The organism is Arthrobacter sp. UNC362MFTsu5.1 (assembly GCF_000685965.1).
In the GTDB taxonomy this organism is placed as follows: Bacteria; Actinomycetota; Actinomycetes; order Actinomycetales; family Micrococcaceae; genus Arthrobacter.
Genome location: NZ_JMLE01000033.1, coordinates 1 through 46,489, shown reverse-complemented (window position 1 = coordinate 46,489; position 46,489 = coordinate 1). Strand labels below are relative to the sequence as shown.

38 protein-coding genes, 1 tRNA gene and 1 riboswitch are annotated in these 46,489 nt (G+C 67.1%); of the genes, 13 read left to right on the top strand and 26 right to left on the bottom strand.

The genetic code is table 11. The features are described from left to right. Position 1: 1 nt before the first annotated feature. From BS38_RS0121305 to BS38_RS0121295, 3 genes are all read right to left on the bottom strand, one after another. Positions 2-75 (bottom strand) — tRNA-Met (locus BS38_RS0121305). A 226-nt stretch (positions 76-301) separates the two neighbouring features. Further along, entirely contained in the window at positions 302-3,307 is a 3,006-nt protein-coding gene (locus BS38_RS0121300) for a UPF0182 family membrane protein (RefSeq protein WP_028272606.1), read from the bottom strand. A gap of 148 nt (positions 3,308-3,455) precedes the next feature. Next, positions 3,456-4,619 (bottom strand): YlbL family protein, encoded by a 1,164-nt coding sequence (locus BS38_RS0121295; protein ID WP_028272605.1) that lies wholly within the window; start codon positions 4,617-4,619, stop codon positions 3,456-3,458. A 219-nt stretch (positions 4,620-4,838) separates the two neighbouring features. Here BS38_RS0121295 and BS38_RS0121285 point away from each other — a divergent pair, with 219 nt between their 5' ends. Beyond that, positions 4,839-6,308, top strand: a complete 1,470-nt coding sequence (locus BS38_RS0121285; protein WP_028272604.1) for a zinc-dependent metalloprotease — start codon at positions 4,839-4,841, stop codon at positions 6,306-6,308. Between the two features lie 20 nt (positions 6,309-6,328). Here the strand turns inward: BS38_RS0121285 and BS38_RS25900 are convergent, their stop codons facing one another. From BS38_RS25900 to nudC, 3 genes are all read right to left on the bottom strand, one after another. Further along, entirely contained in the window at positions 6,329-6,964 is a 636-nt protein-coding gene (locus BS38_RS25900) for a M48 metallopeptidase family protein (RefSeq protein ID WP_043439533.1), read from the bottom strand. Next, on the bottom strand, positions 6,964-9,144 hold the full coding sequence (locus tag BS38_RS0121275) for an ATP-dependent DNA helicase UvrD2 (protein ID WP_442853357.1): 2,181 nt from the start codon (positions 9,142-9,144) through the stop codon (positions 6,964-6,966). Before BS38_RS0121275 ends, BS38_RS25900 begins: the two co-directional genes overlap by 1 nt. Positions 9,145-9,212: 68 nt before the next feature. Next, positions 9,213-10,190 (bottom strand): NAD(+) diphosphatase, encoded by a 978-nt coding sequence (gene nudC / locus BS38_RS25895; protein ID WP_051629070.1) that lies wholly within the window; start codon positions 10,188-10,190, stop codon positions 9,213-9,215. A gap of 279 nt (positions 10,191-10,469) precedes the next feature. Here nudC and BS38_RS0121265 point away from each other — a divergent pair, with 279 nt between their 5' ends. Next, entirely contained in the window at positions 10,470-11,702 is a 1,233-nt protein-coding gene (locus BS38_RS0121265) for a macrolide 2'-phosphotransferase (protein WP_028272602.1), read from the top strand. Here the strand turns inward: BS38_RS0121265 and BS38_RS0121260 are convergent. The 3 genes from BS38_RS0121260 to BS38_RS0121250 all read right to left on the bottom strand — a co-directional run bounded on the left by BS38_RS0121260 (position 11,674) and on the right by BS38_RS0121250 (position 19,108). Beyond that, positions 11,674-15,225, bottom strand: a complete 3,552-nt coding sequence (locus BS38_RS0121260) for an ATP-dependent helicase (protein WP_028272601.1) — start codon at positions 15,223-15,225, stop codon at positions 11,674-11,676. The two genes, BS38_RS0121265 and BS38_RS0121260, sit on opposite strands and share 29 nt — an antisense overlap. Continuing rightward, positions 15,222-18,596 (bottom strand): ATP-dependent helicase, encoded by a 3,375-nt coding sequence (locus BS38_RS0121255; protein WP_028272600.1) that lies wholly within the window; start codon positions 18,594-18,596, stop codon positions 15,222-15,224. Before BS38_RS0121255 ends, BS38_RS0121260 begins: the two co-directional genes overlap by 4 nt. Positions 18,597-18,691: 95 nt before the next feature. Continuing rightward, positions 18,692-19,108 (bottom strand): MGMT family protein, encoded by a 417-nt coding sequence (locus tag BS38_RS0121250; protein WP_028272599.1) that lies wholly within the window; start codon positions 19,106-19,108, stop codon positions 18,692-18,694. Positions 19,109-19,260: 152 nt separating this feature from the next. Here BS38_RS0121250 and BS38_RS0121245 point away from each other — a divergent pair, with 152 nt between their 5' ends. The 4 genes from BS38_RS0121245 to BS38_RS0121230 all read left to right on the top strand — a co-directional run bounded on the left by BS38_RS0121245 (position 19,261) and on the right by BS38_RS0121230 (position 23,087). Beyond that, positions 19,261-20,022, top strand: a complete 762-nt coding sequence (locus BS38_RS0121245) for a 3'-5' exonuclease (RefSeq protein WP_051629069.1) — start codon at positions 19,261-19,263, stop codon at positions 20,020-20,022. 285 nt (positions 20,023-20,307) lie between these two features. Then, positions 20,308-21,417: a methionine ABC transporter ATP-binding protein gene (locus BS38_RS25890; RefSeq protein WP_051629068.1), complete on the top strand. Its 1,110-nt coding sequence runs from the start codon at positions 20,308-20,310 to the stop codon at positions 21,415-21,417. Further along, positions 21,414-22,085 (top strand): methionine ABC transporter permease, encoded by a 672-nt coding sequence (locus tag BS38_RS0121235; protein ID WP_028272597.1) that lies wholly within the window; start codon positions 21,414-21,416, stop codon positions 22,083-22,085. Before BS38_RS25890 ends, BS38_RS0121235 begins: the two co-directional genes overlap by 4 nt. A gap of 159 nt (positions 22,086-22,244) precedes the next feature. Then, positions 22,245-23,087 (top strand): MetQ/NlpA family ABC transporter substrate-binding protein, encoded by an 843-nt coding sequence (locus BS38_RS0121230; protein ID WP_028272596.1) that lies wholly within the window; start codon positions 22,245-22,247, stop codon positions 23,085-23,087. Positions 23,088-23,191: 104 nt separating this feature from the next. Here the strand turns inward: BS38_RS0121230 and hemL are convergent, their stop codons facing one another. From hemL to hemE, 10 genes are all read right to left on the bottom strand, one after another. After that, positions 23,192-24,535 carry a glutamate-1-semialdehyde 2,1-aminomutase gene (gene hemL / locus BS38_RS0121225; RefSeq protein WP_028272595.1) on the bottom strand — a complete coding sequence of 448 codons (1,344 nt, stop codon included), beginning with the start codon at positions 24,533-24,535 and terminating at the stop codon, positions 23,192-23,194. A 13-nt stretch (positions 24,536-24,548) separates the two neighbouring features. Continuing rightward, positions 24,549-25,628: an LLM class flavin-dependent oxidoreductase gene (locus tag BS38_RS0121220; RefSeq protein ID WP_043439526.1), complete on the bottom strand. Its 1,080-nt coding sequence runs from the start codon at positions 25,626-25,628 to the stop codon at positions 24,549-24,551. Then, the gene (gene hemB / locus BS38_RS0121215) at positions 25,625-26,608 is read right to left on the bottom strand and encodes a porphobilinogen synthase (protein ID WP_028272593.1); all 984 of its coding nucleotides are present in this window, start codon (positions 26,606-26,608) and stop codon (positions 25,625-25,627) included. Before hemB ends, BS38_RS0121220 begins: the two co-directional genes overlap by 4 nt. After that, a complete protein-coding gene (locus BS38_RS0121210; protein ID WP_028272592.1) occupies positions 26,605-27,534 on the bottom strand; it encodes a uroporphyrinogen-III synthase in 930 nt (309 codons plus the stop codon). The genes hemB and BS38_RS0121210 overlap by 4 nt, the downstream gene beginning before the upstream one ends. Before the next feature lie 32 nt (positions 27,535-27,566). Beyond that, positions 27,567-28,565 (bottom strand): hydroxymethylbilane synthase, encoded by a 999-nt coding sequence (hemC, locus tag BS38_RS0121205; RefSeq protein ID WP_028272591.1) that lies wholly within the window; start codon positions 28,563-28,565, stop codon positions 27,567-27,569. Next, entirely contained in the window at positions 28,562-29,833 is a 1,272-nt protein-coding gene (locus BS38_RS0121200) for a ferrochelatase (RefSeq protein ID WP_028272590.1), read from the bottom strand. The genes hemC and BS38_RS0121200 overlap by 4 nt, the downstream gene beginning before the upstream one ends. Next, the gene (gene hemQ / locus BS38_RS0121195) at positions 29,830-30,555 is read right to left on the bottom strand and encodes a hydrogen peroxide-dependent heme synthase (RefSeq protein ID WP_028272589.1); all 726 of its coding nucleotides are present in this window, start codon (positions 30,553-30,555) and stop codon (positions 29,830-29,832) included. The genes BS38_RS0121200 and hemQ overlap by 4 nt, the downstream gene beginning before the upstream one ends. A gap of 100 nt (positions 30,556-30,655) precedes the next feature. Further along, the gene (locus BS38_RS0121190; protein ID WP_028272588.1) at positions 30,656-31,453 is read right to left on the bottom strand and encodes a hypothetical protein; all 798 of its coding nucleotides are present in this window, start codon (positions 31,451-31,453) and stop codon (positions 30,656-30,658) included. 201 nt (positions 31,454-31,654) lie between these two features. Next, positions 31,655-33,106: a protoporphyrinogen oxidase gene (gene hemG, locus BS38_RS0121185; RefSeq protein WP_043439536.1), complete on the bottom strand. Its 1,452-nt coding sequence runs from the start codon at positions 33,104-33,106 to the stop codon at positions 31,655-31,657. 3 nt (positions 33,107-33,109) lie between these two features. Continuing rightward, positions 33,110-34,231, bottom strand: coding sequence for a uroporphyrinogen decarboxylase (gene hemE, locus BS38_RS0121180; RefSeq protein WP_028272586.1), 1,122 nt, complete (start codon positions 34,229-34,231; stop codon positions 33,110-33,112). A 158-nt stretch (positions 34,232-34,389) separates the two neighbouring features. Here hemE and BS38_RS0121175 point away from each other — a divergent pair, with 158 nt between their 5' ends. After that, positions 34,390-35,730 carry a glutamyl-tRNA reductase gene (locus BS38_RS0121175; RefSeq protein ID WP_028272585.1) on the top strand — a complete coding sequence of 447 codons (1,341 nt, stop codon included), beginning with the start codon at positions 34,390-34,392 and terminating at the stop codon, positions 35,728-35,730. Between the two features lie 25 nt (positions 35,731-35,755). Here the strand turns inward: BS38_RS0121175 and BS38_RS0121170 are convergent, their stop codons facing one another. After that, on the bottom strand, positions 35,756-36,784 hold the full coding sequence (locus BS38_RS0121170) for an SDR family NAD(P)-dependent oxidoreductase (protein ID WP_028272584.1): 1,029 nt from the start codon (positions 36,782-36,784) through the stop codon (positions 35,756-35,758). Between the two features lie 81 nt (positions 36,785-36,865). Then, entirely contained in the window at positions 36,866-38,065 is a 1,200-nt protein-coding gene (gene moeB, locus BS38_RS0121165; protein WP_028272583.1) for a molybdopterin-synthase adenylyltransferase MoeB, read from the bottom strand. Positions 38,066-38,149: 84 nt separating this feature from the next. Between moeB and BS38_RS0121160 the strand changes: the two genes are divergently transcribed. The 3 genes from BS38_RS0121160 to BS38_RS0121150 are packed head-to-tail and all read left to right on the top strand — an operon-like array spanning position 38,150 to position 39,443. Further along, on the top strand, positions 38,150-38,818 hold the full coding sequence (locus tag BS38_RS0121160; RefSeq protein ID WP_028272582.1) for a TetR/AcrR family transcriptional regulator: 669 nt from the start codon (positions 38,150-38,152) through the stop codon (positions 38,816-38,818). 51 nt (positions 38,819-38,869) lie between these two features. Continuing rightward, positions 38,870-39,094: a DUF3107 domain-containing protein gene (locus tag BS38_RS0121155; RefSeq protein ID WP_028272581.1), complete on the top strand. Its 225-nt coding sequence runs from the start codon at positions 38,870-38,872 to the stop codon at positions 39,092-39,094. A gap of 46 nt (positions 39,095-39,140) precedes the next feature. Continuing rightward, positions 39,141-39,443 carry a hypothetical protein gene (locus BS38_RS0121150; RefSeq protein WP_028272580.1) on the top strand — a complete coding sequence of 101 codons (303 nt, stop codon included), beginning with the start codon at positions 39,141-39,143 and terminating at the stop codon, positions 39,441-39,443. Positions 39,444-39,449: 6 nt separating this feature from the next. Here the strand turns inward: BS38_RS0121150 and BS38_RS25885 are convergent, their stop codons facing one another. From BS38_RS25885 to thiO, 4 genes are all read right to left on the bottom strand, one after another. Further along, on the bottom strand, positions 39,450-40,115 hold the full coding sequence (locus tag BS38_RS25885) for a 4a-hydroxytetrahydrobiopterin dehydratase (protein WP_043439523.1): 666 nt from the start codon (positions 40,113-40,115) through the stop codon (positions 39,450-39,452). 27 nt (positions 40,116-40,142) lie between these two features. Continuing rightward, on the bottom strand, positions 40,143-40,961 hold the full coding sequence (locus tag BS38_RS0121140; RefSeq protein ID WP_028272579.1) for a thiazole synthase: 819 nt from the start codon (positions 40,959-40,961) through the stop codon (positions 40,143-40,145). A gap of 5 nt (positions 40,962-40,966) precedes the next feature. Further along, positions 40,967-41,203, bottom strand: a complete 237-nt coding sequence (thiS, locus tag BS38_RS0121135) for a sulfur carrier protein ThiS (RefSeq protein WP_028272578.1) — start codon at positions 41,201-41,203, stop codon at positions 40,967-40,969. Further along, the gene (gene thiO / locus BS38_RS0121130) at positions 41,200-42,537 is read right to left on the bottom strand and encodes a glycine oxidase ThiO (RefSeq protein WP_028272577.1); all 1,338 of its coding nucleotides are present in this window, start codon (positions 42,535-42,537) and stop codon (positions 41,200-41,202) included. The genes thiS and thiO overlap by 4 nt, the downstream gene beginning before the upstream one ends. After that, positions 42,524-42,643: riboswitch (TPP riboswitch) on the bottom strand. (Overlaps the previous gene by 14 nt.) A gap of 26 nt (positions 42,644-42,669) precedes the next feature. On the opposite strand from thiO, the gene thiE reads away from it, so the two are divergent. After that, a complete protein-coding gene (gene thiE, locus BS38_RS0121125; protein ID WP_028272576.1) occupies positions 42,670-43,350 on the top strand; it encodes a thiamine phosphate synthase in 681 nt (226 codons plus the stop codon). Here thiE and BS38_RS0121120 read toward each other — a convergent pair whose 3' ends face one another. Beyond that, on the bottom strand, positions 43,351-44,025 hold the full coding sequence (locus BS38_RS0121120; RefSeq protein ID WP_028272575.1) for a ferritin-like fold-containing protein: 675 nt from the start codon (positions 44,023-44,025) through the stop codon (positions 43,351-43,353). It abuts the gene before it with no gap. Between the two features lie 41 nt (positions 44,026-44,066). Between BS38_RS0121120 and BS38_RS0121115 the strand changes: the two genes are divergently transcribed. Continuing rightward, positions 44,067-45,542 carry an RNB domain-containing ribonuclease gene (locus tag BS38_RS0121115; protein ID WP_028272574.1) on the top strand — a complete coding sequence of 492 codons (1,476 nt, stop codon included), beginning with the start codon at positions 44,067-44,069 and terminating at the stop codon, positions 45,540-45,542. Positions 45,543-45,841: 299 nt separating this feature from the next. Beyond that, positions 45,842-46,489: DEAD/DEAH box helicase (locus BS38_RS0121110; RefSeq protein ID WP_028272573.1), on the top strand; the 648-nt coding region annotated here is incomplete at its 3' end.

The following is a 46,489-nucleotide window of genomic DNA, read 5'->3' as shown; positions in this document are numbered from 1 at the left end:
GTTGCGGGGACAGGATTTGAACCTGTGACCTCTGGGTTATGAGCCCAGCGAGCTACCGAACTGCTCCACCCCGCGTCGCAAGAACAACATTACCCGCCGGTGAACTTCAGACCAAATTGAGGCGACGTGATCTGCGTCTCGGGAATGGTCGGCCGCTGCAAACCTGCCAAACCCGGCCTCTACGGCACAGGGTGGATACGCCCAGGGCCTGACACGGCAGAGGCCGGCTTCCCCGTCCTCGCGGAGGGGAAGCCGGCCTCTGCCGTGCCTGCAGGCTATCGGGAGCCTGCGCGGCGCCTGATCAGTTACTTGCCGAGGGCGACGGCGTCGCCGCGGCCGAGGGGGTTGCCGTGGGTGCCGGGGTGGGTGAAGCACTTTCGGCACCGAGCTTCGCTTCGGCGTCGATCGCCTTCTGCAGTGCCGCGGACAGCTTCTTCTGCTGCTCTCCGTAGGCGGCGAAGTCACCCTTCGCGAGGGCCTCCTGGCCCGCCTTGATGGCTGCGTTGGCCTCGTCCAGTGCAGCCTTCAGTTCCGCCTTGGCGTCGGTTCCGCCGGTGGCGGGCGGGGTGCCGCCTCCGGTGGCGGGAGGGGTCTGGCCGTTGTTGGCTGAATCACCGGCCGAGGCGCCGGAGTCTCCGCCGAACAACTGGTTCAATGCCTGGTCAAGGGTGGGGGCAAAGCCGATCTTGTCGCCGAACGCCACCAGCACGCGCTGCAGCGTTGGATAGGACGTTTCGCCCGTGGACCGCAGGTAGACAGGCTGCACGTACAGCAAGCCGCCGCCCACCGGGAGGGTGAGGAGGTTGCCGTTGAGGACGTCAGACGCGCCCTGACGGAGCAGGTTCAAGGCCTGGGACACCGTGGGATCCGAGTTGAACTTGTTCTGCGCCTGGCCGGGGCCGGGAACCTGGGCTTCCGGCGGGATCTGCAGGAGCCTGAGCTGGCCGTAGCTTTCCGCTTTCACACCCTTCTGGTTGCCGGCATCGGAGTCCGCGGCCAGGAAGCCATAGAGCACGTTTCGCGCTGTGCCGTTGACCACCTGGGGAATGAACGACGACGTGAGCTGGAAAGCGGGCTTGTCCTGGTCCGGCATCTGGAGCGACATGTAGAACGGCGGCTGCTTGACCGCATCACTGACGGTGGGATCGTTAGGGACGGACCACGCGTCGTTGTTCGTGTAGAAGTTGTCCGCCTGGGTGACGTGGTAGCGGCCCAGCAGTTCGCGCTGCACCTTGAACAGGTCCTCCGGGTAGCGGACGTGGCTCATGAGTGCCCCGGACATCTCGGAGAAGGGCTTCAGGGACGTCGGGAAGACGTTCTGCCAGGCCTTCAGCACCGGGTCCTGGTCGTCCCAGGCGTACAGCGTCACGGAGCCGTCATAGGCATCAACAGTTGCCTTGACGGAGTTGCGGATGTAGTTCACCGAGCTGTTGGGCAGGGCGACGGTGCGTCCCGCCGTCGTCTGGGAATCGGCGGTGGCCGACGACAGCTGTTCCTGCTGGGAATAGGGGAAGTACTGGCTGGTGGTGTAGCCGTCCACGATCCACTTCACCCGGCCGTCCACAACAGCCGGGTAGGCGTTGCCGTCGACCGTGAGGTACGGGGCGACCTTTTCAACGCGGTCCCGCGGGTTGCGGTCGTAGAGGATCTGCGACTCGGCGTTCACGCCGTCGGACAGCAGGAGATCTGAGGACTGGAACTTGATGGCGTACAGGACCTTGTTGAAGAAGCTGCCGACGTTCGGGCCGCCGTTGCCGGTGAAGGTGTACTGCGTTTCGCCGTCGCCTTCCTTGCCCGCCGGACGGTCCTGCTCGCGGTTCGGCGAGCCCTTCGGGGCTCCGACGATCGAGTATTCCGGCGAGTTCTCGCCGAAGTAGATCCTGGGCTGGTAGGTCGTGTCGTTGCCGAGGACACCGGTGGACGGAATGCCGGCCTGAAGGAACTCGGGTTTGCCGTCCGCGGTGAACTTGTTGCCCTTGGCCGCGACCACGCCATAGCCGTGCGTGTAGACCACGTGCCGGTTCAGCCAGGACTGCTGGTTGGCGCTGAGGCCGTCCGGATTGAGTTCACGGACTGCGATCACCGTGTCCTGGACCTTGCCGTCGACTTCGTACCGGTCCACGTTCAGTGCGCTCGGGAACTGGTAGTAGGGCCGGTACTGTTCCAGCTGGGAGAACGCGTCCGAAATCAGGTTGGGGTCCAGGAGCCGGATATTCGCAGTGGTTTGTGCATCCGGCGCCAGGGCACCCGTCGTGGCGGTGGTGGTGGCGTTGTACCGGTTCTCCTGGATTTTATCCAGGCCGTAGGCTGCGCGGGTCATGCTGATGTTCCGTTCGATGAACGGCTTCTCAAGGGTCTGCTCGGACGGGCGCACCTGGAACTGCTGGATGACCCACGGGTAGACACCGCCGGCAAGGATGGACGTGATGACCAGCATGGCCGTGCCGATGACGGGCAGGCGCCATTTGCCGATGATGGCTGCGACGATGAACAGGATGGCCACCAGCGCGGCGGCGACAGCCAGGATGGACTTGGTGGGGATGACGGCGTTGACATCCGTGTAAAGAGCGCCGGACCAGCGACCGTTGCTGTTCTGCACCGCGGAGTAGCGGTCAAGCCAGAAGTTCACGCCGAGGAGCAGCAGGAAGGCCGCACCCGTCACGGCAAGGTGGATCTGGGCCGCGCGGCTGGTGAAGATGCCGCGTTCCATGATCCGGATGCTGCCGTAAAGATAATGCGTCAGGATTCCCGCGATGCCGGCGACCACCACCACGCTGATCAGGAAGCCCGTGACGAAGCCGAGGAACGGCAGGGTCATCAGGTAGAAGCTGATGTCGAGGTTGAACTGCGGGTCGTTCTGCCCGAACGGTTCCTGGTTCAGGAAGAGCAGCACTTTCTGCCACTGGCTGGCGGCGGCGCTTCCGGCGAACAGGCCGAAGAGTATCGGCAGGCCGACCATGACCACCCGGCGGACCGGTTCGAGCTGCGCCTGGTAGCGGTTCAGGTTGTCCCTGATCTCCGAATCCGGGGCGTAGACGGGACGGGCGTGGTAGGCGATCCGGATGGCATAGAACATCGCAGCGAACATGAGCGCGAAAGCGACCAGGAAGATGATGATGCGTGCCAGGTTCTCCGTGAGGAAGACTTCAAAGAACCCAAGCTGCTGGTACCAGAGAACATCGGTCCAAACATTGGCGAAGAAGATGAATCCGACCACAACCAGTGCTACGACGATCAACGTCGGCGTCAAGGCACCTCGCTTTGGCTGGGGTCTTCCGGGCGGAGTGGAGCTGGCGGGACGGGACAAACTCGGTACCTCATAGCTGGTCGTCAGTTACTGGTTTTGTCAAAACTCAGGGTGCGTGATGCTCGGACCGCCGTCACACCCCGGACTTGGGGTGAACGGCAGTCATTAGTGCCACGAGTGGCGGTGGTGCTTAGTTCCTGCAATTAGTCTAGTTGCTGGTGCACGCGGGAAGCCCGGATGTGTCGCCGCCTGAACCGATCACGGCGACGGCTTCCCTGGCCTCGGCCAGGTTCTCGACTTTGACCACCTGCAACCCGTCCGGAATGTGTCCCACCACTTCCCCGCAGTTGGCAGCCGGAGCAAGGAACACCTCAGCACCGTGCGCCCTGGCCCCGTACATCTTCTGCCCGATCCCGCCGATGGATCCCACGACGCCGTCGGGCGTGATGGTGCCCGTCCCGGCGATGTGTTTACCGCCGGTCAGGTCCCCCGGGGTGACGGTGTCGATGATGCCCAGGGCGAACATCATGCCCGCGCTGGGGCCGCCCACTTTTTCGAGGGAAATCTTGACGTCAAAAGGGAACTTGAATTCGTACTGCAGCAGCACGCCGAGGATGAATTTTCCGGCGGCGTTTTCCTTCGGGGTGATGGACTCCGTGACCTGCGACCCGTCACGGGTGACGACGACGGTGGCAGGCTTTCCCTTTCCGGCGGCGAGTTCCTCCTGCACGACGCTGAGGGACGTCACGGGTTTGCCGTTCACGGTGGAGAAGACATCGCCGGCCTGCAGCTTGCCGGCGGACGCCGACTGATCCGCAAGGTCTGCCACCCGCAGTTTCTGTTCGAACGGAATATCGAGTTCCTTCAGGGCGGAAGCCGTGGCGTTCTCCTGGGACGTGGTCATGGCCACTGCGCTCTCCTGCTGGGACTCCTCCTTCGTCACCCCGGTGGGAAAGATGAGCTCCTCCGGATAGACCGCCTTGGATTTGTCCAGCCACGCCGAAAACGCTTCGAAGACGCTCACCGGGCCGTTAGGGCCGCCGTCGACATAGACAGTGGTGAGGTCCAGGTTCCCCTTGGCCGGAAACGTTTCGCGGCCGGTCACGCTGATGACCGGCTTGCCGTTGTCATTGGCCAGGGTGTTGAAGGTGGGCCCCGGTGATTCAACGACGTACGGCACGGGAAGGCTGGCTGCCGTGATGCCCAGCGCGAGAGCCAGCAAACCGGAAGCCACCATTGCGGGGTAGCGGTTGTCGCCTGCTTTGGCACGGCGGGACGTCGGCCGGCGGGAAAGCCTGCCGCGGGTCGTCCCGCTGCCGCTTCCCGGTTCCGCAGGATCCCCTGGAACCTGGTCGCCCTGAGTGATTGTCAATGAAGGACCTCTCCGTACCTGCGCCCGCTGACGCGGCCCCGTGGCTGAACCGGCTCGCACTGACGGCAGCCTGCAAATATTCCGATGACTAACACTACGCGTTGAGCGGGCGGCGCCGCTCTTTGCCGACAGCGAACGGGGCCGGATTCGGCAGACAGCCGCCAAGGCCGCGGGGTACCGTGAAGGTGATCAACAGTCACACCGACGATCGGCGGGATCATGACCTCCAACCCACTCAATCCGTCCAATGGGGACGACGACACCCCTAAGGATCCGCTTGCGGAAATGCTACAAAACCTCATGGGTGGCAAGGGCATGGGTGACATAGACCCCGCTGAACTGGCCAAGGCTGCCGGGCTTCCGGACGATCCGAACCTCCTGGCCCAGATGTTCTCGCAGGTGCAGGCCATGATGAGCGCGCCCTCCGAAGGGCCCGTGAACTGGCAGCTCGCACACGACAACGCGCGGCGGGTTGCCGCGAGCGGGTCCGACCCTTCGGTGACGGCGCAGCAGTCCCGCGAGATCGATGAGGCACTGCGCCTGGCCGAGCTGTGGCTTGACCAGGTCACTGAGCTCCCCGCGACCGGCCTGATCGGCCGGGCCTGGTCCCGCGCCGAGTGGGTCGAGGAGACGCTCGCCACCTGGAAGCGGCTCACTGAGCCGGTGGCGAACAGCATTGCGAATGCGCTGTCCACAGCCATGACCGAGCAGATGCCCGAGGAAATGAAGTCCATGATGGGCGGAGCTTCCTCCATGCTGCAGAACATGGGCGGGGCCATCTTCGGCATGCAGCTCGGCCAGGCCATCGGTGCCCTGTCCGCGGAAGTGGTCAGTTCAACGGACATCGGGGTTCCGCTGGCCGACCTCGAAATGGCACTGCTCCCGGCCAACGTGGCAAAGTTCGGCGAAGGCCTGAGCCTGCCCGAGAACGACATCCGGCTTTTCCTTGCGGTGCGGGAAGCGGCGCATGCCCGGCTCTTCGTCCAGGTGCCCTGGCTACGCGGCCACCTCCTCGGAGCCATCGAGGCCTACGCCCGGGGCATCCACATTGACACGTCCAAGATTGAGGAACTGGCCCGGGAGATCGACCCCAGCAACCCCGAAGGCATCCAGGAGGCGCTGTCGCAGGGCGTGTTTATGCCCCAGCGGACCCCCGCCCAGGAACAGGCACTGGAGAAACTCGAAACGGCGCTGGCCCTGGTCGAAGGCTGGGTGGACGAGCTGACCGCAGCAGCCACCGAGAAGTTCCTGCCCTCGGCATCGGCGCTGCGCGAGACGGTGCGCCGCCGCCGTGCCACGGGCGGCCCGGCCGAGCACGCCTTCTCGTCCCTGGTGGGACTGGAGCTGCGTCCCCGCCGTTTGCGCGAGGCTGCCGCACTCTGGGCCTCCCTCAAGGAAGAACGCGGCACCGAGGGCAGGGACGCCATCTGGCACCACCCCGACCTCCTGCCCACGGGCGAGGACCTGGATGATCCCCAGGGGTTCAGTGCACGGCGCAAGCTCGCCGAAGCGAGCGACACCGAGGTGGACGACGCGCTGCAGAAGCTGTTGAACGGCGGATTCGACGAACCGGCCGAGGACGAAAAGGCGTCCGGCGACGGCGGCGAAGGCCCCGGCTCCGGCTCCGGCTCCGACGGCGGCAGCCCCGGCCCAGGCAAGGACGACGACGGCGGGACGCCGAAGGCCTGACCCCGCCGGCTTTGGGGCAGCTAGCCGAGCACTGACGGACCGTGGGATTCGTCGGTGCTCGAGCTTTGTCCGTCGACGTCCGGCGACATTCCCCGCGACGTGGCGAACGCTACGCCTTCAAGGAACGCCTTGGCCCGCTGGGTTTCGGGGTACGCCTCCAGGAGTCTCCAGAACGCGGCATTGTGTCCGGCGACGAGCAGATGCGCCAGTTCGTGCAGCAGCACATAGTCGATGACCCACTGCGGCATGGTCCGCAGTTTGTCCGAGAGCCTGATGGTCCCGTCGGCGGGAGTGGCGGAACCCCAGCGGGAGTTCTGGTTGCTCACCCACCGCACGGACGACGGCACGGAGCGTCCGCCAAGGTACTTCGCCGACAGTTCGGCTGCATGCGCGGCCAGGGCGGCATCCGTGGCCGGCCTGCGCCGCCCCTCACCGCGCGACCGCCGGACACCCTGCAACCGGAGCTTCTCCAGCATCCGGTGGACCCATTCGCTTTCCTGGCCTTTGGTGAAGTGCGCCGGGATGGCCACCACGGCCGTTCCGTTTTCCCAGAACGCAGCCACGGTCCGGCGACGGCGGGCGGAGCGGCGGACGACCACCGGCGCACCATCCGGGGTGGTCAGCGGAATCGCCCGGGGCGGGGCGCCGCCGGCCATCAGGCGCTGCTGCTTTCCGTGAGGACTTCGAGCACGGCTTCGCCGTACTTTTCCAGTTTCGAGGGCCCGATTCCGGCCAGCTGGGCCAATTCTTCGAGGGAGGCCGGCCGCGCCTCGGCGATGGCGGTCAGCGTCGCATCGGTGAACACCACGAAGGCTGGAACCTCGGCGGCCAGGGCCACGTCCTTCCGCCACTGGCGCAGCGCGTCGAAGGTCTGTTCCTCGTAGCTCGGCGGGCATTGGCTGCAACGGCCCACCTTGCGTTCAGCGCCGGTGGACAGCATGCTTCCGCAGACCCGGCACATCGCAGGGGCTGCCGCCTTCCGCCGCGGCGCGGGCCCCTTGCCGCGCGCCGTCGAAGTGGCCACCGAGTCCGGCCGAAGGCCGTCCAGGAAGCGGGACGGCTTCCGGTTGGCCCTTCCGCCGGGGGTCCGTGCCAGCGACCAGGAAAGGGACAGGTGCTCGCGTGCCCTGGTGATGCCCACGTAGAGCAGCCGGCGTTCCTCATCCACGTCTTCCGGGGAGTCGGCGAACGAAATCGGCATGAGGCCTTCGCAGAGACCCACAAGGAAGACCGCGTCCCACTCGAGGCCTTTGGCGGCGTGCAGCGACGCCAGGGTCACTCCTTGCACGGTCGGGGCATGCTGGGCGAGCGATCGTTCCTGCAGTTCGTTGACAAAATCCGAGAGCGTGAACTGCGGACCCCGGCTGAGCACCAGCTCATCGGCCAGCGCAACCAGCGCGGCCAGCGATTCCCAGCGTTCCCGCAGCGCTCCGCCGTTGTGCGGGGCGGACTCCGTGTATCCAAGGGATGCAACGATGTCCCGGACCAGCTGGCCCAGTGGCCCGGGCTCCGCGGTTTCGGCAGCAGCACGGGTGGCGGCCCTGAGCTGGAGGATCGCGTCCCGGACTTCCTTGCGGGCGAAGAACCGCTCTCCGCCGCGCAGCTGATACCCGATTCCGGCCGATGCCAGAGCCTGTTCGTATGCCTCGGATTGCCCGTTCGTGCGGAACAGGACGGCGATCTCGCTGGCCGGTGTACCGGCGTCGAGCAATTCACGGATCTTGATCGCAACGGTGGCGGCCTCGGCTTCGTCGTCCGCGCATTCGGTGAACTGCGGCGCCGGCCCGGGCTGCCGTTGAGCCACCAGTTTGAGCGGTGCCGCCCATGCGGCGTCCGCCACGGGGCCTCCGCTGCGCCGGCCCGCGAGGAGGTCGTTCGCCAGTTTGACCACCTGCGGCGTGGAGCGGTAATCCCTGATCAGCTTGACGACGTTGGCGCCCGGATACATGGCCTTGAAACCGAGCAGGTGCTTGGGAGAGGCGCCGGTGAACGAATAGATGGTCTGACTGGCGTCGCCCACAACGCACAGTTCGTCGCGTCCGCCCAGCCAGAGTTCCAGGAGCCGCTGCTGCAACGGCGAAACGTCCTGGTATTCGTCAACCACGAAGTGCCGGTACTGTTCGCGGACCGTGGCTGCCACCTTCGGGTCCTCCTGCAGTATCCCGACAGTGATCAGCAGGACGTCCTCGAAATCGATGACGTTGCGGTCCGTCTTGACGTCCTCGTAGGACTGGAACACCCGGGCCACGGCCGTGAGGTCGAATCCGCCCGGGTTGCCGCGGCCCTGCGCGTTCTCAAGGTAGTTCGCCGGCGTCAGCATGGACACCTTGGCCCACTCGATCTCCGAAGCCAAATCCCGGATGGACGCCCGGTCCGTGCTGAGCCTCAGGCGGCGGGCGGCTTCGGCGATCATCTGCGCCTTGTGGTCCAGGAGGTTTGGCAGCGCACCGCCCACAGCCTGTGGCCAGAAGAACTGCAGCTGCCTCAGCGCGGCGGCGTGGAAAGTCCGCGCCTGGACGTTGCCGACCCCGAGGTCCCGCAGCCGGCTCCGCATCTCCGCTGCAGCGCGCGCGGTGAAGGTCACGGCCAGCAGCCTCTGCGGGCTGTAAACGCCTGAGTGCACGCCATAGGCAATCCGGTGCGTGATGGCACGCGTCTTGCCGGTGCCGGCACCCGCGAGCACGCACAGGGGACCGTTCAGCGTGCTCGCGACTTCCCGCTGCTCGTCGTCCAGTCCGCCGAGGATACGGTCCTCCAGGGAACGGTTGTCCTGCGCTGCGGGCTCGGGGAAAGCGGTGTCGCCCTGGGCGGTGCGTTCAAAATTCTCAGTTGTCACTTGCTGCTCATGTCATTTGGTGCTGGGTCGATCGGTGATGTCTTGTGAAGGTCCGCTGTGGCCGGAGGTCATTCGTCGGCGGGGCGGTCCTGGATGACGCCGCCGTACCAGTGCTCAATCAAGGACCGGGCAATGGACAGCCTGCTGGAAATGACGATTTCCCCGCTCAGCACGGCCGCCTGAAGTTCCGCACGGCTGAACCAGCGCGCCCGGGTGACCTCCACGCCGTCGGGCATTGCCTCGGTGTCCTCCGTCCGGGCGGTGAACCCCAGCATCAGCGATGCGGGGAAGGGCCAGGACTGGGACCCCAGATACTGGGTGGCGGTGATCCGCACCCCCACTTCTTCCTGGATTTCCCGGACAACCGCCTGCTCCAGGGACTCGCCCGGCTCCACGAACCCGGCCAGGGTGGAATAGTTCTTCGCGTCGAGGGGGCCGCCGCCACCGAGCAGCAGCCGGTCATCCGGGCCGACCACCGTCACGATAATGGCCGGATCCGTCCGGGGGTAGTGCTCGGAGTTGTCGGCAGGACACCTGCGGACCCATCCCCCGGCCTCAACGAGCGTCGCGGCGCCGCACCGCGGACAGTGAACGTGCGTGGCATGCCAGTTGGCGATCGCGCTGGCTTCGATGAAGAGGGCGGTGTCTGTGGCATTCAGGCGGGCAGCCACGTCCCGGAATCCCGTCCACACGGCATCCGAGGGTATTCCGGCGATGCCGCGTTCAAACTGCTCCGCCCGGACCTCAAAAGGCTCCTCCAGGACAAAAAGGACGATTTCCGTCCCTTCGTCCAGGTGCGAACCGGCGAGGGCGGAGCCGAGGTAGATGGTCATGGCGGGGGGCGATCCGGCCTCGCCCAGGCTCGCCGCGAGTCCGGCGGCGTCCGTCAGCAGGAGGCTGTCGCCGCAGACCAGAGCCTGGCGGTGTGAGAGGACCATGGCCAGCGCCCGGCCGGAATTGACCACCGAGTCCACCATGCCCGGCTTCATCCTGGCGCCGGATCCCCTGTCAATGAGGGCAGGACGGACCGGCAGGACAGTGTCCATAAGGTGGTTCGCCGGCAGCCGCTTCAGCGGAGGCGTACCGCCGGGGGCCGCACCCTGCGCTCCCCTTGTTGGTTCTGCCTTATTTTGGGATGCCGGTGACTCCGCAAGACTCATGTACCCACCGTACTGACTCCGGCTGACAATTGACATTTTGCTCCGGCCGCAGAGGGCCCCCGCTGCAGTGTTCCGGACACTGCTTTGGCAAGTGGATTAGTCACGATCTGAAGACTCGCCGTAGTACATCGCCATCTTGGGCGCCAGTCAATCTACCGTGGATGGGTGAGAAGAAAACCGATCGAACTGGCAGCTGTAGCAACTGCGGCAGTCCCCGGACTGACGCCCACCGCCGTGAGTTCCGCGCCCGACGATCCGGCGGACTTCGATTCGGCCCTTCTGCTGGACTCCGAGGGAAAGCAGTGGCGGGTGCGTTCACCCCGGCACGCCGAGGCCAGCACCCGCCTGGAAACCGAGTTCATGGTGCTCCGCGCCTTTGCTCCCGGAATCAGGGCCGAACTGCCCTTTCTGATGCCCACGGTGGCGGGCACCGTCCGTCAGGGCGCACTCAGCACCTTTGTGTACTCGCACCTGGCGGGCACCACCCGCAGCGTCGAAGAACTGACGGCCGGACCGGAAGCCCTGGCGAAGGAAATAGGCGCGGCACTGGCCGCCATTCACGACCTTCCGCGGACTTTGGTCAGTAATGCCGACCTGCCCAGCTACACACCCAATGAGTTCCGGCAGCGCAGGCTCAACGAACTCGACCAGGCGGCCACCACAGGGAAGATCCCTCCCGTGCTCCTGCGACGGTGGGAACATGCACTGGAAGACGTCTCGCTCTGGCGTTTCAATCCCTGCGTTGTCCACGGCGACCTGCATGAGGACAACATCCTGGTTGACGGGAACCGGGTGACGGCTGTCACGGGCTGGACCGATTTGCGCATCGGCGACCCCGCCGACGACATGGCCTGGCTGGTGGCCTCCAACGAACAGGGCTTCGTGGACGCCGTGCTGAGCCACTATACGTCCGGCCGCCGGGATGCGCCGGACGCCCACCTGCTGCGCCGCGCCGCGCTTTCCGCCGAGTTCGCGCTGGCCCAGTACCTGGTCAAGGGCCTGGCCGCCGGAAACGAGTCCATGATCGGCGAAGCTGAAGAAATGCTGGCCTCGCTTGCCGAGGACATCGCCGAGCACGGCGGCCAGCCCATCAGCGTGGAGCCCTTGCCGCAGGCCGTCCCGGCCGTGCACGTGGAACCCGTTCCGCAGGCCGCCCCTGCAGTTCACGTCGAAGCCGTTCCGCAGGCCGCCCCTGCCGGTGCCGGGGCTGTGCCTTCGGTCCATGTGACACCGATCCCGGCCGAACAGCCCGCCACCGCCGACGCCTCCGGTCCAGCCAAGAACGGCGAAGCCGGACAGGCTGCCAACGCCGGAGGGGAAACCACGCCCCATGACCCGCCGGCCGCGGACGACACGTCCACCGCCGCTATTACGATTGTGGACGCAAAGTCCCACTAGCCGATCCGGATGCTTTCGCCAGGGCGGTGGTTCCGCCCAGGGCAGCCGTCACGATATCCTCCAACTGCTCCGCCGTGCCGAGGTCGTGGGGGCGGACCACGTGGTTTTCCCCCACGTAGTAGAACGCGGCCCGGACATTGTCGAGCGGCACTCCCTTGAGCCGGGCCCAGGCAAGCCGGTAGACGGCCAGCTGGACGGCTTTAACCTTCAGCTGCCCGGCAGCGGGACGGCGGCCCGTCTTCCAGTCCACCAGGTCCCAGCGCCCGTCGGCGTCCCGGAACACGGCATCGATCCGGCCGCGCACCACAACGTCTCCGATGCGCGTTTCCACCGGAACCTCCACATGGGCCGGGGCGCGGTGTGCCCACTCCGAATTCCGGAACGTCTCCACCATGGAGTCCAGCCCGTACGCCTCGTCAATATGGTTGTCCGAGCCCGGCGCCTCCTCCAGTTCCAGCATGCCTGCTTTGCCGAAGTACTCTTCCACCCAGGCGTGGAAAGCCGTGCCCTTGCGGGCGGACATGCCTGGCTCCCTGGGAACGGGACGCCGCAGCCGTGCAAGGACCGATCCGGGATCATCGCCCAGGTCCACGAACGTTGACGCAGAGATGTGGCCGGGCAAGTGGACATCCTGCACTGCAGCCCTGCGGTAGCGGCGTTCCAGCAACAGTTCCGCCTCCTGCGCCCAGTTGGCCGCAACGCTCCGGAGCTGACGTGGCCCCTCCCCTGCTGCGGGTCCTTCAGCGTCCCACGCCGGGCCCGCGGCCATGGCCTCGCGGACCCTTCCGGCGGCCGTTTCCATCGCTGCCCGCCGTCCCGGCACCAGCCTCAGCCTGGCCCCCGTGCGCGGATCAGCGGGCCCTTCCAGCGGGTCGTACGGCCACAGCGCCAGTTCCAGGTCCTGGGTCAGCGGGCTTTCCACCGGCAGTGATGATTCCTCCACCGACGCGGAATGCACGACGGCGGCATGTTCCGCCGCATCGTCCGCCGGACCTGCAGCGGGCTCCCGGGCCGCCCCGGCCGGGCCGCCGCTGCCTGTCACGACACCCGCCAGGGGCCCCAGCTCGGAAAGGAACGGCGACATCTCCGCCATACCGGCCCGGGAGCCCACCCAGGCCGCGCTGGATACCCAGAGCACGTATTTCGCCCGGGTGTAAGCCACGTAGGCCAGCCTGCGTTCCTCGGCTTCACCGTGCGCCTGGACGTCCGCTTTGAAGTCTTTTTCTGCATCCAGCCAGCCTTTTTGATCCGGTTGGTCCAGGTCCCATTGCGGCAGGTCGGCACGGTCACCCCGCAGGGGCCAGGGCAGGGCGGCACTCCCGCTGCTCCAGCGCGAATCGCGGCTGCTGGGAAACGCTCCCGCGTTCAGTCCGGGAACGAACACGACGTCCCACTCCAGGCCCTTGGACGCATGCACAGTCAACAGCTGGACGGCTTCATGGTTGACGTCCGGAGCGGCGACGTCCAGCCCGCCCTCCTCCGTGGCCGCGGCCTCCAGCCAGGCCAGGAACGCCAGGACGTCCACTCGGTGGGAGGTGTGGAGGAATCCTGCCGCGGCATCATGGAATGCATCCAGGTTTCTCCGGGCCTGATGGATGCTGATGCCGGGACGGGCCGCTACTTCGATATCCAGGAGCATGGCCCGTTCCACCTCGCCCAGCAGGGTGGTGAGGTCGTCACCCATGAATCCCCGGAGCTGCCGGAGCTCGGCCGAGAGGGCGTGCAGCCGGTTGAGGGCCTCCGGGCTCAGCGCCCGGCCGTGGGCCGACGTCCAGCCTTCCCGCGGAAGCCAGTCCAAGGCTTCCACCAGGCTTGCCGAATCGGTGATGTCGCTTTCGATGACGGCGGCATCGGCATCATCACCTTCATCGGCACCCTGCCCCGGGTGTACCCGGCGGCGGGCAAGGAATGAAGACCAGTCCCGGAAGGCCATGAGGTCGGCCGGTCCTATCCGCCAGCGCGCCCCGGCCAGGAGACGCATGAGCGAGTCCGAACGGCCGGGATCGGCGAGCACGCGCAGCGTGGCGACCAGGTCAACAATTTCCGGGGTGTCCAGGAGTCCGCCGAGGCCCACGATTTCGTAGGGTATGCCGCGCACTTCGAATTCACGCCGGATGCATTCCATCTGGGCACGACGGCGGCAGAGAACGGCCATCGCCGGAGGTATCCGGTCTGTTCCATCGTTGTCTTCGAAATCCGTGACGCGATACCGCAGGACGTCCGCCGCGATGGCCTTGGCCTCGTCCTCGTCCGTTGCAAAGCGACCGATGACCACCTTTCCCTGGGCCGCCGCGGGACTGGGCTGCAGCGGCGGAACCTCCACGGAGTCCGCCGCGTCCCGCTCCCCCGCAGGCCCGGCTTGAATGGCCGCAGCGCTAAGTGGTGCCGAAATGACATTGGCGGCGGACAGGATGTTGCGTCCGTTGCGCCACGCGGTTGTCAGGTAGGAGGTGGGTGCCACCGCGAAAGATTCCCCGACCCGGACGGGGAATTCACGAACAAAATGGAACAGCTGGCCGGCAGACGCTCCCCGGAAGCCGTAGATGGACTGGTTCGGGTCACCTACCGCTGTCACGGCATGGCCGCCGCCGAAGAGCCTGGAGAACAGCACGAGCTGGGCGTGCGAGGTGTCCTGGAATTCGTCTAGCAGCACCACTTTGAACCGCTGGCGTTCCACTTCGGCGGCCAGCGGGATCTCGCTGGCCACCCGCGCGGCAAGCGCCACGAGGTCGCCGAAGTCCAGCGCGCCCCGGACCCGCTTCGCGTCCGCGTACCGTCCCACCATTTCGGCGACGCTGGCCCTGGTGCGCAGCATGGCGCCGAGTTCCCCGGCGGCCTGGGTGGGGTTCTTCTTGGCTCCGGCCACATAGGGCAGGGCTTCAAATTCGGCGACGCGCCCCATCAGCCATTCCTGCACCTCGGCGGGATCCCGCAGGTGTTCAGCGCACTCGCCAGCCAGCTGGATGACGGCTTTCACCAGAGTGGACTTGGCAGCACGGAAGTGCTCGTATTCGCCGTCGAAAGCCTCGACGACTTCGCTGGCCAACTGCCAGGCCTGTGCTCCGCCCAGCAGGACAACATCACGTTCGACACCGAGCCGGAGACCGTAGTCGGACACGATCCCGCTGGCGTACGAGTGATACGTGGAAACCTTGGGTTCCAGGGCATCCTCGCTCAGCAGGCCTGCCGGGAATATCCGGTGTTCGGTGTCCTCCGCGGCAATCCGCTGCAGGGCCGCCAGCTTGGCCCGGATCCGGCTTGCCAGCTCACCGGCCGCCTTGCGCGTGAACGTCACCCCCAGGACTTCTTCGGGCCTGACCCATCCATTGGCAACGAGCCACACAACGCGGTCTGCCATGGTGGCGGTCTTGCCGGATCCGGCCCCTGCAATGACCAGTCGCGGCGTGAGCGGCGACGATATGATGGCGGACTGCTCCGCCGTGGGACTGTTGCGTTCGCCCAGCATGGCAGTCAGCTCTTCAGGGGAGAACCGCGGCGCCGGTACGTCAGGGGGCGTCGTCATTCAGTAACCTGCTTTCCGCGAAGGCAAAGGGGACAGACCTCAGGCAACCGGCAGCCGTGGCCGCCGTGGCCTGACTTGGCCGGATCGTGGCGGGCTTCAAAAACGCTGCCGGACATAAGCCGTGCGGCCTCGTTCACCATGTCCAGAGCCCAGTTGTTCTCGGAGCTGTCCAGCGGCTCCTGGACCTGGATGCCGGGGCCCTTGTTGCCCGTGCCAAGCTGGGCAAGCACGGCCCCGCCCGGCTGTACGCCGCCCGGCTGAAGGGCCACCGTGCCCGCTTCCACGAACCCTCCGGCCAGTACCGCAGCCTGGTAGGAACCCAGCTGCGGGTGGCGCGCGAGATCAGCTTTCGACGGCTGGCGCTTGCCGGTCTTGAGGTCCACGATCACCAGCCGCCCTTCGGCATCGATTTCCAGCCGGTCGACTTGTCCGCGGAGAACAGCGGACCTGGTCTCAGGGTCAGCGGCCGTTTCCGCCGGCTGCCCCGGCTGTCCCGGCTGCGGAACGTCCACGATATCCGCCAGTTTCACTTCGAAGTCCAGCTCGACACCGACAAGGCTCCTGCCTTCACTGCGCATGACCAGGATGTACTGGGCCAGCTTCCGGACCATGCCCTCGGCGCGCTGGAAATCCAGCTTGCCCTCCCAGTTGTCCTTCATGCCCAGTGCGGGCCATCGCCGGACCAGCTCAGCAACGTATTCCGATCCCGACGCATCCGGCAGGTCCTGCGCGATGGCGTGGACCAGCGTGCCCAGGCTCCTGGCAAAGTCGGTGGCCGCTTCTCCGCCGGCAGCCTGAATGAACCAGTCGAGCGGAGACTTTTGGACCGTCTCCACTTTGGACGGCGAGACGAACACAGTTCCCCCCGCCGGGACAATCCGCTCCCCCGAAGACAGCGGGGCGAGCCCCCACCAGGAGTCGGGATTGGCGCCGGGCACGGATGGTTCGGCCACGGCCAGCCGCCCAAGGACCCTGGCGGCCTCGACGGATTCGGCGACCGACTTCCCGTCCAGTTGCGCGTGCTGCCGAAGTTCGGCAACTAGGGCACGGAGGGTCATGGGCCGCTCCACCGGGGTGAAGGTGCGCCTATCCTGCCCGGGACGCAGCGGGGCCACGTAGTCCAGGAAGGAGGAGGGCTGTTCGTCCTCCGACGACACAGCCGTGCAGATCAGCACTTCCCGTGCCCGGGAGACTGCCGTGGAGAAGCTGCGGAGTTCGTCGTACCGGATTTCGCGCAGCCTGCTGATGGGCCCCAGCTGCAGGGCGTGTTCCACCCCGTGCTCAACGGCGTCAGCGAACAGCGTGCTGCCCAGAAGCTCCCCGCGGAGCCTGGTGTTGGGCCACACCCCCTCCTGCAGGCCGGAAATAATGACGACGGGCCATTCACGTCCGGCAGCACTCGCCGGCGTCATGAGTTCCACCGCGTCCTCCAGCTGCGCCCGGGCCGCCAGGGTGTCCATGGGCAGCTCCTGGCTGAGCAGATACTCCAGGAACTGATCCGGGCCCGACCCTGGCAACTGGTCCACGTAGCGTTCGGCAGTATGGAACAGCGCCATCATGGCGTCCAGGTCGCGGTCAGCCCTGGCCCCTGCTGCGCCGCCGGTCAATGCCGCGTCGGTCCAGCGTGCGGCAAGTCCGGTGGAGTTCCAGAGCGCCCAGAGCACTGTTTCCGCGTTTCCGCCCGGCGCTGCCGCCGCCACCCGACCGGCCTCGATCATGCGCGCGACACGGCGGGCAGAGCGGCCTTCGATACCCGTAGTCGCCAGCGCGCCCGGTTCCAGCAGCGACTCGACAAGCAGTGCATCACTGGTGCGGCCGCCGCCGCCGAGGATCTCCTCGCGGCGCAGGGACTGGCGCAGGCGGCGCAATTCGATGGAGGTCGCTCCGCCGATCCGGGACGTCAGCAGCGCCACAGCCGACTCCGGGGTCAGCGCGGCAGGATCCAGCGCCACGGCGTAGGCATCAAGCAGCGGCCGCACTGCCACTTCATCCCGGACCGCGGATTCGGCCACGGGAACCCGCACTGGAATGCCGTGGCCGGCCAGGTGGCGCTGCAATTGGTTCAGCTGCCCGCCGTTCCGCACAATCACCGCGATGTCGCCAAGCTCCCGGCCCTGGCTAAGGTGCGCATCGAGGATGCGCTGCGCCACATAGCGCAGCTCCTGGACCGGAGAAGGGAGGACGTGGCCCTCCACATCACCACGGACAGGGACACCATTCTGCTGGCCCTGCTGCCGCTGGCCGCCGGCGGGTTCGGCGCTTTCCAGCCTGCGGGCCGAGCGGCCACCCGCACGTTGTGAGATGCGTGCCGCCACCTCAAGCCAGGCCTGGGCGACGGCGGGAGCGTGGCGGTGAGTCACCCGGAGCGGGCGTTCCAGGACTGTGTCCGCCGCCGAAGGATCCCGGAGGCCCTCGCCGGGGGCGCCGGCGGAAGCCAGCAGGTGCGGCAATTCAGCCGTGAGGTCGGGCCTGGCGCCGCGGAATCCCTGGACAACGGTGTCCGGGGACGACGTCACATAGACATCCTTGCCTGCCGCGATATCGGCCAGCAGCTCGAACACTGCCGGGTTGGCTTCCTGGATGTCGTCCACCAGAATCAGCTGCAGGCGTTCCCGCTCGGCGGCCAGGAATTCGGGCGAGTCCTGGAAGATCTGGCGTGCCGCCGTGATGATTCCCGCGGGGTCGAAGGCCTCCGGCATGCGCAGGTCCAGGACGTCGCGGTACTCCGCATACAGCGCCGCCGCAGCGATCCAGTCCGGACGGTTGCACTGTCCGGCCAGCTCCACCAGGTCGTCGGGCGTCCGGCCGGACTCAATGATCCGGTCAAAGAGCTGGCGTACCTCATGGCGGAAGCCACGGGTTTCCAGTGCGGCGCCCAGGTCTTCCGGCCAGGGCAGTTCAAGGCCAGGAAGGGCGTGGCCTTCAAGCAATTCCTTGATGATGAGGTCCTGCTCGGGCCCTGAAAGCAGCCGCGGCGGTCGCGGCAGCGGAAGGATGCCTTCCGCTTTGGCACGCCGGATCAGATCGAAGGCATACGATGCCCAGGTGCGTGCCGGCGTCGTGCTGAGGCTCCGGTTGAGCCGGGCCGTAAAGCGGTCCCTGAGGGAGTCGGCTGCGAGGCGGCTCGGCGCCAGCACCAGCATTCTTTCGGGATCCACGCCGTCGCGCTCGGCCCGGCGCACGGCCACTTCTATGAGGACGGTGGATTTTCCGGTGCCCGGGGCACCCGGTACCAGAACCGGACCGGACCCGTGCGGGACATCCACGGCCGCCTGCTGGTCCGGTGACAATGCCGGAACGACGTTGAGGACCTGCCTGGGTGGAAGGAGCCTCAGTCCGGCTGCCGTTCCAGCGGGCCTGCCGACCGTTATCCGGCCTGTTGATCCGTCTGCCCGCCCGGACTCGATCCTCTGTCCTGTCTGGATCCGCTGTCCCGACTGAATCTCAGGGGAGTCGTTGGTAAGTGTCACACAGTCATTTCATCATTGGGGGCTGACATTTTATGGAGCCGCCGCTCCAGCCGCTCTGCAATCAGGTCAATGAGGTCGAAGTCACTGTCCAGCGGCGCCCAGCGCGCTTCCGCAAGGTCAACGCGCCACCGGCCTTCGCCGGTCCGGACGAAGTCCAGGTAGCGGCCCAGGAGCGGGGTGCCTTCCCGGAGATAGTAGGTCAGGGCTTCGGCTTCAAGTCCCTGCGGTGCTTCGCCGCTCGCCCTCAGGACCCGCCACCAGGGGACGGCGCTGCCGTGGTGGCTCATCACCGCGCCCACCTGCCGCGCACCGCCGGAACCAAGGAGCTCGGCAACGTCGCCATATGCCACAGCTGATCCCGTGGGAACCAGTTGAACCACGGACAGTACCGCCTCGACATACTCCGTGCGCATGAATCCAGCGTAGCGGTTCCCCGGCATCCGCGAGGCGGCACGTGTGGGCGGCCGCCCGGGAAGCGGCCACCCGCGGGGCAACCGGACCGCCGGCGGGCGGCACGCCCACGGCCTGGCGCAAAAGTGTCAGAGGCAGCGGGTAGTTTTGAACTATGAGCACCAGGAACACCAGCATCAGCATCACCACTGGCAGCGGCACCACCAGCGGCACATGGGACACACGGCCCCGGGCCGCCTTCGATCTGGAGACCACCGGCCGCAACTCGCGTGCCGCCAGGATCGTTACGGCGTCGGTCACCGTGGTGGATGCCGATGGAAGCGTCATCAAGGAGCATGAATGGCTCGCGGATCCCGGAATCGAGATCCCCGCCGAAGCCAGCGAGGTGCACGGTGTAACCACCGAACGGGCCCGCCAGGAGGGCCGCCCGGCCGCGGAAGTGACCCGTGAGCTCGCCTCGGTGCTGCAGGGATTGTTCGACGACGGTGTTCCGGTTATTGCGTTCAACGCAAGCTATGACTTCACGGTGCTGGCGGCCGAGTCGGCCCGCTACGGCATTCCGCAACTGGACCGCTTCCCGGTCCTGGATCCGTACATCATGAACAAGCAGGTGGACCGGTACCGCAAGGGCAAGAGGACACTGACCGCACTCTGCGAAGAGTACGACGTCAATCTCGACAACGCCCACACGTCGGCAGCGGACGCCCTCGCGACGCTTCGAATGCTGGACGCGATGGCCGGCAAGTTCCCGAAGCTCCGCATGGCCGCCGGTCAGCTCCACCAGCTGCAGGTGGGATGGGCGGCCAGCCAGGCCGCGGACTTCCAGACGTATCTCCGCAAGACCAAGCCCGCCGCCGTGATCGAGGGCGAATGGCCGGTCCTGCCGCCCGAAGACGCCAGCGGGGGCGACTTCTAGGCGCAGTACCAACCCGGTCACCCCGGGAAAAGGACACGGTCTGGGACGAGGATCACAGTGCCCGGCAAGGTTACCGGCCGGCTCAGGTAGCCGGTGCAATTTTGCCTGTCACAGTACGGCCGCACGGGCAGCGCGGCAATCGCTTCGAATCGGAACTTAATGCGGCGGCCAGATCATTACACCGAACATACTGCGGAAGTGACTCGCCAAGGGCTCCGCTGACATAATTAAGTTCAAAAGCGTGCTTGTGCTATGCCCTGCCCGAGGCCAACCTCCTGAGGATAAATGATCACAGTTACTGACCTGCGAAAGGTCTACCGCCAGGGGAAAAAGGAAGTGGTTGCCCTCGACGGCGTCACCCTTTCCGTTCCCAAAGGTTCCATTCACGGAATCATTGGCCATTCAGGCGCCGGGAAATCAACCCTGGTGCGTTGCCTGACGCTGCTGGATCGTCCGACGTCGGGGTCCGTCAGTATTGACGGCACGGAACTCAGCTCCGTCAGGGACTCCGAAATCCGTGCGGCCCGGCGCCGCATCGGCATGGTGTTCCAGCACGCGAACCTCATGGACTCCCGCACTGCGGCCGGCAACGTGGCGCACCCCCTGGAGCTGGTCAAGACGCCGAAGGACAAGATCCGCGCCAAGGTTGCGGACCTGCTGTCCCTCGTGGGCCTGGAAGGGTTCGAGAACGCCTACCCCTCCCAGCTGTCCGGCGGGCAGCGCCAGCGGGTGGGCATCGCCCGGGCACTTGCCGCCGAGCCCGACGTCCTGTTGTGCGATGAGCCCACCTCTGCCCTGGACCCTGCGACCACGGACGAGATCCTCGACCTGATCCAGGACCTCACGAAGCGTTTGCAGCTCACGGTCCTGATCATCACGCACGAAATGAACGTCGTGAAGCGTGTCTGCGACTCGGTATCCCTCCTGTCCAAGGGCCGCATCATCGAGCACGGGGCGCTCAAGGACGTGGCCGGGGATCTCGAGAGCAAGCTGGCCAAGGCACTCCTGCCGCTCCCGGCCTCGGAGCCCCTGAAGGGTGCACTGCAGGGCGGCCCGGTCCTGGAAATCCTGTTCGCCGGCGACAACGCCAAAGAACCTGTCCTCACCGGCGTTGCACGGCACTTCGACATTGACCTCAATGTCCTGGCCGGCAGCGTCGAGACGCTGGGCGGCCAGCAGTTCGGGCACCTCCGTGTCCAGCTGGCCGAGAATGCGGATTACGACGCCGTCCTCGCCTACCTCCACCAGCGCGGAATAGGCGCCAAGCTGGCAGGGACCAAAACAACAGCCAGCGACACCGTGGACCTGGACGCCGTGGACCTGGACGAGGCTGATTTGGACCGGGCTGGTTTGGACAAGACTGGACTTGGCGACGCGGCGGGAAGGAACTCATGAACGACATCTTCAGCAACCCCGTCCTGGCGAAGGCACTGCCCGAAGCCATCGTTGAAACACTGCAGATGGTCGGAATTTCGGCCTTCTTTACTGTGCTGGTGGGCCTGCCCCTGGGCGTCTTCCTGCACGTCACGGCGCCGGGCGGATTGCGTCCGATGCCCGTCACCAACCGGATCATGAGCGACGTCATCGTCAACATCACCCGGTCCATCCCGTTCGCCATCCTGATGGTGGCGCTCATTCCGCTGGCCCGCCTGCTGACCGGCACGAGCCTTGGGCCCATCGCGGCGTCAGTCTCGCTGTCCATTGGGACCATCCCCTTCTTCGCCCGCCTGGTGGAGACGTGCCTCCGGGACGTCCACCATGGCAAGATCGATGCCGCCCAGGTCATGGGGTCCACCAAAATGCAGGTCATCAACAAGGTGATGCTGCGCGAATCGCTCCCGGCCCTCGTAGCCGCCACAACCACCACCGTGGTCACGCTGGTTGGATACTCGGCCATGGCCGGCCTGGTGGGCGGCGGCGGACTCGGGAAGCTGGCATATAACTACGGCTTCCAGCGATTCGATGTCACGGTCATGATCGTCACCATCGTCCTGATCATCGTCCTCGTTCAGGTCATCCAGCTGGTCGGCGAGCAGATCGCCCGCAGCCTCGACCACCGCTAGGCCAACGCCACCGCCAGGCCAACGCCACGAACCAGCCGTCGTCCAACGGGCACGGCAATCTTCACCGCAGCAGGTAGCCGCCCGCTGCATCTGTGCCGGAGACAGCGCCGGGCGCACGCCCGCCGTCGGCCTCCCAGCAATTCGAAAGGAACGCACCCGATGCGTAAATCACTCTCCCTCCTGGCCACCGGTATTGTCACCGCCCTGGCCCTGACGGCCTGCGGCGGTTCCTCCAGCCCCAGCGCCCAAACCACCACCCTTGACCCGGCCAAGCCCGCCACCCTGACCGTCGGTGCAAGCCCGGTCCCGCAGGCCAAGATCCTGGAATTCCTCAACGAGGACCTTGCGCCCAAGGCCGGCCTGAAGCTGGACATCAAGGAGATCGAGGACTACCAGACTCCGAACACCGCCCTGAGCGACGGTTCGCTGGACGCCAACTACTACCAGCACCTCCCCTGGTACGAAGACCAGGTCAAGACCAAGGGCTACAAGTTCGGCCACGGCGAAGGCGTCCACATCGAGCCTTACGCTGCCTTCTCCGAAAAGGTCAAGGACATCAAGGACATCAAGGAAGGCGCCAAGGTCGCCATCACGAACGACCCCTCGAACCAGGTCCGGGCGCTCAAGGTCCTCCAGGTTGCCGGGCTCGTCAAGGACATCAAGGACGATTCCTCGGTGCTGACCCTCACCGACGAGCAGAACCCCAAGAAGCTGAAGTTCTCGGAGAACCAGCCCGAACTGCTGATCAACGACCTCAAGGACCCGTCCGTGGACCTGGCCCTGATCAACGGCAACTTCATCCTGAAGGCCGGCCTGAGCACCAAGGACGCCCTCGCAGTGGAGTCCGTGGAGAACAACCCCTACGCCAACTTCCTGGCCTGGCGTGAAGACTCCAAGGATGACGTCCGGATCAAGAAGCTGGACGAGCTCCTCCACTCCCCCGAGGTCAAGGCCTTCATCGAGAAGGAATGGCCCAACGGTGACGTGACGGTGGCCTTCTAAGGCTTCCGCGCCACAGCATTAGCAAGAAATCCCCGCCTCCCGGACGTTTCCCCTCGCTTTTAGCGGGGATTCGTCCGGGAGGCGGGGATTTCTGTTGTGGGCCGTTACAGCCCGGCAGGCACCTCTGCAGCCGCCGCAGCCCGCGCTGCGGCGGGGAGCGCCTCGAAGATCCGGTTCATGGCGGCGTCGTCGTGGGCCGCGGAAAGGAACCACGCTTCGAAGACCGACGGCGGCAGGTAAATGCCGGAGTCCAGCATCGAGTGGAAGAAGGGCGCGTAGCGGAACACTTCCTGGCCCTGGGCGTCGTCATAGTTGTGCACGCCCCGCGCCGAGGTGCCGAAGGCCACCGAGAAGAGGTTTCCGGCCCGCTGGATGGAGTGGTCCACCCCGGCGGCATCCAGTGCCGAGGACAGTGCCCCGGAAAGCTCCAGCGAGCGTGCATCGATAAACGAGTAGACCTCGGGGGTGGCGTGCGTCAGGGTGGCGACACCGGCGGCCATGGCCACCGGGTTTCCGGACAGCGTTCCCGCCTGGTACACGGGCCCGAGCGGCGCCAGGTAGTCCATGATGTCCGCCCGGCCGCCGAGGGCCGCCGTGGGCATGCCGCCGCCGATGACCTTGCCGAAGGTGAGCAGGTCCGGGCTCCACGGCTCTGCTGCATCTGCCGCGCCGCCGGTGAGGCCCCAGTAGCCCGAGTACCCAGTGCGGAAGCCTGTCAGGACTTCGTCCACGATGAGCAGGGCGCCGTGTTCACGGGTGATCCGCGAAAGTCCGGCGTTGAACCCGTCGCCGGGCGTGACCACTCCCATGTTGGCCGGAGCCGCCTCCGTGATGACGGCGGCGATGTTGCTGCCGTGCGCGGCAAACGCGGCCTCGACGGCGGCGAGGTCGTTGTACGGCAGCACCAGGGTTTCGGCGGCGGTGGCGGCCGTGACCCCGGCGGATCCGGGCAGAGCCAGGGTGGCCACGCCGGATCCGGCCGCGGCGAGGAGTCCGTCGAGGTGGCCGTGGTAGCAGCCGGCAAACTTGATGATCAGGTCGCGGCCGGTGAAGCCGCGGGCCAGGCGGACGGCCGTCATGGTGGCTTCGGTGCCGGTGGAAACCATCCGGACGCGTTCGGCGGCAGGGACGCGTTCTTTTACGATCGCGGCAAGGTTGGCTTCGTCCGGGGTGGAGGCACCGAACGAGAGTCCGCGGTCCACGGCGGCGTGGACTGCTTCGAGCACGGCGGGGTGGGCGTGGCCCAGCAGCGCGGGACCCCAGGAGCACACCAGGTCCACGTACTCGGCGCCGTCGGCATCCGTCAGGTACGGGCCCTTGGCCGACACCATGAACCGCGGAGTACCGCCCACGGAACCGAAGGCCCGGACGGGAGAGTTGACGCCGCCCGGCATGAGCTGGCGTGCACGGTCGAAGAGTTCCTCATTGCGAGGAGAGCTGGAAGTCATGGTTCCTATTCTTTCAGTTGGCGGGTGCATGCCCGGACAGGAGCGTGGCCACACGGGGCGCCACCTCGGTGCCCAGCAGCTCGATGGACCGCATCATGGCCTTGTGCGGCAGGGAGCCGCTGCTGTACTTGAGGTCGAAACGGTCCACCCCCAGGTTCTGCTTGAGCAGGGCGATCTTCCGCGCCACCGTTTCCGGCGATCCCACGTAGAGCGCGCCTTCGGGGGTGCACATGGCGTCGAATTCCCGCCGGCTTCCCGGTCCCCAGCCGCGTTCGGCTCCGATCCTGTTCCGCAGCTCGAGCCAGTGCGGGAAGAACTCCTCGCGGGCTTCCTCGTCCGTTTCGGCTACATGCCCGGGCGAGTGCGTGGCCACCTGCTGCATCGGATGCCCGTACTTGGCCATGGCCTCGCGGTACAGGTTGACCAGCGGGGCGAAAGAACGCGGTTCGCCGCCGATGATCGCGAAAATGATGGGGTAGCCGTATTCCGCGCAGCGCAGCACGGACTCCGGGGTTCCGCCCACGCCGATCCAGGCGGGCAGCAGGTGGTGTTCCAGCGGCGGATAGACGCTCAGCCCGTTGATGGCCGGACGGGTGCGCCCTTCCCAGTGAACGGGCTTCTGCGCACGGACCTTGTCAAAGAGTTCCAGCTTTTCTTCGAACAGCACGTCGTAGTCGGCGAGGTCCAGGCCGAACAGCGGAAACGATTCGATGAAGGACCCGCGGCCCAGCATGACTTCGGCGCGGCCGTTGGAGATGGCATCCACCGTGGAGAAACGCTGGAAGACGCGGATGGGGTCATCCGAACTCAGCACGGTCACCGCGGATCCCAGCCGGATGTGCTTGGTGCGCGCCGCGGCGGCGGCGAGGAAGACCTCGGGGGCGGAGACGGCGTAGTCCCGGCGGTGGTGCTCCCCCACGCCAAAGGCGTGGAGTCCGACGTCGTCCGCCAGCTCCGCCTGTTCCAGCAGCTGGCGCAGCACTTGCGCGTGCGGCACCGGGTGCCCGTCGGGGTAGGACCCGACGTCGCCGAACGTGTTCAGCCCGAGCAGGACCTTCCCCGGGCCGACGGGGGCCGTGGGGCTGTCGCTCATTTCGACTCCTTCAGCCAGCCGGCCAGCTCGGACGCCCAGTAGGTCAGGACCATGTTGGCGCCGGCCCGCTTGATGCCGAGGACCGATTCGGTGATGGCAGCGCGGCGGTCGATCCAGCCGTTGGCGGCGGCAGCCTCGATCATGGAGTACTCCCCCGAGATCTGGTACGCGGCCACGGGCACGGTGCTCATGGCGGCCACGTCGGCGAGGATGTCGAGGTAGCTCATGGCGGGCTTGACCATCACCAGGTCGGCGCCTTCGGCGAGGTCCAGCTCCACTTCAAGGATGGCTTCGCGGCGGTTGGCGGCATCCATCTGGTACGTGCGCCGGTCCCCCTTGAGCTGCGAATCCACAGCTTCCCGGAAGGGGCCGTAGAACGCAGAGGCGTATTTTGCGGCGTATGCCACCACAGCCGTGTTCGTGTGTCCGGCGTCCTCCAGTGCCTGCCGGATGACGCCGATCTGCCCGTCCATCATTCCCGACGGGCCCAGCATGTGCGCTCCGGCGTCGGCCTGCGCCACGGCCATCGCCGCGTAGATTTCCAGCGTTGCGTCGTTGTCCACGTACCCGTCGGCGTCGAGGACGCCGCAGTGGCCGTGGTCGGTGAATTCGTCCAGGCAGACGTCGCTCATGACCACCAGGTCATCGCCCACCTCCGCGCGGACGTCCCGGATCGCCTTGTTGAGCACGCCGTCGGGGTCCAGGGATGCGGTGCCGCGCGCATCGCGTTCGGCCGGAATGCCGAAGAGCATGATGCCGCCGACGCCCAGCTCCACGGCCTCGGCGGCAGCCCTCTTCAGGGAATCGGTGGTGTGCTGCACCACGCCGGGCATGGACGCTATCGGGTTGGGTTCCGTGAGCCCCTCCCGGATGAACGCGGGAAGGATCAGCTCGGGCGCCGCCAGCCGGTGTTCGGCCGTCATCCGGCGCATGGCCGGGGTGGTGCGGAGCCGGCGGGGGCGATGGGTCGGGAAGCTCATGTTCTGTCCTTCACGTGGGTCTCAGGGGCGGGCGGTGGTGGTGTGGAATGTCCTGGTGCCAGTGCCTGGACGACGGCGGACACCAGGCCGGACGCTGTTGGTTCCTCGGCGACGGCGGCCACCGGCAGCCCCAGCGATGCGGCCTCAGCCGCCGTCGAACGCCCGATCGCCACGAACCGGCAGTCCCCCAGCGGCGACAGTCCGGCATGGATGCGGCGGGCAGCGCTGGGCGAAGCGGCGACGACGGCGTGCAGCCGCCCGGCGGCAAGCTCGGCTTTCGCTTCGGCGGGAGTCAGCACTTCAGCTCCGGGCTGCGTCACGGCGGCGGGCTCCTCCGGCGTGAAGCTGCGGGCCGGATCCGCCGGATAATCCACCGTGTGGTAGGCAGTCACGGCCTGGACGCTGGCACCAAGTGCTTCCAACCCGTCGGCGAGCCTGCCGTCCGCAATGTCCGCCTGCGGAAGGAAGACGCTGCCCGGGCCCTGCGGCCAGATGTCGAGGAGCCCGACGCCGGACTGAAGCCGGGCGGGGGCAAGGTCCACGGCGACCCCGCGGGACTCGAGTTCGCGCCGTGTGGCAGGCCCGATGGTGGCCACCTGGACGGAGCCGGGCAGCCACTGGCTCAGCGTACTGCCCCGTTCCCGGGCGAGTTCCTCGAGCGCCTGCACGGTGGTGACACTGCTGATCACCAGCCAGCTGTAGGCACCCGCGCCCAAGGCATCGAAGGCGACTTCCAGGGAATGCAGGTCCCTGGCCCGTTCGAAATCGATCAGCGGCAACAGCAACGGTTCGGCACCGGTTTCCCGCAGGGCCGCGAGGAGCGCCGCTGCCCGGTCGGGGCTGCGGGTGACCAGGACCCGGGCACCCTCCAGCACCCGCGGCCCCGGCTCGCCCTCAGCGCGGCGGGCGCTGCGCCGTCCCATCATGGCCGTCCCATCATGTGGCGGGCTCCGCCGGTTCAGGAAGCGGCAAGGTCCGCGATATCGGCTGCGCCGGCCGCCAATAGCACCTCGGCAAGTTCAATGCCCAGAAGCGTGGCGCCCACCTCGGTGAGCCCGTCTGTTGCCCGCTTGTCGCGGACGGAGGCTTTCCCGTCGACCGCGCAGACCGCGGCCTCCAGGTACAGCATGCTTCCCTTGCGGAACGCGTAGGCGCCCACCGGGGCCGCGCAACCCGCCTCCAGCCGGGCCAGGAGTGCCCGCTCAGCCGTAACCGCCAGCCTGGTGTCCGTGTCATCGAGCGCTGCCAGCGCCTGCGCCAGCGGCCCCTGGGAGCCCTCGGTGGACCCGGGTTTCCGCGGCGCATCCGCGGTGCGGCACTCGATGGCCAGTGAGCCCTGGCCGGCGGCCGGAAGCATCACGTCCGTTTCGAGGTATTCGCTGATGGTGTCCAGCCGGCCGATGCGCTCAAGGCCGGCAGCCGCCAGCACGACGGCGTCGAGGTCGCAGGATTTTCCGTCCACCACGGCGTCGGTAAGGTTGCCCGGCAGGCCGGGGACACGGCCCAGGCGGGTGTCCACGTTGCCGCGGATGTCCACGACGTCCAGGTCGGGACGGGCTGCGCGGAGCTGCGCCGCCCGGCGCGGGGATCCGGTACCCACCCGGGCGCCCTGCGGCAGGTCGGCCAGCTTGAAACCGTCGCGGGCACAGAGCACGTCGCGGACGTCCACGCGCTTTGGCGTCGCAGCGAGGGTCAGCCCCGGAGCGGCTCCGGTGGGCAGGTCCTTGAGCGAGTGCACGGCAACGTCGCACTGGTCCCGCAGCAGCGCATCGCGCAAGGCCGCAACGAACACACCCGTGCCGCCCATCTGCGAGAGCGAGCCGGTCAGGACGTCTCCGTCGGTCCTGATGTGCACGAGTTCCACCGGGAAACCGCCGATGGCGGCAAGCTGGTCCGCGGTCTGTTGGGTCTGGGTGAGCGCCAGCTTGCTGGCGCGCGTCCCGATACGCACTGTCACGGCGATTCCTGTCCCGCCGCCCGGGCAGCCGGCGCGGCAGCAGGGTCCGGGGGGTAGGGGTCGTGGCCCGTACCGACGGTGGTGTCCGCTCCCGCGATGGTGGGCTTCTCGCCCCGGAAATTGGCGCAGCAGCCGGGGCGGCAGACGTCGTACCAGGGGCCGAGGTCGGTCAGGTGGGGCCGGTCGGCAATGTTGTTCGCGGCAGTGCGCTCACAGATCAGGTCCACGATGCCGCCCACGAACTTGCGGTGGGTGCCGGGAGTGGGCACCCGGGTTGCGGCGAGGCCGTGGTTCCGGCAGGTCTCCAGCGCTTCGGTGTCCAGGTCCCAGACAACCTCCATGTGGTCGCTGACGAAGCCCAGGGGAACGATCACGATTCCCTTAACGCCCTGGCCGGCGAGTTCCTCGATGGCGTCGTTGATGTCCGGCTCGAGCCACGGAACGTGCGGGGCTCCGGAGCGGGACTGGTAAACGAGCGACCACGGGGCCGTGTCACCGGTTTCCTCCTCGACCCGGCGGATGACCTCGGCGCCGGATGCCAGGTGCTGGGCCACATAGGCCGAGCCTTCGGCGAACTGGCGCGGCTCGTCCTTCGAACGTCCGGCGGCTTCGGCGTCCCGCGTGGGAATGGAGTGGGTGGCGAAGAGGATGTGGACGGGTGCGTCCGGGGTGCCGGCGGCGGCCAGCTGGGCGCGGACGTCGGCCAGGCCGGCGGCTGTGCCTTCGATGAACGGTTCCACGAAGCCCGGGTGGTCGAAGTACTGGCGGACCTTGTCCACTTCCAGCTTTCCGTCCAGGCCGGTCGAGGTCAGTGCGAGGCCGATGTCTTCGCGGTACTGGCGGCAGCTGGAGTAGCACGAGTAGGCACTCGTGGTGACCATCAGGACCTTGCGGTGGCCGGCGTCGTACACGTCCTGCAGGGTCTGCGGGATGTAAGGATCCCAGTTCCGGTTTCCCCAGAAGACGGGGAGGTCGATGCCGCGGGCGGAAAGTTCGGCTTCGATACCGGCCTTGAGCGCCCGGTTCTGCTGGTTGATCGGGCTGATGCCGCCGTTGGCGCGGTAGTGGTGCGAGACCTCTTCGAGCCGTTCGTCCGGGATCCCGCGGCCGCGGGTGACGTTGCGCAGGAACGGGATGACGTCGTCCTGGCCTTCGGGGCCGCCGAAGGAGGCGAGGAGGACGGCGTCGTACTCTTTTGGCGCCATCCGGCCGGCTTCGGTGACCGGGTTAACGGCGGCGGGCGGGCCCTGCGCTTCGAGCGGGCTCATGCGAGGACCTCGGCGATTTCCCCGGCGGTGACCCGGCGGCCGGTGTAGAACGGGATTTCTTCACGGACGTGGTGCCGGGCCTCGGTGGCACGCAGGTGGCGCATCAGGTCCACGAGGTCCACCAGTTCGGGGGCCTCGAGGCCGAGGATCCATTCCCAGTCGCCCAGGGCGAACGACGAAACGGTGTTGGAGATGACCTGCGGGAAGTCGCGGCCCAGCAGTCCGTGGTCGCGCAGCATGGCGCCGCGCTCGGCCTCCGGCAGGAGGTACCACTCGTAGGAGCGGACGAACGGGTACACGCAGAGCCACTCGGCGGGTTCCACGCCGCGGGAGAACGCGGGGGTGTGGTTCTTGGCGAATTCGGCCTCGCGGTGCACGCCCATGGCCGACCAGACGATCTCAGTGCCTGCGAAAAGGCTGCTGCGGCGGATGTCGCGGACGGCCTGCTGCAGCGCCTCGGGCTTGGGGCCGTGGAGCCACACCATGATGTCCGCATCTGCACGCATGCCCGAAACGTCGTAGCTGCCGCGGTGGACAACCCCCGCGTCCGCAAGGCGGCCCAGCAGGGCTTCGAATTCGACGGCAGCGTCGGCGCTGCGCTGGACGTCCGAGGAGCGCTTGAAAACCGTCCAGAGGGTGAAGAACTGCTCTGTTTCTTCGGCTGCTGATTTTCCGGCTACTGATTCGGTTTTACTGACAGATTCGGCAGAAGTGTGGCTCATAGTTACCAGTCTGCCCTCCGGTGCCGCCTAAGTCGAAACCGAACTCTTCTACAACGCGTAGAAGTGCTTAATTTCACAGCCTCTTCAGCCCGCAGCGGGCTCAGATCCGGCGCATCCGCACGTAGGCCACCCCGGCGGCGCAGGCCAGCGCTACCAGCCCGGCACCCCACCAGACCTGGGGAGACATTTCGCCCATCGGCGAGACGCTCACGGCGGACCTCATGACCGGTGCGCTCGAGACGCCGTAGCCGGGTCCGGACAGCGGCAGGACGCCTGCCGAGGTCAACGTGGCCATGTTGGCAGGACCGTACCTGTTCGTGGTGGTCCACGCCGACGCGGTAGCAGTGGCCGCCGGCCCTGCAGCCCGGCTGCCGGTCGCCGGCGACGCCGCGCCGGTGGCCGGTATCTTGGCGGAGGTGCCGGGAGCGGTTCCTGCCGTTCCCGGAGCGGCCGGTGCGGCAGTTCCGGGCAGCGACGGGCTTGGCGCCCCGGGAGTGCCGGCCGGGGCCGCGCCGGTGGCGGGAGCAGGCGCGGCCGGCGCCTGGGCGGGACCGGTGGACGGGCCTGCGGCTCCGCCTGCGGGAGCCGGTGCCGGTGCCGGCGTGCCCGACGGCGCGCTGCTTTCGGAGGGAGACGGCGACGGCGACGGCGTCTCCGGGTCAGGCGACGGTGAAGGCGTCACCGGGTCGGTCGTCGGAGACGGTGACGGTGTGGGCTGCGTCCGTTGTCCGGGCGGCGTCTGCTTGCCGGAGCCCGGTGCGGACGGGCGGGTGGGATCACCCTTGGGTCCCAGGACCACGGAGGCCCAGATATCCAGCGAGGGAACACCGGCTTCCACTGACGTCGTCGTGGCGGCGTCAGCGCCATCTGTGGTGTCCGGAGCCGGAACGAGGGACACAGCGTTGGATGCAGGAACACCTGCGGAAAGGACTAGTACCGCTCCGAGCGCCGCTGCTGCCGTGCCGCGCCGAAGACCCCCATGGAAACCAGTCAGCGTTCGAGTTTCTTCGGACTTCTGAATGACCATAGTCATCGACCCTAGCCAGAAAAACGTGCCATTAGAAACTTGCAAAGAAGCCCTGCAGGCGGTACTCGCGGGCTAGTGGAGGCTGTCCGCGATCTGTTTTTTGGTGTCGGCGACGACGGCCGCCAGGCCGTTGCCCGCCAGCCACCCGCCCACCATGACGAGCCTTCCGTCAGCAGCGCACACCCGGCGGACTTCCGCCACCCGCTGTCGATGGCCCACGGCTGCGAACGGCAGCACTCCGCCCCAGCTGACCACGTCCCAGTCGAGCACGTCATCGGCTGTGACAGGCACTGTCAGCAGGGCCGACGCATCCCGTAAGGCCGCATCAAGCAGGGCATGGCCACCCTCGCGGGAGCCGGCGCCGACCGGAGCGGCGGGACCGTCTTCAGGGAGCTGCTCACCCCGGCCGTATGACAGCCGGACGACGTGGGTGCCCGGCCCCGCAGCGGCCGCCAGCCAGTCCCACTTGGCGGTGGCGTGGGTCAATGCCTTGGCCTCGATGCCGGGCGTCTGCGGGGCCACCAGGATGCCCGTTCCCCGTGGCCGGCGGTCGAGTTCCGGGAGGTCAACAACAAGTGTCACAAGCTTTACGTCCGGACCGGCAGCCGGGCGGTGGCCGCCAAGGTCCGGCACGGCGTCCTGCAGCAGTCCCACGGCGGACGGGCCGTCAAGGGCCACCACCAGCAGGCCGGCGTCGTACGTTTGGTCCCCGGCCGAAACCCGCCAACCGTCCGCAGTCCTGGCCACCGCCCCTGCCGGGGTTCCGGTCAGGAGCGTGACGCCGCGCCGGCGCAGCTCCGCCACGAGGGCGCTGATCATTGTGTGCATGCCGCCATGGAGGCCGGCGACGGCGGATCCCGCTTTGCTGCCCTGCGCCGGGGTGCCCCGGCGCTGGGCGGCGACGGCGGCAGCCAGGGAACCGTGGGCCCTGATTCCGTCGCGGAGTCCGGGCGCCACCATGTCCACGTCGAGGAGCGCGGGATCAGCGGAATGTACGCCGCCCACCACGGGCTCGACGAGCCGCTCCAGGACGCGGCGGCCCATCCGCTGCCGGACCAGGGCCCAGACGCTCGTGATGCCCGCGCGGGTGCCCGCGGAAGCCGGCAGGAACCTGTCCAGTGAAGCCCGGAGGGAGCCGGCCAGTCCCAGCGTCCGTCGCACTTCGGGATCCCATGGGTTGGCCGGAATGCCCAGGACGCCGGTTTTGGGAAGTTCACGTGCGCCTTCGGGGAGCTGGACCCAGGCGCCGCCAGGATGGGGTGCCACGATACGGCCGGCGATGCCCAGTTCCGCCGCGAGGTCCGCTACGGCGCTTGAACGGGTGGCGAAGGACTCCGCTCCGCTGTCCAGCGTCAGGCCGCCCACCACATGGCTGCCCACGCAGCCGCCCCAGGCTTCAGTGGCTTCCAGGACGGTGACGTGCCTGCCGGTTTTGGCTAGCTCAAGGGCGGCGAGCAGGCCTGAAACGCCGCCTCCCACCACCACCGCCGTAGGAACGGACGCTTCCGGCGTGGCTGCGCTCACCATTTACTCCGGGGAAATCGAGTGAATAAGTTCGACGACTCGCGTCAGGACGTCAGGGTCGGTCTCCGGCGGCACGCCGTGGCCCAGGTTCAGGACGTGGCCGGGGGCGGCAGACCCGGCCCGGATGACCTCCCGGACGTGCGCTTCGAGGACTGACCACGGAGCTGACAGCAGGGCGGGGTCGATGTTGCCCTGCAGCGGGACGGTCCCGCCCAGCCGGCGGTTGGCTTCGTCCAGCGGCAGCCGGTAGTCAACGCCCACCACGTCGACGCCGACGTCGCGCATGGCCACCAGGAGCTCGGAGGTTCCGGTGCCGAAGTGGATCAGCGGCGCACCGAGGTGGCGGACGTGGTCCAGCGCACGGGCAGAGGCCGGGGCCACGAAGCGTTCGTAGTCGACCAGCCCCAGCGAGCCCGCCCAGGAGTCGAACAACTGGCCTGCGGAAGCACCGGCTTCCAGCTGGGCGCGCAGGAACATGCCCGAGGCGTCGGCAGCCCAGTTGGCCAGGGCGGTCCAGGTTTCGGGGTCGGCGTGCATCATGGTGCGCGGGCCGAGGTGGTCGCGGGAGGGCTTGCCTTCAACCATGTACGCGGCGAGGGTGAAGGGCGCACCGGCGAAACCGATCAGCGGCGTTTTGCCGAGCTGGGCAACGGTAAGGCGGACGGCCTCCCGGATCGGCTCCAGCGCTTCCCAGGTCAGCTTCGGGAGTGCCGCGACGTCCGCGGCAGTGCGGACCGGCTTGTCCAGGACCGGACCAACGCCCGGAACGATGTCCACGCCCACGCCGGCCAGTTTCAACGGAATCACGATGTCCGAGAAGAAGATGGCGGCGTCGACGTCGTGCCGGCGCACGGGCTGCAGCGTGATCTCTGAGGCCAGCTCGGGGCGCAGGCAAGAATCCAGCATGGCCACGCCTTCGCGCACCTTCAGGTATTCCGGCAGGGAACGGCCGGCCTGCCGCATGAACCAGACGGGCCGACGGCTCGGCTTACCGCCGCGGTAGGCGGTGATGAGCGGCGAATCAGCCGTGCGGCCGTCCATCAGCGGGTGTCCTGCATCCAGGGTGGCATCGGTGAACGGGGCGTCGGAGACCGTTCCGTTGGACGTTGCAGCGCTTGAAGTCATGACTCCGATTGTCCCTAAAGTCGCGCGGAAAAGATAACGACAGGCTGTCATCCGGTCCCGGCCGGCGCCTTCCGTGGCAGGAATCACAGGCCGCCGTGGGGTTCGCCACTGCGCTTTGTTGTTCTACGCCGTGACGTAAAAGCTATGATTGTGATGCTGTGGTTCTTTTTTCATTGGTGGCTACACACGCCGACATCGACCTCGAGACCGTTGCTCAACTGAGCACCGGTGCTTCCGAGCTTGCTACATCCGCACTCTCCGGGTCGCCGGCAGTGACGGGTGCGGTGGTGCTTGCCACCTGCAACCGCTTCGAAATTTATGGTGAAGCGCCTCATCCGGATGACGTGGAAGCGGCACGCGCCGCCCTAGTTGCCCAGATCAGTGAACGCACCGGACTCAACGAGCAACTGGTCTCCCGCTCATTCAACACGCGCACCGGCGGCGAAGTCAGCCAGCACCTTTTCGCCGTGAGCTCCGGCCTGGACTCGGCTGTGGTCGGCGAACGCGAAATCGCCGGGCAGGTTCGCCGGGCACTCATCACCGCCCAGCATGACGGCACTGCCAGTTCAGGCCTCGTCCGGCTCTTCCAGGCAGCATCCAAGACCGCCAAGGACGTCGGGGCGCAGACGGCCCTGGGATCCCGCGGACTGTCCATCGTCTCGGTGGCCCTGGATCTCGCCACCGACCTTTCCGAGGACCCCGACTGGTCCGCCAAGAAAGCCGTGGTCTTCGGGACCGGCGCCTACGCGGGCGCCACCATGTCGTTGCTCCGTGAACGCGGGTGCACGGACATTTCCGTCTTTTCCTCCTCCGGACGCGCCGAAGCCTTCGTCGCCACGCGCGGCGGCAAGGCCCTCGACTCCGATTCGCTTCCCACCGCGGTGGCCGCGGCGGACGTCATGATCGGGTGCAGCGGCTCCGATACCCGCGTGGAAGCGGACGAACTCGCCCGTGTCCGCGCCGGCTCACCCCAGACTCTGATCGCCATCGACCTGGCGCTCACCCATGATTTCGACCCCGCCGTGGGAGAGCTCGACGGCGTGGAGCTGCTGACGCTCGAATCCGTGCGGCTCGCTGCTCCCCAGGAGCAGGCCGAATCCCTGGCGCAGGCCAGCGGCATCGTCACCGGCGCGGCCGCAGCGTTCGAGCAGGAGCGCGAGGCCAGGTCCGTGGACTCGGCGATCGTCGCGCTGCGCCGCCACACCATGAACGTCCTCGACGCCGAAATGGAAAAGGTCCGGGCACGCCACGGCTGCACGGCCGCCGCCGAGGAAGTCGAGTTCGCCCTGCGCCGGATGGTCAAGCAGCTGCTGCACGTCCCCACGGTCCGGGCGCGGGAGCTTGCCTCCAACGGCCAGCAGGAACAGTACATCGCGGCCCTTGATGCGCTGTACGGCATCACCGTTGAGCAGCCCGCCGCTGCCCCGGCAGCGGAATGCCCCGTGGACCACGGCCAGGCCGGCCCCGCGTCCGCCGACATCCGGCGCGAAACCGCCTAGCCCAAGGCTTCCGGCCGCCCCGGCGTCAGCCGAAGGCGTTTATCCCTGTCATCTCCGCCGAGAGCGTCCACAGGCGTGCAGCATCCGACGGATCCACCGCGTGCGCATCCACTCCCCTGATCCGGGCTTCAGGGCTTCCCGTCCGGGTGGGTTCGGCGATGTCGCAGTCCTCGCAGTAGACCCCGCCCATGCCCTCCAGCGCCGGGGACGTGGCGGCCCACACTGACGTTGCGGCGCCCTGTGCCGGGGTCTTGAACCGGGCATCGACGTTGCCGTCCTGGTCCATCCAGCCGGCGGCCACCATTTCCTCGCGTGGCAGGTGGCGCTGCAGTTCCGTCATGATGCCGCCGGGATGCACGGCGAAGGCCCGAACCCCGGCATCCCGTCCGAGGAAGTCCAGGTGTACGGCGAAGAGGGAGTTGGCCGTCTTGGCCTGGCCGTAGGCCTTCCATTTGTCGTAGCCGGTGTCGAAGTTGATGTCGTCGAAACGGATGGGCGAGAGCTTATGCCCGGTGGACGAGAGTGAGATGACGCGCGCGCCCCGTCCGGCGGCCAGCGCGGGCCACAGCAGGTTGGTCAGGGCAAAGTGGCCCAGATGGTTGGTGGCGAACTGCGACTCCCAGCCCGGGCCCACCCGGTGCTCGGGGCTGGCCATGATGGCGGCGTTGTTGATGAGGATGTCCAGGCCGGCGCCTGATTCCCCGGACGCGGACAGGAAGTTGTCCGCAAAGCTTGTCACGCTCGCCAGGTCCGCCAGGTCCAGCGCGCCGACACTTACGGTTCCTCCTTCCGCCCCGGCTGGCAGTGCGAAGGGTATTCCGGCTTCTTCCAGGATTTCCCGCGCATGGCCGGGCCTCCGGGCGCCCACCAGCACCTGGGCGCCGGCGGACACCAGTGCCCGGACCGTCTCCAGCCCCAGTCCGGAGTACCCGCCCGTGACGATGGCAGTCCTGCCGGTGAGGTCGATGCCGGCAATGACTTCAGCGGCGGTCGACTCCTTGCCGAATCCGGAGCCGGTCTTGTGTTGCGGGGTCCTGCTTGTGTCCTGGTTCATTGCTGGGCCTTCCTCGGTGTGCGGTGGCGCGGCTGGTCAGAAGCGGGTTCAAGCTTGGTCAGAAGCGTGTTCAGGTTCCGGTCAGTACACCGGCTTGGAAGGCTCCACTTCCCGCACCCAGGCAAGGATGCCGCCGTCGAGGTGGCTGACCCGCTGGTAGCCTGCCTTGCGCGCGGCTGCCAGGACAGCTGCTGAGCGCGTCCCGGCTTTGCAGTGGAACACGATGTCCTTGTCCTGGGGCAGCTGGGCCCATGCCTCCCCCGCCAGGATCCTGCCCTGCGGGATAAGGACGGAGCCGTCGATGCTGACGATGTCGTGCTCGCCGGGCTCGCGGACGTCCACGAGTTCGAAGTCCTTCAGGCCGGCTTTGCGCGAGGCCAGCATGGTGGCCAGCTGCGGGGCCGTCACAGTGTCTTCCTTGGCAGTCTCAGCCTCCGGAACTATTCCGCAGAAAGCCTCGTAGTCGGTGAGTTCCGTGATGCGCTCGGCGGCCGGGTCGCGTGCCACCCTGATCTCCCGCCAGCTTCCGCCGAGGGCGTCGAACAGCGCAACGCGCCCCAGCATGGAGCGCCCGACGCCGGTGATCAGCTTGACTGCCTCGGTGACCATGAGCGAGCCGACGGCGGCGCACAGCATCCCGAACACGCCGCCCTCGCCGCAGGAAGGCACCGAGCCGGCCGGCGGCGCCTCCGGGTAGAGGTCGCGGTAGGTGGGGCCGTACTTCTCCCAGAACACGCTGACCTGGCCGTCGAAGCGGAAAATCGAGCCCCAGACGTAGGGTTTGCCGAGGATGGCGGCGGCGTCATTGACCAGGTAGCGGGTGGCGAAATTGTCGGCGCCGTCCAGGATGAGGTCGTAGCCGGCGAACAGCTCCAGCGCGTTCGAGGCGTCCAGCCTGACATTGTGGAGCTGAACCTCCACCAGGGGGTTCAGAGCGGCAATGGAGTCGCGGGCTGACTCGATCTTGGGCTTTCCCACATCCGCAACCCCGTGGATGACCTGGCGCTGCAGGTTGCTCAGGTCCACGGCGTCGTCGTCGATGATTCCCAGGGTTCCCACGCCCGCAGCGGCAAGATAAAGCAAGGCCGGCGAGCCCAGGCCGCCGGCACCGATAACCAGGACCTTGGCGTTCTTGAGCCTGCGTTGGCCCAGCGTGCCGATTTCGGGAATGATGAGGTGGCGGGAGTAGCGCTCCACCTCTTCGGCGGTCAGGGCATCCGCCGGTTCCACGAGGGGATCCAGGGTTGCAGGGACAGCAGTTGCGGTGAACGTGGAAGCCATACTTCAATGTATGCCCGAAGATGCCGCCAGGTCATATTACCCGCGCGTAAAGTGTAGGTAACTGCAATCGAAAGAAGGCCAACAGTGGTTCATCATGCACCGGTTGATCGGACACAGGCCGGGAAGGCAGCCGCGGGACAGGCGCGCACCGGCGGTGCGCGTTCAGCGCGGCTTCCGCGTGACGAACGGCGCGCCCAGCTGCTGGCCGCCGCGCAGGAAGTCTTCGTGGCCAACGGCTACCACGGTGCGGCCATGGACGAGATCGCGGAAACGGCCCACGTCAGCAAGCCGGTGCTGTACCAGCACTTCCCTTCCAAGCGCGAGCTCTACCTCGCCCTGCTGGACAGCCACCTCAGTGCCCTGACCGAGTTGATGATGGGGGCGCTGAATTCCACCGACGACAACGACGAACGTGTCCAGGCGGTCATGCGGGCCTATTACCGCTTTATTGCCAGTGACGACCAGGCACACCGCCTGGTCTTCGAATCAGACCTGATTAATGACAGCGACGTCAGCTCCAGGCTCGAAACATTCAACAAGGCTTTTGCCGATGCCATCGCGCGGGTCATCGCCGAGGACACCAAGCTCCCCATGCTGGAGGCCCAGCTGCTGGGGCGCGGACTCGCCGGAATGGCGCAGGTCAGCGCGCGTTACTGGCTCGAAACCGACGGAAACCTGGACCTCGATGTGGCCAGCGACCTGATCTATCGTTTAGCTTGGCGCGGAATCTCCCGCTTTCCCAAGGAAACCTAGACTACAAATAGAGAACACCTTTAGAACTTTGATTGGCTGGGAGGCCTCGCTGTGGAAGTAAAGATCGGCATTCAGAACATCGGCCGTGAAATTGTGCTGGAATCGGCTCAGGATGCTGACGCTGTTGCAAAGCTCGTCGAGGAAGCCATCGCCAAGGGCTCCGAGCTTCGCCTGGCTGACGAAAAAGGCCGTGTGGTCATCGTTCCCGCCAACGTCCTGGGCTACGTCGAAATCGGGGCAGAAGAAGCCCGCCGCGTCGGTTTCGGCCAGCTCTAGGCCCCCGCTTAGCCCAACCCGCCCCGCAGCAAGGAGTTCGCCGAAAATGCTTTCCCTGGTCATCGTGGCCCTGGTCACCGCTGCCGCAGGCTTTGTTGTCTGGGCCAACGACCGGCGCCACGCGAAGTACGGCATCGCCATGCCGCCGGGCGTCTCCGTCGCCGTGGGGATGCTGAGCTGGATCATCTTCATGGCAGCGGGGCTTGGCTACCAGCCCGGCCTGACGTGGATTCCGTGGGTGCTGCCCATGGTCCTGGGCACCGGGGCGGCACTCGCCGCCGCGGTGTACCTGGGCCGCAAGCGCACCCTGCATGACACGAGGCAGCTGACGGCCGCCCTCAGGCTCTAGCCGGAGCTACAGATCCGGTTCGTGCCCTTCCTCGGTGCAGAGGCACAGCCGGTTTCCCTGAGCATCCGTGACCACCACCCAGTTGGGTGCGTGGTCACGGTTCATTAAGGCCCCTGTGGCGGCTGTTTTCTCCAGTGCCGGGCCGGATTCCGCCTTGCTGCGGTGGATGTCCAGGTGGAAGCGGTTCTCGTTCGGGGCGGGCGTTTGCTGGAACCAGACTCCGGGGCCGCGCCCGTAGGGGTCAACCAGGTCGCCGTACCGGCCTTTCCGGTACCCAAGGGCAGTCCGCCACACCTCGGAAATCTCGTCGGGGTTTGCCGTGTCGATGGCGATCTCCACCGTCCGGTACAGGCCGGGTTCCGCGGCTGCCGAGGCCGCAGCGGCCGCCAGGCTCACGGCCGCAGCTGCGGCGACGTCACGCTCCGTCACCTCCGTGCCGGCGTCGTGCGAGGTGAAGCGGATGAACACCCTGTTGTAGCGCCAGTCCAGGTCCGGGTGGTGGTTTTGTTCCTCAGCAAGGCGCCCGACGTCGGCAATCAGCTCAAGCGCTCCGGCCGCCGTCGGCGTCTTGAAAACGGTCACCAGGCCGCCCAGCCGGTACCTCCAGTCGGGCAGGTCCGCCAGGGCGGCGTCGATCCGGGCTCGGGTCAGAACATCTTCCTTGCCGGTCACCGCTGGCTCCTTGCATGGTTCGGACTGCTACAGGAACTCCGCCCGGCCTTCCATGGCGGACGAGGCAAGGGCGTGTTCGCGGCGCGGAATCCGGCCGGCCGCCTTCGCCAGCCTACCGGCGATGACAGCGTGTTTGAAGGCCTCTCCCATCATCGCCGGGTTCTGCGCCCGGGTCACTGCCGTCGCCAGCAGCACGGCGTCGCAGCCCAGCTCCATGGCCAGGGCCGCGTCGGACGCCGTACCGATGCCGGCGTCCAGCACCACGGGAACGGATGCCCTGGAAACGATGAGCTCGATGTTGTGCGGGTTCAGGATGCCCAGGCCGGTGCCGATGGGCGATCCGAGCGGCATGACGGCTGTGGCTCCGAGGTTCTCCAGCCGCAGGGCCAGCACGGGATCGTCATTCGTGTAGGCGAACACCTTGAACCCGCGGTTGACCAGTTGTTCGGTGGCGTCCACCAGCTCAACGGCGTCCGGCAGGAGGGTGTGTTCGTCGGCAATCACTTCTAGCTTCACCCAGTCCGTTTCCAGGGCTTCCCGCGCCAGTTCCGCCGTCATGACGGCGTCGCGTGCCGTGAAGCAGCCCGCCGTATTGGGCAGCACCCTGATGTTGTGGTCCACCAGGAGCTGGAACAGCGAACCCGTTTCCGCCGGGGAGTAGCGGCGCATGGCCACGGTGGTCAGCTCCGTGCCCGACGCGATTAGAGCCGCCCCCAGGCCGTCCAGGCTGGGCGCGCCGCCGGTGCCCATAATCAGCCGTGATCCCAGGTGGACACCGTCCACGATGAAGGGGTCCGCCGTGTGCTGTGCGGTCCCTGCCGCGCCGGCAACCGTAGTTCCTGCCATGATGCTCAACCTCCCTGTACTGCGGTAACGAGTTCGACGTCGTCGCCCTCGGCGAGCGCCGTGACGAACCACTGGCTGCGCGGCACCACCTCGGAGTTCCGGGCCACTGCGACGCCCAGTTTCCGACCGTCGGCGGCCTGCCCGCTGGGGGCGAGGTTCCTGCCCGTGACCTGGCTGATGAGGGTGGTGACGGACGCGCCGTCCTCCACCGCATGGACGGTGCCGTTCAGAGTGATGTTCATGCTGTTTCCTTGTTCGGGTCAATTGTGACGATGTTCAGTGGCGCTGCCGGCGTTCCCGGCGTCGGCGCGGGGACGGAAAACCGGTCGGGCCGGAAGGGCGCCCAGCGGGGATCGGCGTTGCCGTCCATGAGCTGCCTGCAGATGGACCCCGCCGCAGGAGTGAGCAGGACACCGTGCCGGAAGAACCCGGTGGCAATGATCAACCCCTCGACGTCGCCGCCGGTTCCCGCGGCGGCTACGCGCCCCAGCAGGGGCGCGTTGTCCGGTGTTCCCGGACGGGCCCGCGCCGTGGCTTCCAGGAGTTCCAGTTCGGCGACGGCCGGAACCAGCACCTGCGCGTCACGGAGCAGCTGGTAGACGCCGCCGGCGGAAACAGCTGAACGGGCCGGCGTTGCGTGTTCGGTTCCAAGGCCGGCAGCCTCTGCCCCCGGGAGGGCGTCTTCACGCTGGGTGGCCCCGATCACCACGGTTCCGTCCTGCCGGGGCACGATGTAGACGGGAACCCCATGGACCATGCCGCGGACGGTGGATGTCAGCAGCGGCCGCAGGTAGGCGGGGACCCGCAGGCGCAGGATATCGCCGTACACCGGGCGGAGGGGCAGCTTCAGTCCCGCGGGCAACCCGTTGAGGGCCGCAGACTCCAGCCCGTTGGCAATGATCGTCTCCCCGGCATGCACCGCACCTCCCCCGGCCAGGCTGACACCGCTGACCCGCCCGTCCTCCCACAGCAGGCCGTCCGCCCGCCGGCGCACGGCGGAACCTGCCAGCGACTCGGCGATCAGGGCAAGGAGCTTGCGGGGATCCACCTGATGGTCCGCCGGGATGTCGAAGGCACAGGAGATTCCGGGGCTCAGCAACGGTTCCCGTGCCCGCGCCTCCCTGACTGTCAGCGGTTCCACCGTGAGGCCGCTCGACAGCTGGACGCCGCGCAGGTCGGCGAGCGCCCGGCGGTCGGCGGCGTCGGCACCCACGGCAAGGGTCGACGTCGTGAGGTAGCCGGTGTCCGGGCCGCCGCTGCCGGATTCCCCGGGTTTCCCCCCGGGTTGAAGGCTCGCGGCAAAGCCGGGCCACAGCGCGGAGGAGTGAAGCATGAGCTCCAGGAGGTCCTCCTCCTGGTAGTGGAGTTCGCTGACCGGTGCCAGCATGCCGGCGGCGGCCCAGCTTGCTCCGGTGCCGGGCGCGTCATCGATGAGCACCACGGACCGGCCCGACTGCCGGGCCTCCCAGGCGATGCCGTGGCCGATGATTCCACCGCCAACCACGGCGACGTCGGCGCTGATGTCGCGGCTGCGCGCGGCGGGGCTGCCCGTTGGGGATTGCGGGGACATTGTCATCCTTCCCTACGCCGGTACTAACCGGATCAGGTCAAGCGGTCGGCTCTGACGCCCTCTCAGCCCTGCAGCTTTGTGACAGCTGCCGCGGGCTCCCGCGGTACTCCCCCAGTTTAGGGGAACTAGGCTGGTGCCATGACCGAGCAAGCTCTCCTCACTGACGCCCGCCTGTACCTCTGCACCGACGCCCGCACGGATCGCGGCGACTTCGAAGACTTCGTCGATGCCGCCTACGCCGGCGGCGTCGACATCATCCAGCTCCGCGACAAGAACCTGGAGGCAGCCGAAGAACTCGAGCTTCTTGATGTGCTGCAGTCCGTTGCGCGCCGCCACGGACGCCTCTGGTCGGTCAACGACCGCGCGGATGTCGCCTCGCTCTCCGGCGCACCGGTGCTGCACATCGGGCAGAAGGATCTTCCGCTGGCGGCTGCCCGGAAGTTCCTCGGCAACGACGCCGTGATCGGCCTGTCAACGCACGGCACCGAACAGATCGACGCCGCGGTGGCCGCCTCCCGCGGTACCGGCGGGCTGGACTACTTCTGCGTGGGGCCGGTCTGGGCCACGCCCACGAAGCCGGGCCGGGCCGCCGTCGGCCTCGACCTGGTCCGCTACGCGGCCGGGGCCAGCGGCAACGAAACAGCAGGCGGGACCACGGTCCCGTGGTTCGCCATCGGCGGCGTTGACCTGGGCAACGTCGAGCAGGTGGTGGCTGCAGGGGCGCAGCGGATCGTGGTGGTCCGCGCCATCACCGAGGCTGACGACCCCGCCGCAGCCGCGCGGTCACTGCTCGAAGCGCTCGACGCCGGCGCATCCTGACTACCCGGTCAGTCCGAGCTGCGTCATCCGCTTGGAGTGGTTTTCCGCCAGCCCGGCAATCAGGCCGCTGACCAGCTCCTTCGCCGCGGCGGTGTCCTCCCCGCCGATCAGGTTTCCGGGGAACGCGTGCTCGTAGCTGACGCGCTGTGCCTGGGTTAGGGCTTCGCCCAGCAGCCGCCTGCCCCACAGCGCCAGCCTGGAGGCGAGCCTGGGATCATCGGCGAGGGCGCCCTTGAGCCGGTCGCGGAGAACCTTTGTCGTTTCATCGGAGGCCTGGATCTGTTCGATGAGCTCCCGTGTTTCGGCGTCGACGTAGTGTGAGATGGCCCGGTAGAAGTCGGCGGAGACCGTGTCGATGACATAGGCCTTCATCAGCGATTCGAACCAGTCGGCCGGGCGTGTCCGCGAGTGGAAATAGTCCACTGCCGGCTGGAACGGCAACATGGCGTCCTCGGCGTCGATCCCCCTGGCCTCGAGCCTGGCGCTCACCAGTTCGTAGTGCCGGAACTCCACTACGGCGATCCTTCCGAGCACGGCACGGTCGTGGAGGGTGGGTGAATAGCGCGCGTCGGCGGCAAAACGCTCAAAGGCCGACAGCTCGCCGTAGGCCATCATTCCGAACAGGTCTGTGACGAAGCGGTTGTAGCGAGCAGTGTCAGCCGGGGTTGAGCTCATCGTCCAAGACTAATGGCGGAAATGGAGCTAACCTGACTTTCGTGTCCCATCATCGCCTGACTCCAAGTGTCCACGAACAGACCAACCGGCTGGCCGACGCGCTGAACGCGCTCCGCACGGAGTTGGAACTGCCGGGGCCTTTCCCTGACGATGTCCTGCAGGATGCGCTGGCGGCCATTGCGGAACACAAAATGCCGGACCTGGACCTTACGGATGTGGGCTTTGTGACCATAGATCCGGCGTCGTCCACGGACCTGGACCAGGCCCTGTTCATCGAGCGGTCCGGCGACGGATACAAGGTGTTCTACGCCATCGCCGATGTGCCGTCCTTTGTGGCACCGGGCGGGGCGCTGGATGCCGAAACCCGCCGCCGGGGGCAGACGTTCTACGCCCCGGACGGGCGGATTCCGCTGCACCCGGAAGTCATCAGCGAAGAGGCAGGCAGCCTGCTGGCCGGCCAGTTGTGCTCCGCTTTCGTCTGGGAGTTCGACCTGGACGAAGCAGCCCGCGTGCAGTCGGTGCTGGTGCGCCGCGCCAAAATCCGGAGCCGTGCCAAGCTCAGCTACAAGGGCGTCCAGGCCGACCTCGACGCCGGCACTGCCGCCCCCGTCCTGCAACTGCTCAAGGAAGTAGGGCTCAAGCGGGTGGAACTGGAGAGGCTGCGGGGCGGAGCCAGCCTGAACATGCCGGAACAGGACATCGAACAGCTGCCCGACGGCGGCTACCGCATTGTGGCTGCCCCGTCCCTTCCGGTGGAGGACTGGAACGCCCAGATCTCCCTCATGACCGGCATGGCCGCGGCGGACCTCATGCTCGAAGGCAAAGTGGGCATCCTGCGGACCATGCCGTCCCCCGATGAACGCTCGCTCCTGCACTTCAAGCGGCAGACCAACGCGCTCGGAAAGCCCTGGGACGGCCGGGCCAGCTACGGGGAATACCTGCGCTCCCTTGATCCCACCGACCCCCGGCAGCTGGCCATCCTGCACTCCGCCGGCATGTTGTTCCGGGGCGCCGGCTATACGCCCTTCGACGGCACCGTGCCGAAGGACGCCATCCAGTCCGCAATCGGAGCTGCCTACGCGCACACCACGGCCCCGCTGCGGCGCCTGATAGACCGTTTTGTCCTCGTGATCTGTGAGGCGCTGAGCAACCGGACCGCTGTTCCCGGCTGGGCCCGTGACGCCCTACCGTCCCTGCCGGAGATCATGGCGGCCTCGGACCAGCTGGCAGCAAGGATGGAGCGGCTGGCCCTGGACACGGTGGAGGCCGCCCTCCTCGTCAACCACATCGGGCAGGAGTTCGACGCCGTGGTCATCTCCGGGTCCAAACCGGGCAAGACGAACGGAAACGGCGGCGGCAACGGCAACGGGAACGGACCGTCCGGCATCATCCAGATCGCGGACCCTGCGGTGACGGCCAGGTGCCCCGGCGAACTCGAATCCGGCACCACTGTCCGGGTCAGGCTGATCTCCTCGGACATCGACACACGCGAGATCCGGCTGGAGCTGGTGGAGTGATTGGGGATTGACTATGGGCCGTGCCCGGGGCGTCAGTCGGTGATGGTTGCGGTCAACAGCTAGACTGAAGGGGTAGTAATGGATGCCCGGTCGTTGATTTCCATGATTTTTGAATTCAACAAGCCCGCCCCTACGCGATCTTGAGATACACCCGTTGGTCCCCAGTGCCAGCATTTAGATAGCCCGCGATCGGCTTCCACTGGATTTGCTTGCGCGCCTGAGCGTGCTCCGGAACGGCCTTGCGGCCGGCCCCGTTGAGCAAGCAGCGCCAATGCCCAAATGAATAAGGAAACTCCCCTGTGAGTGAATTGCACACGCACCAACTTCTGACCGACGACACCGGCACCGAATCGATCGAGCCGGAAGAGACCATCATCTCGGACGAAAAACCGCACGAGATCGAGGAAAAAACCTTCGCCGACTACAACGTCCGCGCCGACATCGTCGAGTCCTTGGCCGACGCCGGAATCACCCACCCCTTCCCCATCCAGGCGATGACCCTGCCCGTGGCCCTCGCCGGGCACGACATCATCGGCCAGGCGAAGACCGGTACCGGCAAGACCCTGGGCTTCGGCATCCCCGCGCTGCAGCGCGTGGTGGGGCGCGACGACCCCGGATTCGACAAGCTGGCCGTCCCGGGCGCCCCGCAGGCCCTGGTGATCGTTCCGACCCGCGAACTCGCCGTCCAGGTGGCCAAGGACCTGGAAAATGCTGCGAAGAAGCGCAATGCCCGCATTGCCACCATCTACGGCGGCCGCGCCTATGAGCCGCAGGTGGAAGCCCTGCAAAAGGGCGTCGAAGTTGTTGTCGGTACCCCCGGCCGCCTGATCGACCTGTACAAGCAGAAGCACCTGAGCCTGAAGAACGTCAAGATCGTCATCCTCGATGAGGCCGACGAAATGCTGGACCTCGGCTTCCTGCCGGACGTCGAGACGCTGATCGCCGGA

What these genes read in the sequence shown, in the direction of transcription:
- hemQ (WP_028272589.1), bottom strand. Translation starts at nt 30,555, where the DNA reads ATGAGCCACACTTCTGCCGAATCTGTCAGTAAAACCGAATCAGTAGCC.
- BS38_RS0121260 (WP_028272601.1), bottom strand. Translation starts at nt 15,225, where the DNA reads ATGACGACGCCCCCTGACGTACCGGCGCCGCGGTTCTCCCCTGAAGAG.
- BS38_RS0121120 (WP_028272575.1), bottom strand. Translation starts at nt 44,025, where the DNA reads ATGAGCTCAACCCCGGCTGACACTGCTCGCTACAACCGCTTCGTCACA.
- BS38_RS0121220 (WP_043439526.1), bottom strand. Translation starts at nt 25,628, where the DNA reads ATGAGCGACAGCCCCACGGCCCCCGTCGGCCCGGGGAAGGTCCTGCTC.
- hemL (WP_028272595.1), bottom strand. Translation starts at nt 24,535, where the DNA reads ATGACTTCCAGCTCTCCTCGCAATGAGGAACTCTTCGACCGTGCACGC.
- thiE (WP_028272576.1), top strand. Translation starts at nt 42,670, where the DNA reads ATGACCGAGCAAGCTCTCCTCACTGACGCCCGCCTGTACCTCTGCACC.
- BS38_RS0121210 (WP_028272592.1), bottom strand. Translation starts at nt 27,534, where the DNA reads ATGATGGGACGGCGCAGCGCCCGCCGCGCTGAGGGCGAGCCGGGGCCG.
- BS38_RS0121235 (WP_028272597.1), top strand. Translation starts at nt 21,414, where the DNA reads ATGAACGACATCTTCAGCAACCCCGTCCTGGCGAAGGCACTGCCCGAA.
- thiO (WP_028272577.1), bottom strand. Translation starts at nt 42,537, where the DNA reads ATGACAATGTCCCCGCAATCCCCAACGGGCAGCCCCGCCGCGCGCAGC.
- BS38_RS25890 (WP_051629068.1), top strand. Translation starts at nt 20,308, where the DNA reads ATGATCACAGTTACTGACCTGCGAAAGGTCTACCGCCAGGGGAAAAAG.
- BS38_RS0121285 (WP_028272604.1), top strand. Translation starts at nt 4,839, where the DNA reads ATGACCTCCAACCCACTCAATCCGTCCAATGGGGACGACGACACCCCT.
- BS38_RS25900 (WP_043439533.1), bottom strand. Translation starts at nt 6,964, where the DNA reads ATGGCCGGCGGCGCCCCGCCCCGGGCGATTCCGCTGACCACCCCGGAT.
- hemE (WP_028272586.1), bottom strand. Translation starts at nt 34,231, where the DNA reads ATGACTTCAAGCGCTGCAACGTCCAACGGAACGGTCTCCGACGCCCCG.
- BS38_RS0121200 (WP_028272590.1), bottom strand. Translation starts at nt 29,833, where the DNA reads ATGAGCCCGCTCGAAGCGCAGGGCCCGCCCGCCGCCGTTAACCCGGTC.
- BS38_RS0121245 (WP_051629069.1), top strand. Translation starts at nt 19,261, where the DNA reads ATGAGCACCAGGAACACCAGCATCAGCATCACCACTGGCAGCGGCACC.
- nudC (WP_051629070.1), bottom strand. Translation starts at nt 10,190, where the DNA reads ATGGACACTGTCCTGCCGGTCCGTCCTGCCCTCATTGACAGGGGATCC.
- BS38_RS0121140 (WP_028272579.1), bottom strand. Translation starts at nt 40,961, where the DNA reads ATGGCAGGAACTACGGTTGCCGGCGCGGCAGGGACCGCACAGCACACG.
- hemB (WP_028272593.1), bottom strand. Translation starts at nt 26,608, where the DNA reads ATGAGCTTCCCGACCCATCGCCCCCGCCGGCTCCGCACCACCCCGGCC.
- thiS (WP_028272578.1), bottom strand. Translation starts at nt 41,203, where the DNA reads ATGAACATCACTCTGAACGGCACCGTCCATGCGGTGGAGGACGGCGCG.
- BS38_RS0121170 (WP_028272584.1), bottom strand. Translation starts at nt 36,784, where the DNA reads ATGAACCAGGACACAAGCAGGACCCCGCAACACAAGACCGGCTCCGGA.
- BS38_RS0121250 (WP_028272599.1), bottom strand. Translation starts at nt 19,108, where the DNA reads ATGCGCACGGAGTATGTCGAGGCGGTACTGTCCGTGGTTCAACTGGTT.
- moeB (WP_028272583.1), bottom strand. Translation starts at nt 38,065, where the DNA reads ATGGCTTCCACGTTCACCGCAACTGCTGTCCCTGCAACCCTGGATCCC.
- BS38_RS0121150 (WP_028272580.1), top strand. Translation starts at nt 39,141, where the DNA reads ATGCTTTCCCTGGTCATCGTGGCCCTGGTCACCGCTGCCGCAGGCTTT.
- BS38_RS0121230 (WP_028272596.1), top strand. Translation starts at nt 22,245, where the DNA reads ATGCGTAAATCACTCTCCCTCCTGGCCACCGGTATTGTCACCGCCCTG.